Annotated in this window: 39 protein-coding genes, 1 pseudogene and 1 other annotated feature (1 of these 41 cut by a window edge); of the genes and pseudogenes, 21 read left to right on the forward strand and 19 right to left on the reverse strand. The window is 37.2% G+C overall.

What is annotated here, in order from left to right; genetic code table 11:
* Positions 1–1,482 carry the 5' portion of a GTP-binding protein gene (locus TR08_RS06560; RefSeq protein WP_045516743.1) on the reverse strand. It extends 462 nt beyond the left edge of the window, so the window shows 1,482 of its 1,944 coding nt (coding positions 1–1,482); the start codon lies at positions 1,480–1,482; the stop codon falls past the left edge of the window.
* Positions 1,483–1,803: 321 nt separating this feature from the next.
* On the opposite strand from TR08_RS06560, the gene TR08_RS06565 reads away from it, so the two are divergent.
* Together TR08_RS06565 and TR08_RS06570 are read left to right on the forward strand one after the other, a co-directional pair.
* On the forward strand, positions 1,804–2,526 hold the full coding sequence (locus tag TR08_RS06565; RefSeq protein WP_045516744.1) for a TerC family protein: 723 nt from the start codon (positions 1,804–1,806) through the stop codon (positions 2,524–2,526).
* A gap of 348 nt (positions 2,527–2,874) precedes the next feature.
* On the forward strand, positions 2,875–3,753 hold the full coding sequence (locus TR08_RS06570; RefSeq protein WP_045516745.1) for a proline iminopeptidase-family hydrolase: 879 nt from the start codon (positions 2,875–2,877) through the stop codon (positions 3,751–3,753).
* 66 nt (positions 3,754–3,819) lie between these two features.
* Here the strand turns inward: TR08_RS06570 and TR08_RS06575 are convergent, their stop codons facing one another.
* Positions 3,820–4,314, reverse strand: a complete 495-nt coding sequence (locus TR08_RS06575) for a hypothetical protein (RefSeq protein WP_045516746.1) — start codon at positions 4,312–4,314, stop codon at positions 3,820–3,822.
* 339 nt (positions 4,315–4,653) lie between these two features.
* On the opposite strand from TR08_RS06575, the gene TR08_RS06580 reads away from it, so the two are divergent.
* The 8 genes from TR08_RS06580 (at position 4,654) to TR08_RS06615 (ending at position 11,997) form a co-directional block, all read left to right on the forward strand.
* The gene (locus TR08_RS06580; protein ID WP_045516747.1) at positions 4,654–5,481 is read left to right on the forward strand and encodes a hypothetical protein; all 828 of its coding nucleotides are present in this window, start codon (positions 4,654–4,656) and stop codon (positions 5,479–5,481) included.
* 5 nt (positions 5,482–5,486) lie between these two features.
* Entirely contained in the window at positions 5,487–5,942 is a 456-nt protein-coding gene (locus tag TR08_RS06585; protein ID WP_045516749.1) for an NUDIX hydrolase, read from the forward strand.
* Positions 5,943–5,947: 5 nt separating this feature from the next.
* Entirely contained in the window at positions 5,948–6,334 is a 387-nt protein-coding gene (gene crcB / locus TR08_RS06590) for a fluoride efflux transporter CrcB (protein ID WP_045516750.1), read from the forward strand.
* Entirely contained in the window at positions 6,331–6,687 is a 357-nt protein-coding gene (gene crcB / locus TR08_RS06595) for a fluoride efflux transporter CrcB (protein WP_045516752.1), read from the forward strand. Before crcB (TR08_RS06590) ends, crcB (TR08_RS06595) begins: the two co-directional genes overlap by 4 nt.
* A 413-nt stretch (positions 6,688–7,100) precedes the next feature.
* On the forward strand, positions 7,101–7,433 hold the full coding sequence (locus TR08_RS06600) for a hypothetical protein (protein ID WP_045516754.1): 333 nt from the start codon (positions 7,101–7,103) through the stop codon (positions 7,431–7,433).
* Positions 7,434–7,662: 229 nt separating this feature from the next.
* A complete protein-coding gene (locus TR08_RS06605; protein ID WP_045516756.1) occupies positions 7,663–9,135 on the forward strand; it encodes a sensor domain-containing diguanylate cyclase in 1,473 nt (490 codons plus the stop codon).
* Between the two features lie 166 nt (positions 9,136–9,301).
* Entirely contained in the window at positions 9,302–10,639 is a 1,338-nt protein-coding gene (locus tag TR08_RS06610; protein WP_045516757.1) for an MDR family MFS transporter, read from the forward strand.
* Between the two features lie 350 nt (positions 10,640–10,989).
* On the forward strand, positions 10,990–11,997 hold the full coding sequence (locus tag TR08_RS06615) for a DUF3231 family protein (RefSeq protein ID WP_045516758.1): 1,008 nt from the start codon (positions 10,990–10,992) through the stop codon (positions 11,995–11,997).
* Between the two features lie 75 nt (positions 11,998–12,072).
* On the opposite strand, the gene TR08_RS06620 is transcribed toward TR08_RS06615, so the two are convergent.
* A complete protein-coding gene (locus TR08_RS06620) occupies positions 12,073–12,585 on the reverse strand; it encodes a gamma carbonic anhydrase family protein (protein WP_045516759.1) in 513 nt (170 codons plus the stop codon).
* A gap of 462 nt (positions 12,586–13,047) precedes the next feature.
* On the opposite strand from TR08_RS06620, the gene TR08_RS06625 reads away from it, so the two are divergent.
* Together TR08_RS06625 and ilvA are read left to right on the forward strand one after the other, a co-directional pair.
* A complete protein-coding gene (locus TR08_RS06625; RefSeq protein WP_045516760.1) occupies positions 13,048–17,328 on the forward strand; it encodes a S8 family peptidase in 4,281 nt (1,426 codons plus the stop codon).
* Between the two features lie 149 nt (positions 17,329–17,477).
* Positions 17,478–17,728 (forward strand) — a binding site (T-box leader).
* Positions 17,729–17,819: 91 nt separating this feature from the next.
* Entirely contained in the window at positions 17,820–19,091 is a 1,272-nt protein-coding gene (gene ilvA, locus TR08_RS06630) for a threonine ammonia-lyase IlvA (protein ID WP_045516762.1), read from the forward strand.
* Between the two features lie 31 nt (positions 19,092–19,122).
* Here ilvA and TR08_RS06635 read toward each other — a convergent pair whose 3' ends face one another.
* On the reverse strand, positions 19,123–19,845 hold the full coding sequence (locus TR08_RS06635; protein WP_045516763.1) for a toast rack family protein: 723 nt from the start codon (positions 19,843–19,845) through the stop codon (positions 19,123–19,125).
* 295 nt (positions 19,846–20,140) lie between these two features.
* On the opposite strand from TR08_RS06635, the gene TR08_RS06640 reads away from it, so the two are divergent.
* Positions 20,141–21,733, forward strand: coding sequence for an amidohydrolase (locus TR08_RS06640; RefSeq protein WP_045516764.1), 1,593 nt, complete (start codon positions 20,141–20,143; stop codon positions 21,731–21,733).
* Between the two features lie 120 nt (positions 21,734–21,853).
* On the opposite strand, the pseudogene TR08_RS33105 reads toward TR08_RS06640, so the two are convergent.
* Positions 21,854–21,970 (reverse strand): annotated as a pseudogene (locus TR08_RS33105) (FAD-binding protein); the annotation flags it as partial.
* Between the two features lie 140 nt (positions 21,971–22,110).
* On the opposite strand from TR08_RS33105, the gene TR08_RS06645 reads away from it, so the two are divergent.
* The 3 genes from TR08_RS06645 (at position 22,111) to TR08_RS06655 (ending at position 23,400) form a co-directional block, all read left to right on the forward strand.
* Positions 22,111–22,482, forward strand: coding sequence for a DUF1992 domain-containing protein (locus tag TR08_RS06645; RefSeq protein ID WP_045516766.1), 372 nt, complete (start codon positions 22,111–22,113; stop codon positions 22,480–22,482).
* Positions 22,483–22,620: 138 nt separating this feature from the next.
* Positions 22,621–23,082: a flavin reductase family protein gene (locus TR08_RS06650; protein WP_045516768.1), complete on the forward strand. Its 462-nt coding sequence runs from the start codon at positions 22,621–22,623 to the stop codon at positions 23,080–23,082.
* Positions 23,083–23,169: 87 nt separating this feature from the next.
* Positions 23,170–23,400 (forward strand): DUF3953 domain-containing protein, encoded by a 231-nt coding sequence (locus TR08_RS06655; protein WP_045516769.1) that lies wholly within the window; start codon positions 23,170–23,172, stop codon positions 23,398–23,400.
* A gap of 111 nt (positions 23,401–23,511) precedes the next feature.
* Here the strand turns inward: TR08_RS06655 and TR08_RS06660 are convergent, their stop codons facing one another.
* The 3 genes from TR08_RS06660 to TR08_RS06670 form a co-directional block, all read right to left on the reverse strand.
* The gene (locus TR08_RS06660) at positions 23,512–24,429 is read right to left on the reverse strand and encodes a DMT family transporter (RefSeq protein ID WP_370576284.1); all 918 of its coding nucleotides are present in this window, start codon (positions 24,427–24,429) and stop codon (positions 23,512–23,514) included.
* Positions 24,430–24,686: 257 nt separating this feature from the next.
* Positions 24,687–25,586 (reverse strand): alpha/beta hydrolase, encoded by a 900-nt coding sequence (locus TR08_RS06665; protein ID WP_045516771.1) that lies wholly within the window; start codon positions 25,584–25,586, stop codon positions 24,687–24,689.
* A gap of 135 nt (positions 25,587–25,721) precedes the next feature.
* A complete protein-coding gene (locus TR08_RS06670) occupies positions 25,722–26,126 on the reverse strand; it encodes a hypothetical protein (RefSeq protein ID WP_193747691.1) in 405 nt (134 codons plus the stop codon).
* A 546-nt stretch (positions 26,127–26,672) separates the two neighbouring features.
* Between TR08_RS06670 and TR08_RS06675 the strand changes: the two genes are divergently transcribed.
* On the forward strand, positions 26,673–27,071 hold the full coding sequence (locus TR08_RS06675; protein WP_045516772.1) for a c-type cytochrome: 399 nt from the start codon (positions 26,673–26,675) through the stop codon (positions 27,069–27,071).
* Positions 27,072–27,303: 232 nt separating this feature from the next.
* Here the strand turns inward: TR08_RS06675 and TR08_RS06680 are convergent, their stop codons facing one another.
* Both TR08_RS06680 and TR08_RS30825 read right to left on the reverse strand, forming a co-directional pair.
* Positions 27,304–27,921: an RraA family protein gene (locus TR08_RS06680; protein WP_045516773.1), complete on the reverse strand. Its 618-nt coding sequence runs from the start codon at positions 27,919–27,921 to the stop codon at positions 27,304–27,306.
* A 147-nt stretch (positions 27,922–28,068) separates the two neighbouring features.
* Complete coding sequence (locus tag TR08_RS30825) at positions 28,069–28,290, reverse strand: aspartyl-phosphate phosphatase Spo0E family protein (protein WP_370576285.1); 222 nt, start codon at positions 28,288–28,290, stop codon at positions 28,069–28,071.
* Between the two features lie 234 nt (positions 28,291–28,524).
* Between TR08_RS30825 and TR08_RS06685 the strand changes: the two genes are divergently transcribed.
* Complete coding sequence (locus TR08_RS06685; protein ID WP_370576280.1) at positions 28,525–29,055, forward strand: class I SAM-dependent methyltransferase; 531 nt, start codon at positions 28,525–28,527, stop codon at positions 29,053–29,055.
* 311 nt (positions 29,056–29,366) lie between these two features.
* On the opposite strand, the gene treR is transcribed toward TR08_RS06685, so the two are convergent.
* The 3 genes from treR to treP all read right to left on the reverse strand — a co-directional run bounded on the left by treR (position 29,367) and on the right by treP (position 33,420).
* Positions 29,367–30,083, reverse strand: coding sequence for a trehalose operon repressor (treR, locus tag TR08_RS06690; protein WP_045516776.1), 717 nt, complete (start codon positions 30,081–30,083; stop codon positions 29,367–29,369).
* Between the two features lie 12 nt (positions 30,084–30,095).
* Positions 30,096–31,763, reverse strand: coding sequence for an alpha,alpha-phosphotrehalase (gene treC / locus TR08_RS06695; protein ID WP_045516778.1), 1,668 nt, complete (start codon positions 31,761–31,763; stop codon positions 30,096–30,098).
* 232 nt (positions 31,764–31,995) lie between these two features.
* Positions 31,996–33,420: a PTS system trehalose-specific EIIBC component gene (gene treP / locus TR08_RS06700; RefSeq protein WP_045516780.1), complete on the reverse strand. Its 1,425-nt coding sequence runs from the start codon at positions 33,418–33,420 to the stop codon at positions 31,996–31,998.
* A 475-nt stretch (positions 33,421–33,895) separates the two neighbouring features.
* Here treP and TR08_RS06705 point away from each other — a divergent pair, with 475 nt between their 5' ends.
* Positions 33,896–34,306 carry a VOC family protein gene (locus TR08_RS06705; RefSeq protein ID WP_045516781.1) on the forward strand — a complete coding sequence of 137 codons (411 nt, stop codon included), beginning with the start codon at positions 33,896–33,898 and terminating at the stop codon, positions 34,304–34,306.
* A gap of 167 nt (positions 34,307–34,473) precedes the next feature.
* Here TR08_RS06705 and TR08_RS06710 read toward each other — a convergent pair whose 3' ends face one another.
* Positions 34,474–34,866: a thiol-disulfide oxidoreductase DCC family protein gene (locus tag TR08_RS06710; protein ID WP_045516782.1), complete on the reverse strand. Its 393-nt coding sequence runs from the start codon at positions 34,864–34,866 to the stop codon at positions 34,474–34,476.
* A 153-nt stretch (positions 34,867–35,019) separates the two neighbouring features.
* Here TR08_RS06710 and TR08_RS06715 point away from each other — a divergent pair, with 153 nt between their 5' ends.
* Positions 35,020–35,397: a DUF2500 domain-containing protein gene (locus tag TR08_RS06715; protein ID WP_370576281.1), complete on the forward strand. Its 378-nt coding sequence runs from the start codon at positions 35,020–35,022 to the stop codon at positions 35,395–35,397.
* A 136-nt stretch (positions 35,398–35,533) separates the two neighbouring features.
* Here the strand turns inward: TR08_RS06715 and TR08_RS06720 are convergent, their stop codons facing one another.
* The 5 genes from TR08_RS06720 to TR08_RS06740 form a co-directional block, all read right to left on the reverse strand.
* Positions 35,534–36,724 carry a M14 family metallopeptidase gene (locus TR08_RS06720; protein WP_045516785.1) on the reverse strand — a complete coding sequence of 397 codons (1,191 nt, stop codon included), beginning with the start codon at positions 36,722–36,724 and terminating at the stop codon, positions 35,534–35,536.
* Positions 36,725–36,918: 194 nt separating this feature from the next.
* Positions 36,919–37,590, reverse strand: a complete 672-nt coding sequence (locus tag TR08_RS06725; RefSeq protein WP_045516787.1) for a hypothetical protein — start codon at positions 37,588–37,590, stop codon at positions 36,919–36,921.
* Positions 37,591–37,755: 165 nt separating this feature from the next.
* Entirely contained in the window at positions 37,756–38,979 is a 1,224-nt protein-coding gene (locus TR08_RS06730) for a hypothetical protein (protein ID WP_045516788.1), read from the reverse strand.
* Between the two features lie 64 nt (positions 38,980–39,043).
* On the reverse strand, positions 39,044–39,589 hold the full coding sequence (locus TR08_RS06735) for a hypothetical protein (protein ID WP_052427365.1): 546 nt from the start codon (positions 39,587–39,589) through the stop codon (positions 39,044–39,046).
* A gap of 152 nt (positions 39,590–39,741) precedes the next feature.
* Positions 39,742–40,809: a CotH kinase family protein gene (locus TR08_RS06740; protein WP_238579094.1), complete on the reverse strand. Its 1,068-nt coding sequence runs from the start codon at positions 40,807–40,809 to the stop codon at positions 39,742–39,744.
* Between the two features lie 305 nt (positions 40,810–41,114).
* On the opposite strand from TR08_RS06740, the gene TR08_RS06745 reads away from it, so the two are divergent.
* Positions 41,115–41,661 (forward strand): hypothetical protein (locus tag TR08_RS06745; protein WP_238579095.1); only part of this gene is annotated, 547 nt, incomplete at its 3' end.

Genomic DNA, 41,661 nt, shown 5'->3' on the forward strand with positions numbered 1-41,661 from the left:
ATGTGCACGTCCAGTTAATAAGGTGATTTTTAAATCTGTTAGAGGTGAGCCTGTTAGGATGCCATGGTGATCTCGTTCAAATAGATGCGTTCGGATGACGTTGTGTGTCCCCACTGGAAGATGATCTGTTTGGCATACACTTTCAAAGGATATTCCGCTATTCCTTTGTGCTGGAACTAACTTCAAATGAACCTCTGCATAATGACCTAAAGGTTCAAAATGACCGCAGCCATTGACCTCTGAACCAATGGTTTCTTTATATAGAATTTCCGGCTCACCAAATGAGACGTCCATAAGAAAGCGATCCTTAACAATTTGCTTTAACACTTCTAGTTGAATGATTCCCATTACTTGAATATGAATTTCCTGAGTACGTTCCTCCCAGGTTAGATTTAATGAAGGATCTTCGGCATCTAGTCTCTTAAAATAACGCAATACATCTTTCACATTTAGGCTCGAATCAAAAATCACTTTAGATTTAAGGGCAGATATCATTTCGTATACAGCAAGTATTTTTAATGTGCCTAAACCGTCTCCAGCAGAAGCATTTGATAGTCCGGTTACAGCAAAAATATCACCCGCTGAAACCAAATCGACAGCTTTGAATTTATTTCCATTGTAAACCCGAATTTGTGTTATTTTTTCACTTTGGTTATCACCATAACTGATTTCGTCCCGTACCTTTAACGTTCCGCTTAGGGCTTTGATAAAAGTTATTCTTGTCCCTTTTTCATCATAACGTATTTTATAGACACGGCCAGAAAATGGGGCACCACGTTCATAATTGGTGGTGGTCAATAGGTCTAATTTTTCAAGGAAGCTATCGACACCAATATCGTGTAAGGCACAGCCACTAACACAAGGGAATAGGTGGTTTTCATTAAACAAGTCTGTCATTGTGTCCAGCCACAAATCGTACTGGTAACCTGACTCCATGTACATCTCCAAGAGTGATTCATTCCGTTCAGCAATAAACTCAACTAAGTCCTCATTCATTTCACCCTGTTTGAGAGTTGAGGAAATATCACAAACATCATTCGTTAAATTTACACGAATCTCTTCAATTACCCTGTCAGGGTCTGCGCCAATTCGGTCAATTTTGTTAATGAAAAAGAATGTTGGTACCTGGTACTTTTGTAAAAGGTTCCAGACTGTTTCCGTATGTCCTTCGACACCCTCGACAGCACTCACAATCAGAATGGCATAATCCATTACCTGAATAGCTCGTTCCATTTCGGGAGAAAAATCGACGTGACCTGGAGTATCGATTAAATAATAGTGAGATTGATTATAAGAGAATGCAGCCTGCTTAGCAAATACAGTTATACCTCTTTGTTTTTCGATATCATGATTATCAAGGAAGGTGTCCTTGTGGTCGACACGTCCTCTTTGTTTGATTGTTTTCGTATGATAAAGCAGTTGTTCTGCTAATGTGGTTTTTCCCGCATCCACATGCGCAAACATTCCTATCGTTTTCTTCATTTAGACACCTCTATGATCCTTGCCATTCAATAGTTGATAACGATTATTATATCACCATCGTTGAAAGAAGTTAGCTGAAAAAGGTTATTTAATCCATAAAGCACATTGATATCACTACACTAGCGTTTGCTAGCACATTGATATCATTGATAAAAATCACTTATTCCTAAATCTACCATATGACTTGGACAACTTTTACCATATATCTATTAACTAATATGTTTAAGATTCATATATTCACATGCGTGACATACATATACAGTAGGAAGACATGCAATAGTATTTATCTAAAACTAATGAAAAGGAGATAAGCACAAGGGAATGGAGTTCTTACGTGAAATCATAGCGAATTATGGGTCATTTTTATCATTGGACGCCTTAGGTAAAGTATTAACAGATCCTGCTAGTTGGGGTGTTATCGGTACTTTAGTGATTTTAGAAGGACTGTTATCGGCCGATAATGCGTTAGTTCTTGCTGTTCTAGTTAAACACTTGCCAGAAGAACAACGAAAGAAAGCACTATTCTACGGCATTATTGGAGCTTATCTATTCCGAGTGGTAGCCATTGGAATAGGTGTTTCTTTAGTCAATATCGGTTGGATTAAAATTGTTGGAGGTCACTATCTTCTTTGGATTGTCCTTCAAAATTTCATGAGGAAAAAAGAAGGCGACGAAGAGATTCAAACGAAGAAAGTGGGTTTTTGGACCACGGTTTTAACCGTAGAGCTAATGGATATTGCTTTTAGTATTGATAGTGTGATCGCAGCATTTGGTGTGTCTAATCAAGTATGGGTACTCTTTTTAGGTGGAATCCTAGGTATCTTAATGATGCGGGGAGTAGCCCAATTATTCCTAGCCCTGATTGAACGAGTACCTGAGTTTGAAACCACTGCATTTGTCTTAATCGGCATTATTGGTTTAAGAATGATTTCTGCAGCCTTTGGTTTCCAAATGGACGAAGTTATCTTTTTTAGTATTTTAATTGGAATCTTTTTTGGGACATTCCTTGTACATTTTTTAAAAGGGAAGGTTGCAACTAAGTAAAAAGTAGGTTCTGCTGTAAATCGTAAACTTATAAAATGTAAAGAAAATGACTATCAAATTGATTGATAATTTGATAGTCATTTTTTATTGGTATGACCTCGGGTACAGTAAATAAAAGTGCTAGTCATATAAATTTGCATTCCAATTGTCCTTGGCGCTTTGAATTTTCAATATCAATCTCTCCCTTTTTTAAAAATTTGTAGACATGAAGTATGCTCTATTATCCTGTAAATAAAATATAAATGATAATACTCAACATTAAATAAAATAGTTTTCTAAATTATTATAAAATAAGTTAATATAAATAAGTTGTTATATACACTTTTTGTCATTTAAGGGGGAAGGTTCATGCGTGAAGAGGGATACATAGAGGTAACAGGCGGGAGAGTTTGGTACCAAAAGTTTAATAAAAATTCTACAGGAACTCCTGTCATCATTTTGCATGGAGGTCCAGGATCATCGAGTTACTCATTAGAAGGCTTACAGGAACTCCAAGTAGATAGACCCGTTATTTTATACGATCAATTAGGCTGTGGAAGGTCAGATCGTCCAAGTGACAACTCTCTATGGAATATTGATCGATTTGTTGAAGAGCTGGCACAGGTAAGAAAAGCTTTAAATTTAGATGAAGTACATATTTTAGGCCATTCATGGGGTACAACCCTAGCTGCCGCTTATTGTTTAACCAAACCAAGCGGAATAAAGAGTGTTATTTTTTCAAGTCCATGTCTAAGTGCGCCGCGTTGGGAACAAGATCAGATTGAAAATCTTAAAAAACTTCCTATAGAAATTCAAGAAACAATCAAAGAATGTGAAGAAAATGGAACGACTGATTCAGAGGAATTCAAAGTTGCCATTAAGGAATTTAACAAAGTGTTTGTTTGTCGCGTAGAGACAGAACCTGACCCTGAATGGGTTAAAAAGGGAGCTGGATATCGAAATCCTGAAATATACAATATAATGTGGGGGCCATCTGAGTTCAGTGTAAAAGGAAATTTAAAATCATTTGATTGTACTGCTCGACTGAGTGAAATCTGTTGTCCAACTTTATTTACATGTGGAAGATATGATGAAGCTACACCTGAATCTACAGAGTACTTTAGCAGCCTTGTACCAAATGGGAAATTTCATGTTTTCGAGAACAGTGCTCATTTGCCATATTTTGAAGAACAAGATGAGTTTTTACAAGTTGTAGGAAATTTTTTAAAGTCAATTGATCTTGATTAATCTCTTAAAAAAATCCACCAATATGAATGGTGGATTTTTTTAACTCAATTTCTAATTTACTAACTATTACTCCTTCATTTCATCCTGTTCTACAGGTTCGTCATCCTGTCTAACAGTTTCAACATTCTGTTCTACAGCTTCAACATCCTGTTCTACCGCTTCGAAATGCTGTTCTACAGCTTCGACAAACTGTTCTGCAGCTTCGACAAGCTGTTCTACAGCTTCGACAAGCAGGTCTACAGCTTTGACTTGCTGTTCTGCAGCTTCAACATCCTGGTATACGATTTCGACAGCATCATCTTGCGAAACATGGGAATGTTGTGCAGGAGCCTGAAATACGTCTACCTCTTGAAAAATAGATGGATCATAATACACAAATTCAAATTGCTGTTTATTATCGATATTCTGTTTTTTTAACTGCTTGTCCTCAACATGGGTGTCTGAAGATTTATCTTTCTTTTGCTTCTTTTGCTTCTTTTTTTTAAACTGCTTGTCGTCATAATGTATGTCTGAAGATTCATCCTTTCGGTGCTTCCTTTTATGATTTTTTTTAGGTGACATTTCTTTTACACTCCTTAATTATTATTGTTTTATCATATTAATGGTGTAAATAATGGAATCTGATTTGAATCGTTTTTCACTATTCCCACCTTTAAATTGAAATTTTCATTATCAGCATATGCATATGGTTACTGAGATTCCTGCACTATTCGTCCAAAAGTAGACAAGAATAAGGCTAATAAAGAAAAATATGGTATAATTCGGTATTACATTTATGAGTAAAGATTCGGAGGGATCTAAATGGATAGTACGACTCGATCTTATTTTGAAAATTTGCATTCTAAGGATAAGGACTTGCAATATGAGGCATTTATTCAAATCATGGCGGCTAAATAATAGATGAAGTTTCTCGAGTCGCTTCTAAATACTCTAATGTTAAGTCTTGTGGAATTATTTTACCTTGTGGGATTATTAATTGGTGTTGGTTTCTTATTAGGCGTGTTAGAAAAATACTCGAATAAATTTCTATTTAAAACATTTGGACCACGAGGCGTTTTGGCCACTGCTTGGATTGGCACACCGATACACGAACTCGGACATCTTCTACAGTGCTACATTTGGGGACATCGAGTAACGAGGGTTAAATTCTTGCAATTAAACAGTCCTAGTGGAGTTCTCGGATATGTAGAGCACCAATATAATCCAGGTAACATTTATCAACAAATTGGAAATTTTTTTATTGGAATGGGTCCCATTTTCAGTGGGATTGGTGTATTGATTATTGGTATGTATCTATTAGTTCCTGAATCCTATCAGACTTTTAGAGAATATATTGTTGTACATATTTCTACTGACGTTCAAGATAGCAATGATTTAATGGTGATAGGGAGAGCGGTGCTAGCGATCACCAAAAGTCTCTTTACAATTGAAAATATGCTCAATCCGCTATTTTGGATTTTTCTAGTTCTGGCTATCAGTATATCCTCACATATTGCATTAAGTAGGGCGGACATAAATGGGTCTGCCAAAGGGTTATTAATGATATTTTTCGTCTCGTTTATAACGAACCTTGTTACTAGTTTCTTTGGTATAGATACGTATGTATTTATCACGAGATTAACAGAATATAATGCCTACGTATTAGCTTTTTCTAGTATTGCGATTCTTTTTTCAATTATTACACTTTTGATATCCTATGTTTTGTATAAACTGAAAACTGGCTGGTGATTAATATGGATAAAACTTTTGGAAATAAACAAGAGGGTTATGAATATCGACCGAGGCAAGCGGTATACGCAATAATTTTTAACGACACAAGAGAAGAGGTTGTTACCGTACAAACCCCTGATGGCTATTATTGGCTGCCTGGCGGTGGAATAGAAGGTGATGAAAGTCATCATAATTGTCTTTGGAGAGAATTATTAGAAGAAACAGGATATGATGTAGAAATTGATGATTTTATTGGTAAAGCCAAACAATTCTTTATTTCATCAAGTAATGAGCATATCGCCAACGAAGGTATCTTTTATTTAGCGCAATTGTTATCAAAAGTCTCTGAGCCGGTTGAGGATGATCACTCTCTTAAATGGATACCAGTAAGTAGTGTGGAAGAATTTCTTTACCATCAACATCAAGCTTGGGCGGTTAAAGAGGGATTAAAGCATTGTCTTCATGTGAAAGAAGGCTGAAATATTTGAAACTATTTTCCGTTATGCTTGGCGGATTTTTTGGGACAATTACTCGATATAGTATAGGAGAATGGATACAAACAGATAATGGATTTCCTCTTGGAACACTATTAATAAATCTCTTAGGCTGTTTCGTACTTGGTTGGTTCCTTACTTACTTCACTATAAGGAATAATATAAGACCGGAAATCACTTTATTAATCGGAACTGGATTTATCGGTTCATTTACTACTTTCTCTACCTTTTCAGTAGAGACCATTCTTTTATTTCAAAATGGACTCGCTTTTTATGGAACTCTATATGTTTTAATGAGCATTATTTTAGGGCTGATATTTGCATATTTAGGCCTAAAATTTGCTTTGATTAATGGAGAAAAAGGGGAAACACATTGATTTGGTTAATCGGTATAGGCGGTTCTATAGGTGCAGCAGCTAGATATTTATTAGGTAATTTTATTAATAAAAAAAAGAACCTAGAAAGATTCCCATTGGGGACTTGGCTAATTAATATTACTGGATCCTTTCTATTAGGGCTACTGGCCAATCTTTATCAGTCAAATGAAATCAGTGATTGGGTCTGGCTTTTTGTTGGGGTTGGTTTTTGTGGAGCCTTTACCACTTTCTCGACGTTCGGTTATGAAACGTTAATCTTATTGCAATCAAACAAAAAAATTTTAGCATGTGTATATGTTTTAACATCAGTTATTTTAAGTATTCTATCGGCTGCTTTAGGTTTTATTATTTAACTTAAACGAAGTGGACACACAACGGTGCTCAAGGAGAATAAGTTAACAGTAGGAGCTATCGCTGAGACAACAACTCATTTATAGGACATTGCCAGGCAAACGAAGCACAACCTGATAAGGGTTGTGTTTTTTATAATGTGCCAGAAGGATTTGTGACCTAACGACGTTACTTTTAGGGAATAAGGTAACGATAATTAGAGAATCGTTACCGTTAGCAACCTTTTTCAATGAATAAGGTAACGATTAGCTTGGGCATCGCCCACACAAAGTATCAAGTCACTATATGATTTGAGCCAGTCACCATTAACTGGCTCATTTCTTTACTGCATAATTGAAATCACAAATATATCCTATACTGAATGAATATAATTCATCGAAATACTTATTTTTAAATTGAAAGTAGGTATTAGAAGATGAAGAGCAAAATACATCGGTGTAATTGCAGGAAAGTATGGTCGATCCAAAATCGAAAAACAAAGGTTACTGCCAGTTCTATTCTTTTGATTGGTGAGTGGTTTGCTGAAATAAAACCCGAAAGGAGATGTGACCCTAAGGGCTTTGTCACCACGAATAAAAGCCATGAAATAATTTACAATCCATCTCAAGAATATGTAGAGAATTTTGTAAAAGTAGAAAAACTTATTTATGACAAGAAAAACATCAACTTTAACATAAAAAACGGAAAATATTTATTATTTGCTGAAGATGGTTCCTGTTATATCCTTAAAAAGGAAACAAATCCTTAAAAATGTAACAAAAAAGCTGTCACACTACAGCTTCTTTTTTTGGCAATAAAAATGTCAAAATACTATCATAAATGATTGATTTAAAAGGCATGGCCATATGGTATGTTTAATTTAGAAAACTATTTTTTAGTAGTGGAAATGTTAATAACTAGCACTGGTATTCTCCGTATCTTTGTAGTTTAATTGACTCCATACAGAAAAATTTTACGTTATTTTTGGGGTGTCAACGATGAAATACACAGGCAGAATCACTTTACTAATTTTATCCATAATGGTATCTATTATCGAATCATTTTCAGAAGCAACATCAATATGGTCAATCCTAGAAGCTATTCTTTTTGCTGCCATCGCTTATCTTTTGGGTTGGGTTTATGATAAGGCCATCCATTATAAGAATAAAGCTGAAATGAGTGAAACTAGGTTATGGGATCTATTAAAATTCTCACCAGAACCCTTTCTTGTATACCAAAATGAGATGATTGTATTAGTGAATGATAAATTAGAGGAATTAGTTCAATCATCTTCTAACCAAATTATTGGAAAATCAATTTTTCATTATGTATTACCTGATTATCATTCTACTATTAAGCAACGGCTGCAAGAAATGATTGAAGGGAATAAAAGCATTGATCGTGTCGAATTAAAAATTAATACAACACATAATAATGTTTTGGATATTGAAATCTCCTCTGCTCCAATTGTTTATAATAATAAACCCGCAGTAGAATTGTTTCTAAGAGATATTACTAAACGGAATAGATTAGAGGATGAGTTGAGGAAAAATGAGGAGTTGTTTCGGTTTATTACTGAAAACACTACAGATCTTATTTCTTATCTAAATCCTAATGGAAATTTTGAATATCTATCACCATCTTCTAAGTGCATGTTAGCCTTTAATCAAGACGAAATGATTGGTAAAAACCTATTTGAATATTTACATCCGGGTGAAGTTGAAAGTGTAACTCGACTAATTTTAGAAGCAGATTCGAATTTGGATTTTGCTTCCCTTTCGCACCGGGTTAAGAAAAAAGATGGTACGTATATTTGGGTAGAAACTAATGCCCGAACCATTCGAAAAAACTCTCGAAAGCTAGAAGGTATTGTAGCCGTTTCTAGAGATATTACAGACCGTATAGAAAAAGAAAAGAGACTTCATGAAACTAATATTATGTTGCGTTTTATATCAAATATGGATGGTTTAACGGGAATAGCAAATCGACGTTATTTTGATGAAAAGCTACAGGAGGAATGGAATCGAACGAAGCGTAGCTCTTTACCTTTTTCAGCCATTATGATTGATATTGATTATTTTAAAAAATATAATGATTTTAACGGACATCTGGCTGGAGACGAATGTTTAAGACGAATTGCAATAGCTTTAAAAGAAACACTAAAGAGAACTTGTGATTTTGTAGCTAGATATGGCGGGGAAGAATTTGTAATTTTACTCCCCGAAACAGATGAGCAGGGTGCAGCACATGTTGCAGATTTACTACACGCAAATATAAAAAAACTGAACATACCATACATGCCGACAGCAAAAGAACCAATTGTCAGCATAAGCGTAGGTTACGCAACACTGATTCCCGATGAATATTCGAAACCTGAAGATCTAATAAAACTTGCTGATACAGAATTATATGTTGCAAAAGAAAGTAGAAAAAACCAATTTATTTTCAATCAATACTCCCACCTAGCATAAGAGCAAGGTGTTTTTTATAATTTACAAGTGTATTTTCAAAAAAACTGAGAATAAGAGAGTGGCAAATTGATATTATATGAGGGTACATAGCGGTGAATTCTAAAAAATGTACCATTATTTGAGACATTTACATTTATTAATGGAGTCAACCTCCAGGAGGAACAAAATGAATAAGAATAAGTATGTGTTTATTGGGCTTGTGATTACAACACTCATTTCAGCTCTTGATACAAATATCATGCAAACAGCAAGTCCAACCATTGTCAATCAACTTGGGGGCTTGGAATTGTTTTCATGGATATTTGTTGTTTATATGTTAGTCAGTACGATAACGGTCCCTCTTTACGGGAAATTATCGGATATGTATGGTCGAAAAAAGCTATTAATGATCGCCGTAGCTTTGTTTACTATTGGATCGATCCTTTGCGGTTTAGCTAATTCTATGGTAACGCTGATTATTTTCCGTGGTATACAAGGATTAGGGGCAGGAGGAATGATTCCACTCTCTATGATCATTGTAGGGGATTTGTTTACGATAGAAAAACGTGGAAAAATCCAAGCAGTCTTTAGTGGTATTTGGGCGGTATCTTCGATCATTGGTCCTATATTAGGATCCTTTTTTGTGGAAGAGTTGACCTGGAGATGGATTTTCTTTATCAATATTCCAATTGGAATAGCAACCGTTCTTTTTCTAATCCCCTATAAGGAAGCTGCAGAATACAAAAAAACGCATATAGATTATAAAGGTTTCTTCCTTTTCGGAATTTCTATTACACTTTTATTGTTATCAACGAGCTTGAGCAATCCTTTCTGGTACGTTATTAGTGGTGTTATTGGGTTTATACTATTTGTCCTTGTGGAAAGAAAGGAACAATATCCATTCCTTCCCGTTACCTTATTTAAAAATAAAGGGTTACTTTCGACGAATCTTTTCATGTTAGTTTATTGCCTATCTTTCTATGGAACATCGAACTTTATTCCGTTATATTTGCAGAAAGGCAGTCAAATGAGTATTTATAAAAGTGGATTGATTCTGTTAAGTATTGCACTCGGCTGGATGTTTGGCAGTACTCCTGCAGGAAAATGGATTATCCGCTTTGGGTATAAAGTTTTATTTATGGCTGGCAGTATTGTTACAACCGTTTCAGGTTTGGTTCTCTATTTATTTATCCAGGATTTATCCTATATTGGTTTGTTTATCATCTTGACGATCCAGGGTTTTTGCTTTGGTTTATTGTTTGCCCTTGGAACAATAGCCTCACAAGAATTTGCTGAATCCAATATTAAGGGTATGTCTACTTCACTTCAAATATTTTTAAGAAATATCGGGGCATCCGTTGGTGTAACAATCATGGGAGTGATTATTAACCATGGTGTCACACTTGCCATCGGGATGAAAAACGTCTTTCTTTATGCCCTCATTTTGAGTTTTATTACCATTTTTCTTAGCTTTCGAATCCCAGAAAAAACATCATCTGTGGGAGAAACAGTAGTATCAAAGTAAAGGTTGTTACAGGTGTTGAATAAAATACCTTCACGGATAAATAATAGACTTAGTGTTATTCTTTTAACACTAAACTTCAATGTGGAGGGATATACTTTGAATATACTTTTTAGCTTATTAAGAGTCTTAATGCTTATCGGGATTAGGTCAGCATACTTAATTGATTATGCGAAATCTAAATTCAACCATATGTTGAGGATGCCGATGATACTAAGCCCTGTATATTCAAAAGGTACCATCTAATTCGCATTGATGAAACAAAAGGTAAGCATATTCGTGCTTGCCTTTTGTTGATTTCATCTATATATATTTTTTGCAATCTTGGGTAAAAATATCGTAGAGGTGAATATATGCAGAATAAGGATAAGTTAAGACTTACTTCCTCCGAAATAGGGACATTGTGGGGAGAGTATGTTAATGGAACAATGACAGATGTAGTTAATAGGTATATGGTAACTATCATTGAAGATGAATTAATAAAAAATATTTTTGAGGATGCCATACGGACATTTGATAAGCAAAAGAAACAAATGGTTGCTTTTTTTGAGGGAGAAGGTTTTCCAGTTCCAATTGGATTTACAGACTCTGATCTCCATAAAGGGACTAAGAGATTATTCACTGATATTTTTTGCTTAAATTATTTGCATATTATGACACTACATGGTTTGCTAGGGCACACAACTTCATTAGCTGTGTCTGTCAGAGAGGATTTAAGACATTTTTATGATTCATGTGATAATGATGCGAAAAGAATGTATCATCAAACAATAGAGTTATTGCTTGAAAAAGGGAATTTTCAACGAGACCCTTTATTTTACCCTACAATAAACCCCGAGTATATCTCAAGTAATGATTTCACTGATGGCATTTTCGGAAAAGGGAGACGTTTAGCGGCTACAGAGATTATCAGTATATCTTTAAATCTTAAAAAGAGTATTATGGCTAAAACTCTGTCTATCGCATTCAGTCAAGTCGCTCAAGAAAAAGAGGTTAGAAAGTTTTTAGAGGATTCTGAAAAAACGGCTGATCAACAAATAAAACTATTTGCAAAAATCATGCAGTCGGATAATTTACCAGTACCTCGGTCGTGGGAAACAGAAGTAACCACATCAAGCGATTCTCCATTTTCTGATAGGTTATTGCTGTATCATATTGGATTCTTGTTCCAGGCAGCACAAAACTACCATGGAGCAGGGTTAGCCTCTGCTATGAGAACAGATCTTGTAGCCGCATTTGAAAGTATTATTCTAAAAAATTTAATGGTTACAAAAAAATGGTTTGACCTTATGGTGGAAAATAAATGGTTAGAGCAGCCACCACTTGCGCCAAATAGAAAAGAAATTGCAAAAGAAATATAAAAAAAAACTTGTCATTACAAAAAGTCCAATTGAAGAATTGGACTTTTTAATGGTGAAAATGTCTGTGGATATCTATTATTTTAGTAATTCTTTATAATCTTTTCCTTTTTGCACATAATTTTCGCTGGAATATTTGAGCATTTGCAGATCTTTTTCTGTTAATTCGCGGACTACTTTACCAGGTGAACCGAGAACGAGTGAGCGAGGAGGGATTTTGATTCCGCCAGCTAAAAGTGTATTTGCGCCAATTATACATTCATCTCCTACTTCGACATTGTCTAATAAAGTCGAACCCATTCCTATTATACAATTTCTGCCAATATTGCATCCATGTAAAATAACATTATGACCAATGGTAACATCGTCTCCAATTTCAACAGGAGAACCTTCATACAGATGAATGGTGGAGTTATCTTGAATACTGCATCTTTTCCCAACAGTGATTGGGCCATCATCTCCCCTCAGAACCGCATTAAACCAGACGGTTGATTCCTCTCCAATCGTAACATCACCAATAATATAAGCACCAGGTGCTACAAATACACTTTCATGAACTGTAGGTATTGTCCCTTTGTATGGAATATTCATGATTATCTCTCTCCTTTATATTCAGAATTGTTTTACATTTTAGCAAGATTATACCATTAATAGCAGAGGTACGAGAATCGTTAGTATTGAAAAATACTACTTTTAAACTGAAACTGGGAACATGGAACCTTTATCAAGTATCAATACTACTAGGCAAAAATAATCATTTTATCTAAATAGAGAAAATGACCCCTATAAAAAGATTGATAAAATAGTATAAAAGGATTTGTTTGCATCAAATGGGTATTACTTGTCTACTTCATTTTGGACTAATTTTCCATATTTCCCAATAACTACTAAATTATCAATTTATACTAACGCCTGTTTTTCATACGAATTTCGACACAAACTCCATCTTCTAAGCGTTATTTTTAAAGTAACACCATGTTGATAACATAAAGTGTGCGATCGAAAGGAGGGCAGGAAACGATAAGTTAACGAAAATACTTAGGGGGTAATGGGATGAGAAGAAAGAAGGGCCGGTTTTTATCAGTGCTATGTACCGCAATGCTAGTTTTGCCTATGCTCATACAGCCTCAAATGAATGCAAATGCTGCTACGAAAGGGGTAAATGTTTCAGCAAAAGATAGCTTAGCATCCCCAGCGCAAAAGATTTCGAACAGCCTAGAGAAACAATTTGATGAGCAAGAAAAAGTAACCTTCTTGATTAAAATGAAAGAACAGGTGGATACAGCGAGTGTAGCAAAAGAGGCTGACAAAAAAGCAAACCTAAATAAAGCAACACCAGCTAAAGCTAAATCATTAAAACGATCTTCAATCGTTTCTGAGTTAAAAGCAACAGCACAGGAAACTCAGTTTGAGCTGTTAGAATTCCTTGAAAAACAAGTGCAAGCTGGGAAGGCAAAGGATGTTCATTCCTACTATGTAGTGAATGGAATTGCCGTAACAGCAACGAAAGAAGTAATGGAAAAGGTTGCAGCTTTCCAAGAAGTAGAAAAGATTCTCCCGAACGAAACTAGACAATTATTCGTTCCTGAAACAACTGCTGATGCCGTTTTAGAACCACAAGCAGAAACAAATGCGATTGAGTGGAATATTGATCGTGTTGGTGCTCCGGCTGTTTGGGAAATGGGGATTGATGGAAGTGGCATTACCGTCGCGTCTATTGATACAGGTGTTCAATGGAACCATCCAGCATTACAGACAAAATATCGCGGATTTGATGAAGCAACAGGTCAGGTAACACACGAAAACAGCTGGTTTGACGCTGTTCGCGGGCAATCTGCCCCATATGATGATATCGGCCATGGAACACACGTTACCGGTACAATGGTTGGTTCAGAGCCAGATGGTTCGAATACCATTGGTGTTGCTCCGGGTGCAAAATGGATTGCTGTAAAAGCATTTTCCGCAGCAGGTGGAACTGATGTGGATTTATTAGAAGCTGGTGAATGGATCATCGCACCAAATGGAAATCCTGATTTAGCGCCAGATGTAGTCAATAACTCATGGGGTGGAGGAGCAGGTTTAGATGAGTGGTATCGTCCTATGGTTCAAGCATGGAGAGCAGCAGAAATCTTCCCAGAATTCTCAGCAGGTAACACAACGTTAACGAATCCAGGCGGACCTGGTTCAGTTGCAAACCCTGCTAACTATCCTGAATCAGTCGCTACAGGTGCAACAGATATTAATAACTTATTAGGAAGCTTTTCTTTACTGGGACCATCTCCATATGAAGAGATCAAACCAGAGCTTTCAGCTCCTGGAGTTAACATTCGATCTTCTGTTCCTGGAAGCAGCTATGAAGGTGGATGGAATGGAACATCGATGGCTGGTCCACACGTAACAGGAGCTATTGCTTTATTACTACAAGCAAATTCAAGCTTGACTGTTGATGAGTTAGAAGAGATTTTATTAACAACGGCTGTTCCTTTAACGGACAACACTTATCCAGAGTCTCCAAACAACGGTTATGGATCCGGTCTGTTAAATGTTTATGACGCAGTATCATCTGTCATTTCCGGCTTAGGAAAGCTGAAAGGGCAGGTAACAAAAGAAGGAAACGACAGTGAAGCTCCCGTGTTAGAACATTCCCAACCTGCCACGGTTTTTGCAGGAATGCCACTAACGTTACAAGCTTCAGCTGCCGACAATATCAGTGTATCAAATGTGGAAGTTGAATATCAATCAGAAGATGGTAGATCTAATACGATTGCTGCAGAACGTGTTAGCGGTGATTATAAAAATGGTATCTATCAAGCTGCCATCCCTGGAGAGGATATTGCGGGTGAATCATTCTCCTATACTTTAAAAGTAACAGATTTCGGTGGAAATGAAACAGTCAATGAATACACTGTAGCCGTACTCCCAGGAATTACAATTGGATACGCACACGATTTTGAAAGCAATCCAGATGGCTGGACTTCTTATGGTGCTGCTAATACGTGGGAATGGGGCGCTCCGACAAGCGGACCTGGTGCAGCATTCTCAGGTGAAAAGGTATATGCTACAAACCTTGATGGCACTTATGATAGCCGTGCCAATATGTCCCTGCAAATGCCGCCAATAGATTTGCCTGAAGGAAGCAGCTTCTTACAATTTAAACAATGGTACAATCTCGAAAGAAACTATGATTACGGTCATGTTTATGTATCAACGGATAATGTAAATTGGGTTCAAAAGCTAAGAGTTAACAATTTATCGAATGGCTGGATTGATGGAGAAGTTAATCTCAGCGAATATGCAGGTCAAAGAATCTATATTGCCTTTAATGTAACGACAGACGGCAGTGTTGTACGAGATGGCTGGTACTTAGATGATGTACGCCTAACGAATACCCCGTTAGATGCACTTCAACAACTAGGTGTAGTTGCAGATAAAGAAGATTCTTCTGCCAAAGTTGGATTGAAAGAAAAAGTCGACCCTAATAAAATCACCATCCAAATGCCTGAGGCTTCTAAGGAAGCAAGAACAGATAAGGCTGCTCCGATGGCATTGCCTATGCTGGCCCAAGTAACGGTACTTGAATCAGGACGATCTGTAAAAACAAACCCTGCAAATGGTAGCTTTGAAATGACACATGCAGCAGGTGAATTTACCGTTGTCGCTGAAAGCTATGGTTACCAACCAGTTACACAAACGGTAAATATTGAGCAGGATGGTGAAGTGACAGCTAACTTTACCCTAGAAGAACTGCCTAAGGGTACAGTAACGGGAACGGTCATAAATCAAGCTACAGGAGAGCCTGTTGCTGGGGCAACTGTCTACTTAATGGAAGATGCAAAAATTGCACCTGTTTCAACAGATGAAAACGGACAGTATTCATTAACAGCCTATGAAGGTGACTATACGCTAAAAATCATTGCACCACATTTCTACAGTCAAGAAGTCTCAGTATCATTAGAAGGAAGCATTTCTCAAAACTTTGAATTGAAGCCATTCATTGGGTACCCAAGTGAAATTGGTTATGATGATGGCACAGCCGAAAACGCTAGAGCATTTTACGACGCAGGTAATGGTTGGGCTGTAAAAATGTCATTAGCACCGGGGAATGAAAAGGCACTCGTATCCGGAGGGTTATTCCGATTCTGGGATACAGAATGGCCAGTTCCGGGAGGTACAGATTTCAAGGTCGCAGTTTACGATGCCACTGGTCCTGATGGAGCACCTGGTAACAAGCTTGCTGGACCAATTGAAGCAACTGCTATACGTAATGGTCAGTGGACACATGTTGATCTAAGCAGTCATGGCATCGTCGTCGAAGGAGATTTCTATTTAGTTTATATCCAAGCAGGAATTAACACATCTTCACCAGGTCTTGCAACAGATGAAGATGGTGAAAATGCATTAAGAAGCTGGCAATTAGTTGGCGGCGCTTGGTCACCATCACCTGAAGACCAAGGAAACTATATGATTCGTGCAGTAGTAGATTATGAAGTAACCGCTCCGACCATTACATCTCCTGTGGATGGATCTTTTACAAACGTTGGATCCGTAAAGGTTGAAGGGGAAGCTGCGCCAACTACAAAGGTCCACATTTACAATCATGGAGAAGAGATTGGTACTGTCGAAGCTGCGGATAATGGAACATATGCAGTTGAAATTTCCCTTGAAAAGGGAGAAAACAGCTTAACAGCCAAGGCTTCAACCGTCCAGGGTATAACCGATGCTTCAGCACCTGTTGGGGTGGTGTATGATCCTACTGCTCCAGAATTAACCATTACCAGTCCTTCAGACAAAAGTAAAATCAATAAAGAAACGGTTACTGTAACAGGTACTGTTGTTGATGATTACTTGAATTCTGTCACGGTTAATGGTACTTCAGCTAGAGTAGAAAATGGTTCCTATTCTGCAAGAATTCTACTAGACGAAGGAACAAACACTATTAACGTTACAGCAAAAGATCATGCAGGAAACGTTACTGAAAATACCATTCAGGTTAACGTTGATTACACTGCTCCAGTCATTGCAAATGTGAAACCTTCTGAAGATAAAACATTGAAGAAGGGTGAAAGTGTTAAAATTGAGTTCACTAGTGAGCCTGGTTTAACCACTACTTTCGCGATTCATATGCCTTTAACAAACCTAAAAACAGTACAAAATGCAACAGAATTACCATTGCGCGAAGTTACACCAGGTTATTATGTAGGCTACTACACAGCTACAAAAGACATGGTAGCCGATGGTGCCGTTATTGAAGTTAAAGCAGTTGATTCATTTGGAAATGAAACTAGAAAAACTGCAGATGGAAAATTGTTTATTAACGTTAAGAATAAGAATTAAATAATGAGGAGCAAATACCAACAAGTTTGGTATTTGCTCCTTATTTCATTTTTTAAAATGAAAGCGCTTTTATAATTAACAAAATAATTAAAATAGTCAAATAATATTGACTCTACCGCTTTACAGTGATACTCTTATAAATAATTTAAAACGAATTGATGACGAGAAGAGTAAGGTAACCCCTTGTCCTAAGAGAGTCGACATTTGCTGGGAGTCGATGGCAGGGCTTATCTGAAGATCACCTCTGAGATGTGTAGCTGAAAGGATAAGAGTAAGCTATACCGGAATAGTCCGCCGTTACATGGAACACGTATAATTAATAATACGTTGATCGAGAGCCGTAGCCTTTTGTTTTTGCTGCGGAAGTAGGGTGGTATCGCGAGTTAAACTCGTCCCTATACTAGGGACGGGTTTTTTGTCGTTTACAAAAAATATGAATGTCTTAAGAGGGCGACGTCGTTCCATCTAAAATGAAAGAGGAGGAAAGTGAAATGAATCAACAAGTAGACCAAAAAGAAAAAACTTTTCAAGTAGAGGATATCATTATTGCAAGCCACACCATTAAGGACGTGATTTCGCCAACTCCTCTACAGTATAATCACTTATTATCTGAGAGATATGACTGTCATATTTATTTAAAAAGGGAGGACATGCAAAGTGTTCGTTCCTTTAAAATCCGTGGTGCTTATAATCGCATCAAGAAGCTAACAGAAGAAGAATTAGAAAATGGAATTATTTGTGCTAGTGCAGGAAATCACGCACAAGGGGTTGCATATTCTTGCAATCATTTAAAAATTAATGGAAAAGTTTTTATGCCTAGTACCACTCCAAAACAAAAGGTGAATCAAGTAAAATTTTGGGGTAAGGAACATGTGGAGATTGTTTTAGTAGGGGATACCTTTGATGACGCTTATGAAAAAGCGATGGAATGCAGTAAAATAGAAAATAGAACGTTTATCCATCCATTCGATGATCCAGATGTCATTGCCGGTCAAGGTACAGTAGCTGTAGAGCTGCTGAATGATTGCCCTGAAAAAATTGATTACCTTTTTGCTGCTATTGGCGGAGGGGGTCTTCTTTCGGGTGTGGGTACCTATATGCAGCATTTTTCACCAGACACCAATTTAATTGGCGTTGAGCCCCAAGGTGCAGCTGGAATGAAGGAGTCGATTTTAAAAGGAGAAGTTACATCACTAAAGGAAATTGACCCATTTGTTGATGGAGCTGCTGTAAAAACTGTCGGTTCAATGACATTTAACATTTGTAAAGAACTTGTTGATGAAATTGTGGTTGTGCCTGAAGGAAAGGTTTGTACCACACTATTAGCTCTTTATAATGAAAATGCGATCGTGGTCGAGCCAACAGGGGCACTGTCGATTGCAGCTTTAGATCAATTTGCCGAGGAAATCAAAGGAAAGACGGTAGTCTGCATTGTCAGTGGTGGTAACAATGATATTGGGCGGATGCAGGAAATTAAAGAGCGTTCGAAGCTCTATGAAGGACTTCAGCATTACTTTATCGTTCAATTTCCACAGCGACCAGGTGCATTACGTGAGTTTTTAGATGATGTCTTGGGTCCAAATGATGATATTAGCCATTTTGAATACACGAAAAAGAATAATCGTGAAACCGGACCTGCTTTAGTGGGTATTGAACTGAAGGTTAGAGATGATTATTATCCATTGATGGAAAGAATTAAGGCAAAAGGTTTTGTTTTCCGTGAAGTAAATAAAGACAGTACCTTGTTCCAAATGCTCGTTTAGAAAAATTAAAGAGCCCAATATGGGCTCTTTTCTACTCTATTTTAAAAACGACTTCTCCTACACCTAAATCTGTTTTAAGGTTAATGATTACATCTGCGTCTTCGTAAGCTTCATTGACGTAAACGCCATTTCCTTTGGAAATGAAATCAACAAAATTCGCTGTTCCAATTCCTTTTGATGATTCAATCTTTACACCAACATCTTCTGGGAGAATGATGGTTGATTGGCCAACTCCTAATGTTAAGGCTGCGTCAAAGCTCTTTTTCCACTTGCCGCTTAGGTCGATAGTGATATCGCCAACACCAGCATTTACGTCTAAATCTTTAAGGTTTAGACCTTTTAAATCTAAATTGGTATCTGAAGCTCCTGAGTTCACCACTAAATTTAGGGGAACCTCATCCGAAAGGGTTAAGTTCCACTCATTTTTCAGTTCACCGAATTTTATATTATCAAGAAGTCCTGTATTCTCTTGTTCGATAACTCCAATTCCTTTATCACCTTTAAGCTTATAAGAGACTTCTGGTTTTAGTTTATCTTCATTGTAGTCTATTGAACCCTCCAACCATTCATTGGCACCTTTTTCAACGTTTAGCTCTCCAGCCCCAAGGTTAAGTTCAAGCTGTAATTCTTTAGCCTTATCCTTTTCAATCGTGACTTTCCCATTTTCTTCGCTTCCATTAGAAAAAACTCCACAGCCTGTTATTGCTGCCATCAAAGATAATCCCAATAAACCGGCATAAAATACCTTTTTCATTACTAGTACCTCCCCGTTTTTTAATCTACCATCATTGTACGAAAACCAATCATGATGGGAAAACGGCTCTAGATGGAATCTTTTGTCAGACTTAAGGCTTAGCAGTATGTAAAAATAATGCCTCTATTACTAATTTACTACTTTTCTAGACCGTACTCTAATGCTGCTAGTTAGGTGGGCACCAATTGTGACCGTAACTTGTGAGAGGATGGAATTTCGGTCACAATCTACACTGTAAATGAATTTTCATTTATAATAGTTTCAAGATTACAATAAATTACAAGGTGGGGGCTATGTGTCGAAGACAATTTTTACAAATGGGTTAATCTATACGCTAGATCCTAACCAGCCAGTGGTTGAGTCGGTTGTGGTAGAGAATGGCAGGATTATAGATTTAGGTTTACATCACGATATGAGCTTACAATGGGGAAGAACTGAGGCAAGTGAAATCGATCTGCAGGGGAAAATGGTTACCCCAGGTCTGATTGACAGCCACTTACACATGTCAGGTGTGGCATTTAATTTTTTGGACTTAGATTTAACAGGGGTTACATCCAAATCAGAAATGCTTGGTAAAATTAAGCAAAAAGCGGATACAGTATCACCAGGAAAATGGCTAATTGGAATGGGCTGGGATGAGAATCTCTTTACAGAAGGATCAATTCCTACTATCGAGGAATTAGATACCGTTTCACCGCATTGTCCGATTTACTTAAAAAGAATTTGCCATCATGCATTTTTAGTTAATAGTAAAGCACTTGAAATGAGTCAGTACCATTCTTCGATTGAGGTACCAAAGGGGGGCAGTATCGTTTTGGATCCGCAAACCAACAAACCTACAGGGCTGTTGTTGGAATCTGCTTCCCAGTTAGTTACCAAATACATCCCTGACAAAACATACGATGAGTTAAAAAATGGTTTGGGACAAGCGATGAAATTTGCTATTAAAAAAGGACTAACTAGTGTACATACCAATGATCCTGCTTACTTTGGAGGACTTGAGCAAACGTATCGCATGTATGATGAATTAATCAATCAGGAACAAAGAGGGTTACGTTGCAATCTTTTGATTGATTATCCATACCTTCCAGCCTTAAAGGAAAAAGGTATGTTTGCCGGTTTTGGAAATGAGAAATTGCAAATTGGTGCTATTAAAATATTTGCGGATGGAGCATTTGGACGAAGAACGGCTTTGCTATCCCAGCCTTATACTGATGATCCAAGTCAATTTGGAGAAGCGATGCAAACGCAGGAAGTTCTTTTTAACATTATAAAGGACGCTAGGGAGCAATCCATGCCGATTGCCGTTCATACGATCGGTGATAAGGCGTTGGAAAATATTCTCGATATCCTGGATCAATTCCCAAAGGTGAATTATCGTGATCGGATTATCCATACTTCTTTAGTTAGAGAGGATTTAATTCTACGATTAGCAGCCCCAAGCATCGTTGCAGATATTCAGCCAAGGTTTGTTGTCGGGGATTATCCATGGGTAATCGATCGGATAGGTAAGGAGAGGGAATCCTATTTATATGCATGGAAATCCTTACTATCTAAAGGGGTTATCTGTGCGGGTGGGTCTGATGCACCTGTTGAACCTGTTGATCCATTGCTTGGTATTCATGCGGCTGTTACTCGAAAAAAACCAGGAAAGCATGAGTGCTGGAATGAGGGACAGAAAATTTCGATGCATGAAGCAGTAACGCTATTCACAGTCGGTGGAGCCTATGCAACGAACGAAGAAGCAATAAAAGGGACCATTTCAAGAGGGAAGTTAGCTGATATGACGGTGTATTCTAAGAATCTCTTTGCATTAGAAAATCCTGACGAACTTTTAGATACGAATATTGAAATGACTATCATAGATGGGGAAATTCAAGAGGTCTAAAAATAGAGAAAGAACAGCGGAAATTATTAATGGAGTTGGCAGGTAAAAAAATACTAGTAACTGGGGTAACAGGAACCTTAGGTGAAAGCGTAGCGAGGGGATTTTTAAAGGAGGTTGCCGAAGTGTAGCCTCAGGTTCTTGGTCGAAAAGCAGCACTTTCTTACATGCAACTGCAAGCTTAGCTGTTGCAACTAAATCTGCTAGTCCTGCCCCGACTACAATCACATCAAACTTCATAATTCCCCACCAAGAAAGTAAAGATACCTCCGATGCTATTTTTAATTTTCAAAAAAGTAAATTAAGGATTTGTAACAGGAAAATGAGGGGAAAAATAGAATAAAGAATAGAACGATTATAGAGGGGAGACTATTTCAGTCATGACAAATAATAAAGGGAAATATGACCCATATGCAAGTAATGAAGATTTAGAAGAAGCAAAACGACTACCGGGATTTGGTAAGCCTCTGCCTAAGAATTTGTTTTCAGGTGACATCTACTCTAATTTCCTCAAAACTGCCAAGGAAGCCGGTTATGTACCACCATTTGTTGCATTGCAAAAGGAAATTAGACAGGATATGGCTAACCTCCTTAAAATGATAGAAGTTGGTTCTAAGGAAGTGGAGATTAATAGCTTTATAGATAAGATGAATGCGAAGATAAAAAAGTATAACATGGAGTGTCCAACAAGTATGCAAAAGATGTTGATCAGCCTTGAGGATATCGAACTACATGCTAAGATATGGCAATAAGTTACAGATAATCAAATCATAATATTAGACACCAGATACCAAAGATAATAATATTAAGTAAGAGTGTTTGTTTTCTAGATAAACTAGCTAATTAGATGAGCAATCAGAGATTTGAAAAAAGACTAGGGGTGTAGAGAAATGGATGATCGTTTTTTTCGAAATGCAATGGGGAAATTCGCAACGGGGATTACCGTTGTGTCAACTGAAGTAGATGGTGAAGCACATGGGATGACAGCGAATGCCTTCGTATCTGTCTCTTTAAATCCTAAACTAATTCTTGTATCGATCGATAAAAGAGCAAGAATGCTACCTCTTATTCAACAATCTAAAAAATTTGCAGTTAGCTTCTTATCTGCTGATCAACAAACAGAATCCATGCGTTTCGCAGGGCAACTAAAGGAGGAAACTCCTTATAGCTTTGAGCAATTTGGAGATTTACCAGTTATCCAGGGTGCACTTGCGAACCTGACCTGTAATCTTAATAACGAGGTTGAGGCAGGAGATCACGTTTTATTTATTGGTGAGGTTACCGACCTAAAGGTGAACGAAGGGGATCCATTGTTATATTTCGGTGGACAATACCGCAAATTAGTAGAATAACTTACTTCGAGAAAGCTGTTACATGGCAGCTTTTTCTTATTGTACTTCTAGTTTAGTATTGTACAATAAGAACAGGAGGGATAGACCTTGTTTAAAAAATTAAGGATTACATTAGGAATTGTTGTTTTATTATTAGCAGGATATGGATTACTAACGAAAAACTTTGTGGCACAGCCCATTATGATGTTGAGTTTAAGTGCCTTTATTTTAGTTGGCGGTTTAGATGAGCTTAAACAAGGAAAAAAACGCCGTGGATATATAAGTATCTTTCTATCAATATTTGTTTTGGTCATAGTTGTACAGACCTTCATAATGTAAGTAGAGAAAGGAGAAATCTATTGATTTCTCCTTTTAACTATTTCCCAACTTACCTATAGCAAACAATATATTGATTAATGTATTTTAGATGGCTTTTTCGTTCCTTTACAACTAGCGTTTTACTACAGATAATATAAAAATAGTTGCAATAATAGAAAAGGATCCCACCCATTCAATTGGACTAAAGGGAACATGAAGCCAAGCAACAGCCAGAAATGCGGCTGAAAGTGGTTCAATACAGGCTAAGAGGCTAGCTTCCGACGCTTTTATGTATTTCAGGCTTTCCATAAAACACAAGAATGCCAGTAATGTCCCAACAATAACAACAAACACAACTGCCAAAAAAGATGTAACTGACCAGTGACCTTCAATTTTCCAAGGAGGATGGATAAAGCTTAGGCCAATACCTCCGATCATCATTCCCCAGCCAACAGTTAAAACCGTTCCCCATTTTGAAAGCAGGTTTTCTGGGTAAAGGGTATAGAATGCAAGTGCAAAGGCAGATAAGATTCCCCAGGTAAAGGCAGGACCAGAAACCGATAGAGTATGGATATTTCCTTTTGTGACAAGCAGAAATGTCCCGCCAAGTGCAAACACAATTGCGATGACCTCATGTTTCACAGGAAATTCCTTGGCACGAAAGCAAAAATATACCGCAATGATAACTGGAGCTAAGTATTGCAAAACAGTAGCAGTAGCTGCATTCCCATGCTCTATTGCCATAAAAAAAGTATATTGTACTCCGAGCATACCGAAAATACCAAACACAATGAGGCGAAGAACATCCTGTTTATTTTTCCAAATCCTCCATATATTTTGTTTCCCAACTATATGAGCAAAAAGTAGTAAACCCAGACCGGCCAAAAGTAGTCGTATGACCACAAGCCAGTTTGTGCTGAAGCCTTGTTGATGAAAAAGGTATTGGGCAACTGTTCCCGAAACACCCCATGATGTCGCGGCGATTAGTACTAATAAAATTCCCTTTGTCCGTGGGTAAGACAAAGCAGCACCAAGTGTAGTCAAAGAAATCCCCTCCAAAATAAACCATTCTATTAATTTATCAGAAATTGAAAAAGTTTAAAAGGAGTATTTGGGAAAACTTGTGTTGTATTTACATTCACGGCGAGTAAAATTTTAATTTTCGCGAGTAAATGGCAAAATTTCGCGAGTAAAATACAGAAATCCGCGAGTAAATCACGTTCCCATTTCAAAACAACTTCTTATGAAACTAGCCTTTGGCAAAAAAATCCCTGGTTTCAATGGAAACCAGGGATTTGATCATCTATTTAAGCATTTACACTAAGTTTTTGGTTAACAAATTCACCAACTTCATCGATTGCTTGTCTTGCTTCTGGTATTTCAAATGTATGGAATACATGCCACATATCATTCCAGACTTTAAAGCTGACGTCCACACCTGCAGCACGAGCACGATCCACAAGGCGTTCAGAGTCACTTAAAAGAATTTCATCATTTCCGACGTGTACCAACATAGGAGGGAGTCCTTCTAAGTCAGCATAAATCGGAGAGACAAGTGGTGTACATGGGTCTAGGTTGCCAATATATAAAACCGGAGTGGCACGTGAAGCCTCTGGTTTTAACCATGGGTCCGCCTCAGCTCGTGTTTCCATTGATTCTCCAGTTCCTGCTAAATCTGTCCATGGAGAAAGGAGAACTACCAATGCAGGTAGTACATCGCCAGCTTCTTTTAAGGATAGAAGTGTTGATAAGGTTAAGCCGCCGCCAGCAGAGTCACCACCAATTATTATTTGTTCAGGTTTAAATCCAGAGGAAATTAACCAGCGGTAGGCTTGAACAGCATCTTCAATGGCTGCTGGAAAAGGATTTTCTGGTGCAAGCCGATATTCAGGAAGCAAAACCTTAGAACCAGTTGAACGGGACAGCTTTGCCGCTATACCTCGATGCGTGTTACAGTTTCCTAGAATATAAGCACCCCCATGTAAGTATAGGAACACTCGATTTTCAACAGCATTAGGGGCAGCAATCCATTCTGCTGGAATACCTTTAACTGTGGTTTTCTCTACTTTTATATCCGGGGCAATAGGGGTTAAGCTCGATAACATTTCTAATCCTTTTCTCGATGCGTCAAGATCTAAGCCGGCAGGTTGAGATGCAACAAAAGCCTTTAAATATTGTCTTACAGCAATACTCTCTTGACTTGGCATTTCATTTTCCTCCTAGTAAAATATTATTTTTACATATTAATAGTTCGCTATCATTTGAGGAATCCCTCCAATATTTAGCAATTTTTGAAAAAGAAAAAGCCATTAGACGGATATAAAGTCTAATGACTCTTTCTATTATCTTGGAGTTAACGTTTTTACAGAAATGGCAGGGGAATAGGAGGTAACAATACAGCCTTCTAAATTCTTCTCATCTAACAATCCTAGTTGGAGTGCGGATTTTATTTTGGCATCATCTGGCTTTTTTACCATCTGGACGAGATCGTTCATTTGTAATTCCTCTAACCTTTTCACCGTTACTTCCTCATTATATTTTTCAATTTTCCTCATTTGACGCTGCAACTTATAACCATTTATCGTGACTTCGGCCTTATTATTAGGACCGACCAATTTATTAAAATAATCATGAAAAGTGTCCTTTAATTGATTCATTTCCAATTCAATTTCTTTTTTCTTTTTATTAAGCTCATAATATTTAACCAGCATCTCATCTGTTACGAAGGAATCATTCTGTTTAGCCAAGATCCTCTCCTCCTCATCGAACGTATATTCTATTGTATTATCTTCCATTGGGAGATAGTACGATTAACCTTCTACAAAATATTTATAATTGGCAATTTTGACATTTTGATAATGTATGATTCAAAATTTTTCTTTTACCAAATTTCGCGGAGCATATTGTACTAAAAATATTTATGAACAAAAGAGGAATTAACTTAATTATGAGCGAAATACTATGAAGTTGTTGGAAATTTATAAAAATTATTGTTTCTTCGAATCAATAATAGAGTGAATATTTCTTGTACGTTAGAAATATGATGTTTTTAGGTATTTGAAGTGAAACCGTGTTTATGTATTCAACATTAAATCGAACGCTATACAACTAAGAAGTCATTATAGTCATGGAAAAAGAGGGACTACCTTATGAGTCATGTATAGGAATATTTGTGAATTTCTGGAAATAAGATGAAGGTAGGATTTGCCCATTTTATATATGTTTCTTTACATAGGATATTCGACTCCAATATTATGGGTAATGCTATAAAATATTGAATAGAGGTGTTAGGGTTGAAGAAGTTTATGAATATTGTATTTTTTATAGTACTGCTAGGGCTATTGGCTGCTTGCGGTAATGATGAACAGACTGCGAGTGACGAACCGGAAACAGAAGAAACTGCTGACAGTGAAGATTCAGGCGGGAACGAAGACTCTGATACTTCAGGAGATTCAACATCAACATCTCTAGCAGGGAATGAAGTTTTCCAAAAAAGCTGCATCACATGCCACAGTTCTGGCGACATTACTGGAGGTCAAGCGAAGCTTGATGGTGCAAAAATTCAAGCAGACTTTAAAACAAAAGAGGATCTTTTAGCTTTTGTTGAAAAGAATATGCCGAAAAGCGCTCCTGCTTCTTTATCGAGTGCAGAGTATCAAGCAGTAGTAGACTATTTATGGGATCAGAAATAAATAGATTACAAGTAAAGGTATTGGTTCATAGCAGAACCAATACCTTTTTGAATTGAGAAGTTATAATTGAGCAGACTAGTAAAAAAGATACTTTATTTTATTGGATGGGATTTCAATGCACCTAATATTTGAATTAATTGTTAGTTTCATTGTTGAAGTTCTTTTTCATGGTATTATTCGATGGGTGGGGAAGTTTTTCCTCTGTATAGGTAGGGTGTTTAAAAAATAGGTCTTATTTGGATAATAGTTGGTCTAGATGTTTCCGTATCGCATCAGGATTTCCGGAAATACTTGCTTCTCTGAGTCCGTCTTTTTTCAATTTCTCTAAGGATATAGCCAAAATCTCATTCTCCAATGCTCGTGGAATTACCACCACTCCGTCGGCGTCTCCAACAATAATATCCCCAGGATTTACAGGAACACCACCACACGAAATCGGCACATTCACGTCACCGACTCCTGCTTTACCGCTTGCTGCAACTGTCGTTCCTCGGGAGAAAACAGGGAAGTTCAACGCTTTAATTCCAACAATATCACGAATCACTCCGTCAACAACAAGACCACCGATACCCAATGTTTGGGCCATGCCCACAACAAAATCACCGGCAATGGCCCTGTATTGGTCACCTTTCGCATCGACAACTACTATATCACCTGGATTTGCATCACGAATAGCTTGTAGGACTGAAAGATTATCACCAACTGGAATTTTCACTGTGAAAGCTCGCCCAGCGAGTTTGTAATTTTCCTTTAGCGGTTTAATAGCCGGATGAAAATTATTTAAACCATCCATTGCGTCAGAAATGCAGGTAGTTGGAATTGCAAGAAATTCCTTAACAATTTTTTCCATTTAAGTCACCCTCCAAATTTAATTCATTCTCTCTTTATTATACATGTTGTCTTAAAGGGAAAAATTCATCATTTTATCGGAATTTGGACAATTAATATAAAAGCTTGGAGAGTTATTCTCCAAGCTCTTTCTAATCTCGAAATTTCGCTAGTTATCCATTTGCTTTAAGTAGCACAATTCATTAATATAATTTTTTAATGAGAGGTATACGGCAATATAATGATCAAGTTTTTCGCTAATCAAAATAGTTTGTTCATTGCATAAACCTTTGCTTAGGCCTATTGATATCATTTCTTCTCTTAATATCTCTATTTGATTTTTCAGTTCATAAAGACATTGATTTATTGGATTCGTATTATCACTTCCAATTTAAATATTATTATACATATAATGGTATTGGTGTTAAATATATGATATATCCTTAGTATATTGAATTTGTCCTAGTTAGTCAGTGAAACTTCTCACATATTATAGGGATTTTATAACGATTGTTATAGACTTTCGATATATAGTATTTTAAATTTGGAGTTGACGATTTTGAGTAGTACATTTCCAAAATGGTATGATTTTTTTATGGGTCCTTTGGAACAGAGGAAGTTCAAGATGATTCGTAAAAAGTTGCTGCAAAGCGCGACGGGGAAGGTGCTTGAACTTGGATCAGGGACAGGGGTTAATTTTCCTTTGTATAGGAATGTTGATCATGTAATCGCCGTCGAGCCGAGTCATCATATGATCAACCAATCTGTATCAAAACAAAAATTAGCAGTAGTACCGATTGAAATGGTTAACGCGAGTGCAGAAAGACTTCCGTTTGAAGATCATACATTTGATACAGTGGTGGCAACACTGGTTTTTTGTACGATACCAAATGTCGAAGAGGCTATTAAGGAGTTAAAAAGAGTATGTAAACCCAACGGAAAAATACTATTATTTGAACACGTGAAAATGGAAAATACCGTGCTTAGCAAAATGCAGGAAGGTCTAACACCTTTATGGAAAAAAATTTGTGATGGCTGCTGTTTGAATAGGGAGACATTACAGAAGTTTTCAAATCAGGGATTAAAGATAGAAAGAGTAGAACAATTTTACAAAGATCTCTTTATCGTAGCAGAATTAAGAAATAGGAAGGAGTAAGTCCCTTTGATTGCCGCAAGTTAGCTTTTTTCAAGTTGAAGGGAATCATTAACACTACTTGATTCCCCTAAGTGTGCCTTTTCCATGTTAAAGGGAACCAAAGACACCTTTTGATTCCCATGAGTGAGCATTTTACCCGTTGAAGGAAACCAAAGACACCTTTTGATTCCCGCAAGGAAGCATTTTTCCTATTGAAGGGAATCAAAGACACCTTTTGATTCCCCTAAGTGAGCATTTTACCCGTTGAAGGGAATCAAAAGGAATTTACCAGCTTATGTATCGAAAAAACCTCAAATCGCTTTGAGTTTTTTTTAGTGTGTTCTCCGTGCAAAGTCGACAAATCTGAATTTGTCAGGACGGTGTCGGGATTCCGTATATTGAAATAGGCTGGCATCCTCTAAATATACATAGTTCTTGATGACGACAATATTATGAAACCCTTCTAAGTCTAGAAATGAACGGTCTTCTACAGTTGGTTCTTCGACGACTATTTCCTTTTTTGCAAAGCTAATCTTCAGGTCTAACTCATTTTCCAGGTAGGCATAAATAGAATTCGCACAAATTTCCTCCGTGATGGAAGGGACGAATTTGGCGGCAAGATAATCTTTATCAAGAATAATTTTCTTGCCGCCAATTTCCCGCGTTCTAACAATCTTCCACACTTGGTCTTTCCCTGATAGCTGAAGCTGTTGCTTAATATGGGCATCCGGCTTAATAATTAATGATAATTCATTGACAATCGTCCTTGGCTTTTTTTCCATTTTATCGGCGAGCTCTTTAAAGCTAACCAAGCCCGAAACCGGAAAATCGAATTTATTAATATCAATGACAATCGAACCTTTGCCCCTTACTTTTTGGATATAACCATTTTGCGCAAGCAGGTTTAAGGCTTTTCTAATTGTTTCTCTTGACGTTTCGTACTGTTCCTTCAGTTCATTTTCAGAAGGGAGAAGGGTGTTCGGCGGGATTTCTCCGCTTTTAATCTGATCCACAATCGTATTAAAGATAATTTGATACTTGTTTGTCATAAAAATCTCCCATTATTTTTTCAAATGATAAACAATGGACTCGTATGGTCGTAACTGTATTTCTTTGCCGAGCGGGGCAGAGTCCTCATAATTTGAGAGTAACACACAGTTTGACATACCATCAATGTCGAACTTCACTGGGAGAGTAAAAGTAGTGTCTTTTCCATAAAAATTATTAATAACCAACAGCATCTCATTTTCCGTTTTTCGTACAAACGCAAAGATGGATTCATGATTTTCAAAAATCATTTTATAATCCCCGTTCGTGATAACATCATATTCTTTCCGCAGCCCAATGAGTTTTTGATAGTGATAAAAAATAGAATCTGAATCCTTCCTAGCGTTTTCTGCATTAATTTCCTTATAGTTAGCAGCGGTATGAATCCATGGCGTGCCAGTTGTAAAACCAGCATGTTCACGCTTATTCCATTGAACTGGAGTACGAGAATTATCCCTAGACTTTTGTTTTAAAATCTCGATAATTTCTTGCTCATTCAAACCTTCTTTTTTCTTAATTTCAAAGATATTAAGTGACTCAACATCACGATAATCGTCAATTTTGTCGAACTTCGGATTAGTCATCCCGAATTCTTCCCCCTGGTAAATATAAGGGGTTCCTTGCATCATATGGATGGTCGTCGCAAGCATTTTTGCCGATTCTTTGTGGTACTGCTTATCATTTCCAAACCTTGAGACAACACGCGGCTGATCATGATTACACCAGAAGAGGGCATTCCAGCCGCCGCCCTTATTCATTTCTACCTGCCATTGTGACAGAATATTTTTAAGAGCTTGGAAATCAAAATTCGCTTTCGTCCATTTGTCTCCATTAGGATAATCCACTTTCAAATGATGGAAACTGAACGTCATATTCAGCTCTTCTTCACGCGGGTTCGTGTAGCGAATGCAATTATCAATGGAAGTAGAAGACATTTCACCAACAGTCATGATGTCATATTTTGAAAATACCATTTCATTCATCTCATGGAGGAACTCATGAATTCTTGGTCCATCGGTATAAAATTTACGTCCATCACTATCATCCTCAGGGAACAGCTGATCTTTTGAAATCAAGTTGATGACATCAAGTCTGAAGCCATCGATGCCTTTTTTGAGCCAAAAATGCATCATTTCATATAATGCTTCACGAACTTTTGGGTTTTCCCAGTTTAAGTCTGCTTGTGTGACATCAAATAAATGTAAATAGCATTGTCCTGTTGTTTCATCCCATTGCCAGGCTGAACCTCCAAATTTTGATTCCCAGTTGGTAGGAGGGAGACCGTCTTTACCATCCTTCCAGATGTAAAAATCACGATATGGATTGTCTTTTGAGGATTTTGCTTGTTGAAACCACTTATGTTCAGTGGATGTATGGTTGATGACAATATCCATAATGATTTTGATTCCGCGCTTGTGTGCTTGTGCAATAAGTTGTTCGAAGTCATCCATCGTGCCGTATTCTTCTTGAATGTTGTAATAGTCGCTTATATCATAACCATTATCTCGCCCGGGGGATTTATATATCGGAGTGAGCCAAAGAACATCTACACCTAGCTCCTTTAAATAGTCGAGCTTTTCGATGATTCCTTGGATATCGCCGGTACCATTATCGGTTGTATCATAAAAACTTTTTGGATAAATTTGATAAACTACTGCTTTTTTCCACCATGATGTTGACATGATATACACCTGCCTATATTTTTTGAGACTCTAATATGGAAAAGGAGGGAGATGGTCTCCCTCCTAAATTGTCTAGCACAAGCAGCCCTAGCGGCTAGTGTCCTTCGCTCTCCGCCCTACGATAAGTCAAGCACGAATGCGCCTTCGGCTCTTCGTGTTTCCTTTATCTCAGTTGGAGCGCTCCAGGCCATACGCCGCTGAACAGGGCGCTTACGCTTTCCTTATTGGAGTATTACTTTTTAAATGAAAATTTGTTCATTCCTGTTTTTGCAAAGATAATTGTTAATATGAACGGCACCACAATCGCCACCAACATGGCAATTGCAAACATCATCATATGCTGTGGCTGGATTGAAAGGAAACCAGGAAGTCCGCCAACACCGATAGAGTTAGCCATTACGTCACTACCTACAGAAATGACCGCTGCTACTAGAGAGCCGAGCATAGCTGCAAGGAATGGGAAGCCGTATTTTAGGTTAATCCCGAACATCGCTGGTTCTGTAACACCTAGGTAACAAGAGATAGCAGCTGGAATCGAGACCTGTTTTTCTTCTTCATTTTTACGATTGATATAGATCATCGCAAGAACTGCAGAACCTTGAGCAATATTTGATAAGGCAATCATTGGCCATAGGTTTGTTCCACCAAGCTCTGACATTAATTGAAGGTCAATCGCATTTGTCATATGGTGTAAGCCTGTGATAACAAGCGGTGCATAAGCAAAACCAAAGATTGCAGCGAATAACCAGCCGAATGCAGAAGTTAAGCTTGAATATACAACATCAGAAATCCATGAACCGATTGTCCAACCGATAGGACCTAAAACCGTATGTGCAATTAATACAGTTGGAATTAATGCTAAGAATGGAACGACAATCATAGAGATTGAATTCGGAACGATTTTTCTAAGTCTTAATTCTAAGAAAGAGAGAACAAATCCGGCTAAAATAGCAGGGATAACTTGAGCTTGATAGCCAATCATTTCAATTTGCGCAAAGCCAAAATCCCAAGTTGGAATATCTTTTGCTCCTGCAACACCATAGGCATTTAGTAATTGTGGAGAGACTAACGTAATTCCAAGGACAATCCCTAGGATTGGTGTAGCACCCATTTTTCTAGCAATGGACCATGTAATACCGACTGGAAGGAAGTGGAACACCGCTTCACCAATCAGCCATAAGAAGGCATGAACACCAGCCCAGAATTGTGAAACTTCAATAATGGATTTGGTTCCATCTTCAAGTAATTTAATATCGCCAATAACATTTCTAAATCCGAGTATTAAACCACCCACAACAAGGGCAGGAATTAATGGTGTAAAGATATCTGCAAGATGGGCAATCATTCGTTGTAGCCAATTCATATTTTGTTTTGCAGCAACTTTTGCTTCATCTTTCGTTGCTTCACTGACACCGGCTACTTTGACAAAATCATTATAAAACGTAGAAACATCATTTCCGATGATTACCTGAAATTGTCCCGCTTGGGTAAAAGTACCTTTTACAGGTTTAATAGCTTCAATTTTTGTTACATCTGCTTTGCTTGGATCATTTAAAACAAAGCGCATTCTTGTTACACAATGGGTTACGGCTGCAATGTTTTCCTTGCCCCCAACGTGTTCGAGCAGTTCTTTAGCTGACTCAGTGAACTTCGTCATTAGTTTTTCCCCCTAAAGGAATTGGAAGTCTCCAATTCTTTATATAAGTATTTTCCCCTTGTATTTACAGGTTAATGTGTACGTTTTCATTTCGGTTTCATACATGTATATACAAGTTATCTGATTACGTTTACATTCTAACTTGTATATACAAGACTGTCAATCTATTAAATTATAAAGAATACATGATTGAATTCAAATCAAAAAATCAACAAAAAAATAATGTTACAAGTTCATTTCTTTTAAACTTTAACGCTTTAAACTATTGAAAGAATTTTCGGAAAATGGTAAGATAAACTTGTTTAAATTCTTCTGAGTTTAGACCTCCTAAAACCGGGGCTTAGCCTTGACCACTAAGCTCATCTTTTGCCTTTGACATTTGTTCAAAGGTATTTTTTTGTGAATTTTGATTAAAACCTGTCTTTTATGAAAAAATAATATATTGTGGCTTATTTAAAATAAAGGAGTGTTTATGATGAAAGGGCAGATAACACCATATTTATCTTTTGATGGTAATGCGAAACAAGCTTTGGAGTTCTATAAAGAAGTATTAGGGGCTGAAATTACCGGAGTCCAAACATTTGGAGAAGCCGATTACCCAACTCCTCCGGGTGCAGATGAACGAGTGATGCATGCGCAGCTAAAAAAAGGTGACATTTCAATTATGTTTTCAGATACATTCCCAGGTCAGTCGGTTGTAGTGGGGTCTAACATTTCGCTCACGCTTGAGCCAGAGAGTGAAGAGGAGATTCAAAATCTTTTTGACGCTCTTAAGAAAGGCGGAAAGGCACTAACAGAGCTAGAGGATACATTTTGGGGTGCTAAATATGCAAGGGTCCAAGATTCTTTCGGAATTATTTGGGAATTGAATTATCAAAAATCCTAATACTTAGCCAAAAAGCACTTCTTGTGAGTGCTTTTTTTAGTGCAAAAAAAAAAGAAAGTGGTGGGGCCACTTTCTAAAGGAGGTATTGTATCATGGGTTAGTTATAATATATGTACCTCTTAGTACAGGCATGTAGTGAACATGTCCATTTTTAAAAAATATTTTCCTTATTTTAAAAACCGTTTTTTCATTTCTGAGGTAGGAAGCAAGCAGCTCTCCTTTTTCCCAAACCATTTGTAACGATTTTTAGCCACCATGTCATAAACGAAATTTCTAATAAAAGGAGGGAGGACCCTTAGTATGGACAAATACCTCCAAATGCCGTTTAATCTACTGCAGATCCGAAGTGCCGCACTTGACTTTATATATACTTTTTCATTTTCAATGACTATTATGCTGTCAATCTCTTTACTAATACCATATTGGTTTAATAAAAACTGTCCAGTCTCACTTTGAAGAGAAGCGAACTTGAAATGACCCTTTGGATCTCTTTTAATAATGAACTGAACACTGCTATTACAGAGGTTGCATATCCCATCAAATAAAATAATTGTTTCCATGTATCACCATTCCTTGTTATACATACCTTTTATATAGTATATATAAAACCTTTTAAATAAAACTTAAAAACCAAATTTTCTTGAGACTCTAGAATTCTATCGTTATAGTAATATTATAGATATAACGATTGTTTTGAAAAAGGGGAGATGACTATGGGACTTGAACAAGGATTTGATATGTTTTCAATTATGAGTAAACTATTTCCAATATTTTTCATTTTGATCATTGGAATCATACTTTTTACTATTTTTAAAGGTATTAAGCAATGGAATTACAATAATAAGCAACCAAAGTTGAATGTAGATGCAGTAGTTGTTTCGAAAAGGACCCAAGTAAGCGGAGGAGGTAATGACTCACACGCAAGCACTTGGTATTATGTTACATTTCAATTTGAAAGCGGTGACAGAATCGAACTAGCCGTAAATGGTTCTGAATACGGTATGATTGCTGAAGGTGACTTTGGGGAATTGATTTTCCAAGGAACACGATATCATGGTTTTACGCGTAGATTACAAGTTAATAAGGTATAAAAAAGGCACGTCAACACACGTGCCTTTTTCTTGTGGTGTTAGGATAGTATTATATGAAAATACTGGCGGATAACCGAAAACACACAAAACATTTTCAATAAGAAAACCCATTTCAAAAACCGAAATGGGCCATTCATTACATATACAACCCCGCCAAAAAGATCCCCAGTGTCTTTTGATAAATTTCGTCAAATTGAGTGAGGGGAAGGGGGTTGGTGCCTTTTCCGAGTTCAACGGTGAACCCTGGTCGTCGCCAGTCTTGGATAAACCAATCCTTATAGCCAGCATAGCTTTCAATGGTTTTGACAGGCTGATAACCACTGACTCTTGCAAACTCATTAACAATGATTTCGGATTCTGGCGGCTCAAGATTTTCAAATCCCCAATAGATTACTTCTCCCTGGGTATGAAAGGCTAGAACTCGAGCAAAGTCCCGTCTTTTTGTCAAATCTGCCATCGCAATGGCTTCTGGCTCCGATAAAGGTCTTTCACCTACATAATCGCGCGGTCCCGGCTGACCAGGGTTCCTTGCCTTTTCTAGTTCCCACCGGGCAGGGAATTGGTCATTTAGGTCAACGCCCCTAATATTCGCTTTCCAGCCTGAAAAATCTGTGCTGCCACTATTTAGCTCGATTACTCTATTTCTCCACGTTTCATTTTCAGGCGGACCGTTCAAAACAAGACTAACACCATCAGGATTAACCATTGGCACGAGAGATAGCAGCGTTTGTTGGTATAAAGGGGAGGTAGATAGCCCACGAATAGAGGTGCCATTCGTAAGTGATAAACAATAATCATTTAAAAATGTCATTAAGATAGGGGTAGTAATCCATTCGTTTGCATGAAAAGAAGCATTATAATGAACTCTTTTAACACCATTACCAATTAGAACTTCGGGAATCCGATTGCCAAGTATTGAATTTCCGGCGTTTGTTACACGGAGAAATGGATAAACATTTTGCAAGCGAGCAATATCACTCATCATTCGGCTGAAATCATAGTGCTGCTTTCCTTGAACAAGTCTCCAAGTAATCCTAAGTGGAACCTTAATCGTTTGCCCAACTGATAGTCGATTAGGATTTACATTAGGGTTAGCAAGCAGCAACGCATCTAGTGAAAGATTACGACTTTGGGCAATGCCCCAAAACGAATCCCCACGTCTGATCTGATAATTCAGGGCAACAAAGCCGGGAATTCGGATTCGCTGTCCTGCCCCAAGCTGGCTTGGTTGAATATCGCGGTTAGAATCAATGATAAGTTGAAGATTTATTCCATACAGTTGGCTGTAATACCATAAAGAATCACCTTGCCTCACATAGATGTCCATGTAATCCTCCTGATGGTCAAAAATTGTCTTACTTAAAATGTATGCAGCAAAGTTGAGCATTTATGTAGGTTTTTATATTTGCGTTATTGCAGGATGGTGCAAATAAATAAAAGAGTGCCGCCCATAGGACACTCTGTAGATAGTTATATAGAACGCATTGCTCATTGTTGACGAAAAGAGGTTATCCTCATCGTTTATGTCATATGAACAGTTTTGATATGATGAAGATTTAAATAGACAGGATCACCTTTAGCCGTTATCAATTCAACGAAATTATTTTTTATTCCCATGATTTTTCCCATAACATTCTCATTTTCCCCGATATTAAATACAATTAATGTTCCAATCAATTTTTCAATTTGTACTTCAAATGATCTTGCGAATGTAATGTTAGATGGATTAACTGGTAAATTGGCATTGCTTAAACCATAAGGACGCTGGTTATTTGTATATGGAATTAACCATTTTAAGTGGTTGAGGGAAATAAACATCGTTTTGTAAATAGGGGAGTAAAAAACAAAATAATTATTCATGATGCTGATAATATACCCATGTAATGCTAGTTTACTCGTCACATATATTTCTGTGAAAATACCCTTTGCCGCCGTTAGAGTTTTTCGAAGGGAAATTTCCTCATTTGGGTTAAAAATGGGAGATTGGTCATCTGATAGAGTAATAATTTCTTCGATTTCTTCTTTTTTTGGAAACTTCCAATTTTGAATATGAACTGTAGGAACATATAAATAATCATATCCATTGTAAATAACCCATAAATCACTGCCAATGTCGATTAAGATTCCACTTATGGGCTTATTTCCAGAAATTTCAAGTCTTATATAGTTACCAATATGATCCTTTAATTTCATTTAATCACATCCTTTCTAGTAAAATGATTCTACAATAAGAGAGGGCTACATAAGTGAAATATACTAGGGATAGCTGCCCTGCTCTTGATTGTAAAATTTTTTCGGCACAGGATTAGAGAATTTTTGTTTACGGATCATCATTTGCTGTCATTTGCTTCGGAGTGATTAAATTCGTTTTTGTTGATTATTTCGATTCGGCCAACCCGAGAAGATGGATCTGCGGTCAAAATCACGCATAGTTGGTTCACCAGAAAAACGAGATACCCCAATTTCTTGTGCCTTAGGTTCTTTATTCTCTTTTTTACTTTCTACACTGTTCATTTTTGTCTTTTCTATTTTCATTAGTGGATTTGTATCAATGGTTTCTTTTACTTTTTTTACTTTATTTAATAGTTCCTGCGTAGAATCAGTAGTTCCTACTTTTTTCGGTGTAGGATCAGCTTTCTTTTGTTCGCGTACCGGCTGTTTTACTTGAGCTCTTTTTTCCATTATAGGAACAGTTTGGATACTTTCTTTATCATGCTTAACGATGTTTTGAATGACTACTTCTGTTTTCTGTTTTTTACCATCATTCTGATGTGATTGTGGCACTTCCGGTTTTGACCATCTACCTTCGATATGGCTGTTTTGTCTTACATTTACATTTTGCGGAATGTTCTCACTTTGTGTGCTTTGCTTTTGCTCTTCTAATGCGTGTTTTATTTCATTGCTAATCTTTGCCATTGGTAGTGAAGTTCTTATTGGTTCTACCCAAACCTTTTTCTCATTTTCCGGTTGATTTACAACTTTAGGAGAAGCAGCCTCCTTATTATCTACCTTATTCACAACTTTGTGCTCTGGAGTATTTGATTCTCTTTTATTTGATTTCATGAAAACTTCTGCTTCAACATAATTGTCGTCTTTAACTTCATTTTTACTTTCTGTAACCGCTGATTCCGTTTCATTTGTGTCTTCTTCTTGTTTTTCTTCTTTCCGATAGCCTTTTAAAATATTTGAAATGTGTTCAATTTTGATTAAAATTCGGTCTTCGCCATTGATTAACGTAACAAAGTCATTATCGACGATACTAAGAACGCCGTTAAATGATTGCTTATTTAAGCACAAAATTGATACCCATGAATTCTTTAATGAGCTTAATAAGTCCGCTAAACTTTGAGTTTTCATAAATTCCGTGGTTATTTCTTCACCTTTGTATTGCTTCGTATTTTTAGTGATAGCCTGAATTTTATCAATGCTATAGTAATAGACGTATTGGTTTTCGTCTTCTAGGATAATATGATCAGACTCTACGCCCATTAATTTTCCTTTTATAATTTCTTCACCAACATATAGATTCACATAATAGCCTTTAAGTAAATCTACCGTAGATGAAAAATTATCTGATCCCATTTAAACTTCCTCCTTTGGGTAAATTTGTCGCTTCTCTTTTGAGAAGCGACAAGAATTCTATTTGTCATTGTCTTACTTGTGAATTTTCTGCACGAACAACTCTTTGTCTCACTACTTGCTTTTCTGTTTGAGACAATTTATTCTCCTGAGATCCTTGATCTTTACTTTCTTCTTTGTTTTCACTTTCGACTTTTAATCCATAACTAATATTTCGAATATGCCACATAGATACTCGGACAACTTCCTCTTTGCTAATTAAAGATAAGAAGTCCTTGTTTATTTCGCTAATAACACCTTCTAGTTTTTCTGGGCCTCCACGGTTAATTCTTACCCATTGGAACTTTAGGCTGTCTAAAAGACCTTGGAAGCTATCAGCGCTTTTAAATTCGAAATTCTCCGGTACCTCAATTCCTAAATCCATTGTGTCCTTTGAATTTTCTGTTACACTTTTGACATGGTGTGTATTGTAATAAAGCACACCATCATCTTTAGTTAAGAGTACTAGATGGTCATCAAGAACGGCCATTAATTTACCGATTCTTGATTCTGGTCCTCCTCTGTCAACCTTGATCGTCTTCCCCACTAAAGACTTCCACATGTCGTTATTCACAATATTTATCCTCCTTTAATTAAATAAACTTTTACACTGCATTTATATGTGTCACGGTGTGATGTTGTACTAAACGACGAGCCTTTTTTCTTACCTTTTTGTAAAAATAGGCAAAAAAAAGGGTATATGGAATCCATATACAGGTGAAAAGGTCATAATGATGCCATTTCTTTTTTTAAATACCCATTTCTTTTCATAATAAACATAAGAATGACCTCTTTTTCTTTATCAAAATATTCCTCGTCCCTATTTATATAGGGATCTGTCCTGATATAGGGCTTTAGATTTTGAAATTGTTGGTCAATAATGGGTTCTAACGTTTCTAGGCAAAAGTGATTTTCTAAAATGGAAGACAAGATTTCCTTGTATTGTAATCTATATTGGTTAATATGGAGAATTCGTCCAGTTAAGGTATTATAGCCGCTTATTGGGACAAAATCGTGCTCAAGCGTCCTTCCATGAAGGTCTCTTCCCCAGGTTCCGTCATAATCCCAAGGGGTTATTTCAAATAGGCTGGTTTCACTATTTTGATAAAGAGCATAGTTATGGATAAAGCCATCAAAATTTTGTGTACAAACTACTCCAGCGAGCCATCTTAGGTATTTATCAATATCTAGGATTTTACCAACTTCCTTTTCAAATTCCTCATTTGTAAAGGTGTTGATCATCTCAATGAAGTCCTCTAATAAAGAAAGATCTTTTTGATCACCATATTTTATGGTGTAACCATCATCTAAACTGCTTTTAAGTTCGTTCTCAGGAGAGAGTAAAGAAAAGTTTGCGAAATAATTTGTGGCATATATGATGGGACCATCTGGCAGGTTTCTTTTTTTCAAAAGTTGTTGGTCAAAGGATTCCAGTTCCAAATAAATACCTTTACAAAAACCATTCATATAAAGAAGCACATGCTTAGAGCGTGGAGAAATTACACCAATACGATCGAAAAAGTCGAGGGAGAGCTTATTTCGACTGAGTGAAATGTCATCGTATTCTGCATTTAGATGAATTTCGTGAGCTCCATCGACGAGATAAGGGTTTTGAAAAATGATATTATAGGATTTTTTCTTCTTCTTTCTAATGACATTTCCCCGATAGGTTAATCCTATTTTGTATCGATTATCGCCAATTTTTAATAATGCCGGGACATGGTCATTCTCCCAAATATCATCTTCCAACTTTTGTAGCCATTTTGGATTAATGAAGATTTCATATTTTAACACGTAAATACTCCTATACATACATTTTTTCTAGATAGTATGCAGCATCTCGGATGAATGTGCCGTACAAACATCTACTTTTTTGAATCAGGGTAAAAGCATAAGAGTAAACAAATTTCCTATAAATATTAAAAAATATATGTTTGTCTATATCAAGTTCCACTTTATTACCATAAATTAGAAAGTGAAAATAATTATTTATGAAAGTGGTGGGAAAAACAAGATGATGAAGGACATGAATCAATTGCTGTCAAAGGCAAAGGATAATGGAGTCGTTTTATTTCTAGATAACAATCCAGATGAAAAGCATGAAAGAAAATGTTTCTGTAATAGTGCAGATTCAAGTGGCAGCAAAGGCAGCTGTGGCTCAAAAGGCAGTCGTGGCTCTAAGGGAAGCAAAGGCAGTAAAGGGTCTAGAGGTAGCAGAGGTAGTAAAGGAAGTAAAGGATCCCGGGGAAGCAAAGGATCAAGAGGAACTGGTGGATCACGCGGAAGCAAGGGTCCTAAGGGTCCAAAAGGTAGAAAAAGATCAAGGGGAAGTAAAGGTAGCAGAGGGTCAAAAGGCAGTCGCGGTTCAGGCGGTAGTAGAGGCAGTCATGGATCAAGAGGCAGCTGCGGTTCAGGTGGTAGCAGAGGGTCAAAAGGCAGCAGAGGGTCACGCGGTAGCAGAGGGTCAAAAGGCAGCAAAGGGTCACGCGGTAGCAGAGGGTCAAAAGGCAGCAAAGGGTCACGCGGTAGCAGAGGGTCAAAAGGCAGCAGAGGGTCACGCGGTAGTAGAGGCAGTCGTGGATCAAGAGGGAGCCGCGGCCGTGGACCAAAAGGTAAAGGACCAAAAGGAAGAAAAGGTAGCCGTGG

The organism is Neobacillus niacini (assembly GCF_000759675.1).
Classification (GTDB): domain Bacteria; phylum Bacillota; class Bacilli; order Bacillales; family Cytobacillaceae; genus Neobacillus; species Neobacillus niacini_A.

Coding starts and splice junctions, on each gene's coding strand:
- TR08_RS06600 (WP_045516754.1), top strand. CDS start 7,101: ATGAAGAGCAAAATACATCGGTGTAATTGCAGGAAAGTATGGTCGATC.
- TR08_RS06720 (WP_045516785.1), bottom strand. CDS start 36,724: ATGGACATCTATGTGAGGCAAGGTGATTCTTTATGGTATTACAGCCAA.
- TR08_RS06585 (WP_045516749.1), top strand. CDS start 5,487: ATGGATAAAACTTTTGGAAATAAACAAGAGGGTTATGAATATCGACCG.
- TR08_RS06575 (WP_045516746.1), bottom strand. CDS start 4,314: ATGTCACCTAAAAAAAATCATAAAAGGAAGCACCGAAAGGATGAATCT.
- TR08_RS06725 (WP_045516787.1), bottom strand. CDS start 37,590: ATGAAATTAAAGGATCATATTGGTAACTATATAAGACTTGAAATTTCT.
- treP (WP_045516780.1), bottom strand. CDS start 33,420: ATGACGAAGTTCACTGAGTCAGCTAAAGAACTGCTCGAACACGTTGGG.
- TR08_RS06605 (WP_045516756.1), top strand. CDS start 7,663: ATGAAATACACAGGCAGAATCACTTTACTAATTTTATCCATAATGGTA.
- TR08_RS06580 (WP_045516747.1), top strand. CDS start 4,654: ATGAAGTTTCTCGAGTCGCTTCTAAATACTCTAATGTTAAGTCTTGTG.
- TR08_RS06710 (WP_045516782.1), bottom strand. CDS start 34,866: ATGGAAACAATTATTTTATTTGATGGGATATGCAACCTCTGTAATAGC.
- treR (WP_045516776.1), bottom strand. CDS start 30,083: ATGACAAACAAGTATCAAATTATCTTTAATACGATTGTGGATCAGATT.
- TR08_RS06665 (WP_045516771.1), bottom strand. CDS start 25,586: ATGCCAAGTCAAGAGAGTATTGCTGTAAGACAATATTTAAAGGCTTTT.
- TR08_RS06635 (WP_045516763.1), bottom strand. CDS start 19,845: ATGAAAAAGGTATTTTATGCCGGTTTATTGGGATTATCTTTGATGGCA.
- TR08_RS06565 (WP_045516744.1), top strand. CDS start 1,804: ATGGAGTTCTTACGTGAAATCATAGCGAATTATGGGTCATTTTTATCA.
- TR08_RS06615 (WP_045516758.1), top strand. CDS start 10,990: ATGCAGAATAAGGATAAGTTAAGACTTACTTCCTCCGAAATAGGGACA.
- treC (WP_045516778.1), bottom strand. CDS start 31,763: ATGTCAACATCATGGTGGAAAAAAGCAGTAGTTTATCAAATTTATCCA.
- ilvA (WP_045516762.1), top strand. CDS start 17,820: ATGAATCAACAAGTAGACCAAAAAGAAAAAACTTTTCAAGTAGAGGAT.
- TR08_RS06680 (WP_045516773.1), bottom strand. CDS start 27,921: ATGGAAAAAATTGTTAAGGAATTTCTTGCAATTCCAACTACCTGCATT.
- TR08_RS06625 (WP_045516760.1), top strand. CDS start 13,048: ATGAGAAGAAAGAAGGGCCGGTTTTTATCAGTGCTATGTACCGCAATG.
- TR08_RS06570 (WP_045516745.1), top strand. CDS start 2,875: ATGCGTGAAGAGGGATACATAGAGGTAACAGGCGGGAGAGTTTGGTAC.
- TR08_RS06715 (WP_370576281.1), top strand. CDS start 35,020: ATGGGACTTGAACAAGGATTTGATATGTTTTCAATTATGAGTAAACTA.
- TR08_RS06730 (WP_045516788.1), bottom strand. CDS start 38,979: ATGGGATCAGATAATTTTTCATCTACGGTAGATTTACTTAAAGGCTAT.
- TR08_RS06685 (WP_370576280.1), top strand. CDS start 28,525: ATGATTCGTAAAAAGTTGCTGCAAAGCGCGACGGGGAAGGTGCTTGAA.
- TR08_RS06645 (WP_045516766.1), top strand. CDS start 22,111: ATGACAAATAATAAAGGGAAATATGACCCATATGCAAGTAATGAAGAT.
- TR08_RS06620 (WP_045516759.1), bottom strand. CDS start 12,585: ATGAATATTCCATACAAAGGGACAATACCTACAGTTCATGAAAGTGTA.
- TR08_RS06610 (WP_045516757.1), top strand. CDS start 9,302: ATGAATAAGAATAAGTATGTGTTTATTGGGCTTGTGATTACAACACTC.
- TR08_RS06650 (WP_045516768.1), top strand. CDS start 22,621: ATGGATGATCGTTTTTTTCGAAATGCAATGGGGAAATTCGCAACGGGG.
- TR08_RS06705 (WP_045516781.1), top strand. CDS start 33,896: ATGAAAGGGCAGATAACACCATATTTATCTTTTGATGGTAATGCGAAA.